The following is a 57,671-nucleotide window of genomic DNA, read 5'->3' as shown; positions in this document are numbered from 1 at the left end:
GCGCTGTTCGTGGTGGTGCTCACCTGGCTGCTGCTGAACAAGACGCGCCTGGGCCTGAACGTGCGCGCCGTCACCCAGAACCGCAACATGGCCGCCTGCTGCGGCGTGCCCACCGGGCGTGTGGACATGCTCGCCTTCGGCCTCGGTTCCGGTATCGCAGGTTTGGGCGGCGTGGCGCTGAGCCAGATCGGCAACGTCGGCCCGGACCTGGGCCAGAGTTACATCATCGACTCGTTCCTGGTGGTGGTGCTCGGCGGCGTGGGCCAGCTGGCCGGCAGTGTCATGGCCGCCTTTGGCCTGGGGATCGCCAACAAGATCCTCGAACCCCAGATCGGCGCCGTGCTCGGCAAGATCCTGATCCTCGCGCTGATCATTCTGTTTATCCAGAAACGCCCGCAAGGACTCTTCGCACTGAAAGGACGGGTGATCGACTGATGAACCAGCCATTGATGCTTACGGCCACGCAAAAGGCCGGCCCCAAAGTCACGATGGCGGTAGGTGCAGTCATCCTGCTCCTGCTGCTGGCGTTGCCCCTGTGTTCGCTATTGTCTGCGGACAACCCGCTGCATGTGTCGGCCTACACCTTGACCCTGGTGGGCAAGATTCTCTGCTACGCCATCGTCGCCCTGGCGCTGGACCTGGTGTGGGGTTACGCCGGGATGTTGTCCCTGGGCCACGGTTTGTTCTTCGCCTTGGGCGGCTACGCCATGGGCATGTACTTGATGCGCCAGGCGTCCGGGGATGAGTTGCCTGCGTTCATGACCTTCTTGTCCTGGACCGAATTGCCCTGGTACTGGGCCGGCACCGACCATTTCCTGTGGGCGTTGTGCCTGGTGGTACTGGCCCCCGGTGTGCTGGCCTTGGTGTTCGGTTTCTTCGCCTTCCGCTCGCGGATCAAGGGTGTGTATTTCTCGATCATGACCCAGGCCCTGACATTCGCCGGGATGCTGTTGTTCTTTCGCAACGAGACCGGGTTCGGCGGCAACAACGGCTTTACCAACTTCCGCAGCATCTTAGGTTTTGGCATCACTGAACCGGGCACGCGGGCGGTGTTGTTTATCGCCACGGTGCTGTTGCTGGTGGCCAGCCTCTACATCGGCTGGCGCCTGGCGAAGAGCAAGTTCGGGCGTGTGCTCACCGCCCTGCGCGATGCCGAGAACCGCCTGATGTTCTGCGGTTACGACCCGCGCGGTTTCAAGCTGTTCGTGTGGGTATTGAGCGCGGTGTTGTGCGGCCTTGCCGGCGCGCTGTATGTGCCGCAGGTGGGCATCATCAACCCCAGCGAAATGTCACCGACCAACTCCATCGAAGCCGCCGTGTGGGTAGCGCTGGGCGGGCGGGGCACCTTGATCGGGCCGCTGCTCGGCGCCGGTGTGGTCAATGGCATGAAGAGCTGGTTCACCGTGGCCTTCCCCGAGTACTGGCTGTTCTTCCTGGGGGCGCTGTTCATCATCGTCACCCTGTACCTGCCCAAGGGCGTTATCGGCCTGCTGAAGAAATGAGGAACGTCATGCTTGAACCTATTTTCGACGCAGGCAGCGGCCGCGATGCGATTGGCATCGGCCAGGTCGCGGGCAAAGGGCTCAACACCCGTCACGGCACCATTCTGACCCTGGAAGATATCAGCGTCAGCTTTGACGGTTTCAAGGCCCTCAACGACCTGAACCTGTACATCGGCGTCGGCGAGTTGCGCTGCATCATCGGCCCCAACGGTGCGGGCAAGACCACGCTGATGGACGTGATCACCGGCAAGACCCGGCCCAGCCACGGCAAGGCCTGGTTTGGCGAAACCCTGGACCTGACCCGCATGAGCGAAGTGCAGATCGCCCAGGCCGGCATCGGGCGCAAGTTCCAGAAGCCCACGGTGTTCGAAGCCTTGAGCGTGTTCGAAAACCTGGAGCTGGCGCAGAAGACCGACAAGTCGGTGTGGGCCAGCCTGCGAGCGCGCCTCAACGGTGAGCAGAAGGACCGCATCGAAGAAGTGCTCGACACCATTCGCCTCACCGCCTCGGTGCATCGCCCCGCCGGTTTGCTGTCCCACGGCCAGAAGCAGTTTCTGGAAATCGGCATGTTGCTGATGCAAGACCCGCAACTGTTGCTGCTCGATGAACCGGTAGCAGGCATGACCGACGCCGAGACCGAGTTCACCGCCGAACTGTTCAAGCGCCTGGCCGGCAAGCACTCGTTGATGGTGGTGGAACACGACATGGGGTTTGTCGGCTCAATTGCCGACCACGTGACCGTGTTGCACCAGGGCAGCGTGCTGGCCGAAGGGTCGCTGGAACAGGTGCAGGAAAACGAGCGGGTGATCGAGGTTTACCTCGGCCGCTAACGCTGACACGAACGGCTGATCGTTCCCACGCTCCGCGTGGGAATGCCACGCTGGACGCTCCGCGTCCCGCTGCGCAACGGTGACGCAGAGCGTCACGGTATGCATTCCCACGCAGAGCGTGGGAACGATCACATTGAGGAGGTTTTGAGAATGCTGCAAGTCGACAAGCTGCACCAGTATTACGGCGGTAGCCATATTCTGCGCGGGCTGTCCTTCGACGTGAAGATCGGCGAAGTCACCTGCCTGCTCGGGCGTAACGGCGTGGGCAAGACCACCCTGCTCAAGTGCCTGATGGGCCTGTTGCCGGCCAAGGAAGGTGCAGTGAACTGGGAAGGCAAGGCCATCACCGGCTTCAAGCCGCACCAGCGTGTGCATGCCGGCATCGCCTACGTGCCCCAGGGCCGGGAGATATTCGGGCGGCTGACCGTGGAAGAAAACCTGCTGATGGGCCTGTCGCGCTTCCCCGGTTCCGAAGCCAAGGAAGTGCCGGCCTTCATCTACGATCTGTTCCCGGTGTTGCTGCAAATGAAGCATCGGCGCGGCGGTGACTTGTCCGGCGGGCAGCAGCAACAGTTGGCGATTGGCCGCGCCCTGGCCAGCCGCCCGCGCTTGTTGATCCTCGATGAGCCCACCGAAGGCATCCAGCCGTCGGTGATCAAGGAAATCGGCGCGGTGATCAAGAAGCTCGCGGAGCGAGGCGATATGGCGATCCTGTTGGTGGAGCAGTTCTATGACTTTGCCGCTGAACTGGCTGACCAGTACCTGGTGATGTCCCGTGGGGAAATCGTGCAGCAGGGCCGTGGTGAAAATATGGAAAGCGAGGGTGTGCGTGGGCTGGTAACCATCTAATCTGTAGCCTCCTAACGATAAGCACACGCCATGAACCTGCCCGTTACCCCTGCCCTGTTCACGCCCAGCTGGCACGCCGCGCTGGAACTCGGCTATGCGCGTGTCAAAGACACCACGCGCCCGGTGCTGCGCCGCCACCTGGGCCCGCTACGGGTGCAAAAGCACCTGTACGCCGAAGGCCCCGAGGTGTGCCAGCACATCATCGTGCACCCACCCGGCGGGATTGCCGGTGGCGATCGCCTGGACATCAGCGCCCATGTCGGCACAGGAGCCTGGGCACAACTGACCAGCCCCGGCGCCGCCAAGTGGTACCGCGCCAGCGGCCCGGCGTTTCAACAACTGGAACTGACCGTGGAAGCCGGCGCGACCCTGGAATGGCTGCCCCAGGAAACCATCGTGTTCAGCGCCGCCCAGGCCGAACTCACCACGCGAATCGAGCTGCTGGGCGATGCGCGGTTGTTCTACTGGGATGTGGTCGCCCTGGGCCGCCCGGCCAGTGGCGAACGGTTCGACCTGGGCCACTTTCAATCGCACCTGGACATTCGCCGCGACGGCCAGTTGCTCTGGCACGAGCGCCAGCGCATTGTGGGCGCCGATGGGTTGTTGGATTCGCCTATCGGGCTGGATGGGCAGCCGGTGCTTGCCACGTTGCTGGTGACCGGCGAGATCGCTCCTGAACTGCTTGAGCAATGCCGCTCACTGCCCCACGCGGTGCGCGGGGATTTGACCCAATTGCCTGGCTTACTGGTGGCGCGTTGTTTGGCCAGTGAAGCGCTGCTGGCGCGGGGGTGGTTGATTGATTTATGGCGGCTATTGCGCCCCGCCATGCTTGGACGCGAAGCCGTATCACCACGAATCTGGAGCACATGAAGATCAAACTGTGGAACCTGCCCCCTGTGGGAGCTGGCTTGCCTGCGATGGCATCACCTCGGTACATCAGATACACCGAGTCGCCTGTATCGCAGGCAAGCCAGCTCCCACATAAATCAGCTTCACATGGGATCTTCTTTGCATTTAGGAATGAATTTTATGAAGGACCCTGAACCATGGACCTGACCCCACGGGAAAAAGACAAACTGCTGATCTTCACCGCAGGCCTGGTCGCCGAGCGGCGCCTGGCGCGCGGGGTGAAGCTCAACTACCCGGAGACCATCGCCTATATCTCCGCCGCCCTGATGGAAGGCGCCCGCGATGGCCGCACCGTGGCCGACCTGATGCACTACGGCACCACCCTGCTCAGCCGCGAACAAGTGATGGAAGGCATCCCGGAAATGATCCCGGATATCCAGGTGGAAGCTACATTCCCCGACGGCACCAAGCTGGTCACCGTCCACCAGCCCATTGCCTGAGGCGCGGCCATGATTCGTGATGCAACCGAACACGACCTGCCGGCGATTCGCGCCATCTACAACGATGCGGTGTTGAACACCACGGCGATCTGGAACGAGCAACCGGTGGACTTGGCTAACCGCCAGGCCTGGTTCAGTGCGCGCCAGGCCCAGGGCTATCCGATCCTGGTAGCCGTGGAAAATGACGAGGTCACCGGCTACGCCTCGTTCGGCGACTGGCGCCCCTTCGAAGGCTTTCGCTACAGCGTCGAGCACTCGGTATATGTGCGCAACGACCAGCGCGGCAAAGGCCTCGGTCCAGGGCTGATGGCGGCGTTAATCGAGCGCGCCCGCACCTGTGGCAAACATGTGATGGTCGCGGCCATCGAAAGCGGCAACCTGGCCTCGATCCGCCTGCACGAACGCCTGGGTTTTATCACCACCGGGCAAATGCCCCAGGTGGGTATCAAGTTTGGCCGCTGGCTCGACCTGACCTTTATGCAACTGACCTTGAACCCGGGCGCACAACCGCCCAAGGAGTGACATCGATGAGCGCTGCACAACTGCGTCGAGTCAATGCGGAAAGCTTTGCCCATTACCGCCGGGGCTTGATCGAGCTGTTGCTGGACGCGGTGCAGCATGGCGCTTCGGTGGGCTTCATGGCCGACTTCGATGAGGCCCAGGCCCGGGACTACCTGAGCAGCGTGCAAGCCGGTGTCGAGGACAGCAGCCTGCTGCTGTGGGTGGTGGTGCGCGACGAGCAGGTGATCGCCAGCGTGCAATTGGCGCTGTGCCAGAAAGCCAACGGCCTGAACCGCGCCGAGGTGCAGAAGTTGCTGGTGCACAGCAGCGCCCGTCGCCATGGCCTGGGCCAGCAATTGATGAATACCCTGGAACTCGCCGCGCGCCAGCACAAGCGTGGCCTGTTGTACCTGGACACCGAGGCCGGCTCCGGCGCCGAAGCCTTTTACCAGTCGCTGCGCTACACCAAGATCGGTGAGCTGCCCGACTATTGCCAAAGCCCGGACGGGCGCTACAGCCCGACCGCCATCTACTTCAAGACCCTGGGGCAACCTGCATGATTCCTGGTGAATATCAGATCCAGCCTGGCGAGATCGAACTGAATGTCGGCCGCCGCACCCTCACCCTCGGCGTAGCCAACAGCGGCGACCGGCCGATTCAGGTGGGCTCGCATTACCATTTTTTCGAGACCAATGACGCGCTGGAATTCGACCGAGCGGCCAGCCGTGGCATGCGCCTTAATATTCCGGCGGGCACGGCGGTGCGGTTTGAGCCGGGGCAGCGTCGGGAGGTGGAGTTGGTGGATTTGGGTGGTGGGCGGCGGGTATTTGGGTTTGCAGGGCGAGTCATGGGCGACCTTTAGGGCCTCATCGCAGGCAAGCCAGCTCCCACAGTTGAAATGCAACCCCCTGTGGGAGCTGGCTTGCCTGCGATAGCGATTTCACATTCAACACCTATTCTTCAGGGCACACACATGAAAATCACCCGCCAAGCCTACGCCGACATGTACGGCCCCACCGTCGGTGACAAGGTGCGCCTGGCCGACACCGAACTGTTCGTCGAAGTGGAACAGGACTTCACCGTCTACGGCGAAGAGGTCAAATTCGGCGGCGGCAAGGTGATCCGTGACGGCCAGGGCCAGAGCCAGTTGCTCGCCCATGAAGTGGTCGACACGCTGATCACCAACGCGCTGATCATCGACCACTGGGGCATCATCAAGGCTGACGTGGGCCTCAAGAACGGCCGCATCCACGCTATCGGCAAGGCTGGCAACCCGGACATCCAGCCCGGTGTGACCATGGCCATCGGCGCCAGCACCGAAGTGATCGCCGGGGAAGGCATGATCCTCACGGCGGGCGGCATCGACTCCCATGTGCACTTCATCTGCCCGCAGCAGATCGAAGAGGCTCTGACCAGCGGCGTCACCACCATGATCGGCGGCGGCACGGGGCCGGCTACCGGCACCAACGCCACCACCTGCACCTCCGGCCCGTGGCACCTTGCGCGGATGCTGCAGGCCAGCGATTCGTTCCCGATGAACATTGGCTTTACCGGCAAGGGCAACGCCAGTTTGCCCGAGCCGCTGATCGAGCAGGTCAAGGCCGGTGCGATCGGCTTGAAGCTGCACGAAGACTGGGGCACCACGCCGGCGAGCATCGACAACTGCCTGAGCGTCGCCGATGCCTACGACGTGCAGGTGGCGATCCACAGTGACACCCTCAATGAGTCGGGCTTTGTCGAAACCACCCTCGCCGCGCTCAAGGGCCGCACCATCCACACCTACCACACCGAAGGTGCCGGTGGCGGCCATGCACCGGACATCATCAAGGCCTGCGGTTTCCCCAATGTGCTGCCCAGCTCCACCAACCCGACGCGGCCGTTCACGCGTAACACCATCGACGAACACCTGGACATGTTGATGGTGTGTCACCATCTGGACCCGAGCATTGCCGAAGACGTGGCCTTCGCCGAAAGCCGCATCCGCCGCGAAACCATCGCCGCCGAAGACATCCTGCACGACCTCGGCGCGTTCTCGATGATCAGTTCCGACAGCCAGGCCATGGGCCGCGTCGGCGAGGTGATCACACGCACCTGGCAGACCGCCGACAAGATGAAAAAACAGCGTGGCCCGCTGCCCGGCGACGGCCCCGGCAACGACAATTTCCGCGCCAAGCGCTACATCGCCAAATACACCATCAACCCGGCGATCACCCACGGCATCAGTCATATCGTCGGCTCCATCGAAGTCGGCAAATGGGCCGACCTGGTGCTGTGGCGCCCGGCTTTTTTCGGCATCAAGCCCACGCTGATCCTCAAGGGCGGCGCCATTGCTTCGAGCCTGATGGGCGACGCCAACGCCTCGATCCCGACGCCGCAGCCGGTGCATTACCGCCCCATGTTCGCCAGCTTCGGCAGCTCCCTGCACGCCACCAGCCTGACGTTTATCAGCCAGGCCGCGCAGGCGGCCGGACTGCCCGAGGCCCTGGGCCTGAAGAAGCAGATCGCGGTGGTCAAGGGTTGCCGCGATGTGCAGAAAACCGACCTGATCCACAACGATTACCTGCCGGATATCGAGGTTGACCCGCAAACCTATCAGGTCAAGGCTGACGGTCAGTTGCTGTGGTGCGAACCGGCCGAGGTGTTGCCGATGGCCCAGCGGTACTTCCTGTTCTAGAGGATGGCGCTGATCGCTTGATCGGTCAGCGTCTGGTTCAAGGTGATCAGGTCGGCATTGATGCGGCCAAAGGTGTCATCGTAGTCTTGCTGGGACATCAACTGCCCCGGTTCACTTTCCGAAGCCGATCGGCCCAGGCGCCGGGCCGTCTGGCTGATGGTTTGACGCAGGGCCTGCCTCGCTCTCTCGGGGAGGTGGGCAGCGCCAGCCCATTGTTCCTGCGCGGCCTGATAGTCGATCAGTGCATCGAACTTTGCGGCAATCGGCGCGTAGTCAGCGGAATGAGCGCGCTGCAGAAAGTCGGTCCACATCGGTTGCTCCAGCAGGTTGCCACGCAGCAGTTCGCCTTGGTCCAGCAGTTGTACGCGGTTGAATGCCGTCTCGACCATGGGCGCCGTCACATAATCCTCGCGGAACATCATGCTCCGCGATTGCCAGGGCAGGTCCAGGCGGGTTGCCAGTGGCGTTGTGTACGCCAGGTAGATCTCGACTTCGTCGATATCGGCGATCACATTGCCGTGGGCATCGTAATGATCGACGCGTGCGCCTTGCGCGTCGTACTCCGGAAACTTGACGCCGTCGGCCTGCAGTTGGGACACGCGCTCATGGGCGATACGGCCCAACTCATCGAGCCGCCACTTGCCCCTGGCCAGGTTGAAGACAGCCTTGCGCACGGAGGCCACATCCTCGCTGAAGTACGCCGACCAATGCAGCACGGCAACGCCCATCGCATTGAACATCTGGGCTCCGGCGTCCACGCAGGCTGCGGGGTCCCTGGCCATCAGGAACAGTTGCTCGCGCAACTGGGCATCCTCGCCCATGGCCTCGAGCATGCGCCAGACCTTCGCTGTCAGCTCTGGCAACCACACACCGCTAGCGGCTGTCGCATCCCCCGAACGCCTGACGGCACGAAGAAGATTGAAAAAACCCTCGGAGCCAAACGACTCTTCCAACATGTCCCACAACACTTGCCTGGAGGGCCACTCCTGCGCCGAATAACCGGTTTTCCACTGCTGGCTGTCCAGCGCCCCTCTCTTGGGCAACTGGCGATCCGGATCGCGGCCAGCGGCCTCGATGTACCGCTTGAATTGAGCAAGCAGCTCAGGCGTCAGCTCTTCACGGGTGAGGAAGGTTTTCGCCACAATCAGTGCCTTATCCGAGCCCGGCGCGAACTCGGGAATCCGCGCTATTGGGTTCTGCCGCATATCCAGAATGAAATTTTCCGGCCTGGGCACACGGAACACACTGGCAGGCCACTCCTCCAGGCTTGTGTCATTAAGCAGCAAGGTCTGTAAGCGCGGCATGCGCCCGACATCGGGTGGCAAGCCGAGTGGGTTCATGTCCAAAAACAACTCCTTGAGATGCACCCGATCTTTCAAGCGCAGGACGTCTTCAGGCGTCAGGACAATATCGTTGCCGCCCAAATGCAAGCGCTGCAGATGCGGCATGTGTTCGATGGCGGACGGCAGGCGTGTCAGTTGAGCAGCCTCGATCCCCAATCGACGCAGCCCGCGAAAGTTCGCGAGCAATGGCTGCACGTCCGCATCCGCCAGCTCCGAGCCTGCGGTTCCGACAATGCCCAGGTAACTGACATGGTCGAAGTCTGCGGTCAGCGCGGGCAAGGTCCGTAACTGCTGCGCCAGGTCCTCTTCCAACCATTCGATTTTCTGCCCCAAGAGCCGCCCACTTCTGTCGTAGTGCCGTGGGCCAACCTTTCGCCAGGCGTCATCCAGCGCTGCATAAATCTTGCGCCTGGCCCTTAGCATCTTGCGATGCTGTTCACCAAACGCCTCCATGCCCTCGGGTTGTGTGCTCAGCCATTTATGCAAGGTGGATTGCAGGGTCTTGTGCTCTTGCTCCAGCGCGCGCAGCCAGCTCAGATCCAGCGCGCCGCGCTCGTTGATCATGGCGAGCATTTCGTCCCGGGTGATCTCCGGGTACAGGCTGCGAATCCGTTCCCGTGTGATCCTCTCCCAATCAGTGCCACCCCGCCCGCTCAATGGATAGCCGCGACGCTCACCCGGCAACACGCTCGGCGGTCGAAAAAACGCCAGTTTTTCCGGCGACATGCCCAAGGCTTTGCGCAACGGTACTCGGCCTATTGCATGCTGCTTGATCAACCCCTTCAATTGCTCACCCTGGCCGACGTGGGGCACGCCAATCGCGTTGCGATGGGCATCGGTCAACGCATGCTGCAAAGCACCATAGAAACCATTGAGCCCATGCAGGTGCTGGCCGCGCTCATCAAAGGCTTGGTAGCGCCCATCCTCCACGCGCACCAGCACCTTGCGATTGCTCGCCTCCAGAGGGCCAAAGCTGGCGCGCAGCGGGCCTTCAAGCCGGCCTTCGCGAACTTCCAGACGCAGATTGTCCGACCAGCCGGGAAGCGCCGCCAGTGTGTTGAGGGCCAGGGTTTCGGTGTCTGGGCCGGCCAACGCGTCGAGGTACAAGCCTTCATACGCGAGGGTCAGGCGCATTTGCTGCTGCGCCCGGCGCGCCTTTTCAGCGAGGCGCAGGGGAATGCGCTTGGCGCGGTTCATCGTGTCGCGCTCGCTCGGCGTCGCGTCCACCAGCACTTCGCGCGCCAAAATCGTCGGCACGCCACTGAAGTCGCGCTGGATCAGCATAATCGCGGTGTCGGAGGGTGGCTGCTGCTCGACGTAGATACTCTTCATCAACCGCTCGCGCACCTCGATGGCCCTTTGTTCGAGTTTCAATCTCAGGGCCTCGGTTCTCGCCTCGGGTGTGCGGGCGGTGTAACTGCCCACCAGAGCATCGCGCTGAGGTTCGCTGAGCGCTTCGATAATGCGTATGGGCAACTGGCCGCTCATCAAATCGGCGCGGTGGACCTGCACGGTGTCCGCCGCCGCGGCCTGCTGATTACCGTATTTGATCGACGGCCCGCTCAACTCGGTGCCGGCAAATGCCTCGATCGCCTTGCTCGCTGGCCATCCCGGCAACTCCACCGCCAGGGATGCGGCATAGCTGCACAGTGCGCTGCTGAGCGAGCCCTGGCGAATGCCCTCGGCGACGTTCACCGCATCGCGATACGCCCTGAACTGGCGCAGGGTGTCGAGCAGGATCGCCGGTACCGGCTCGCCTTCCACATGCACGCGGCGCAGCACGTCCTCACTCACAGCCGCCACGCTGCGCGCCTGCTCCAACTCGGCATCGCTGAAGCCCTCCGTCACCGGGCCCAATCGCCGCATCAACGTGGCGCCTTCCCAGGTGTGCGGGCGTTCCACTTCATGGTTCCACAGGCCAGCGCTGTTGCTCTTCAATATCGGTTGATAGGCCTCGGCGCGTGTGGGATGGAGGATACGGTATTGCTCGGTCAGCGGGTCTTGTTGCACGGCATAGCGTTTACCCTCCAATGGCAGCACGGTTTGGCCGTTGTGCCGGTGCAGGCCCTGCTCATCCGCTGCCACCGCTGGTAACGAAGAGGAGTGCTCGTAGGCCGATAGGTCGGGATTCCACAGCCGGGTCTTGCCACTGGGCAAGGTGACAGCCTTGAGCTGCTCGATGAACGGCGAGACGGTAAAATGAAACACCGCCGCCTGTGCGGCCAGCGTCGCCAGGTTTTCCACCACATCGGTAATGTGCGCCCAGCCCGCTTCACGGTCGCCTTCGCTCAGCTCGATGACACCTTCGATGACTTCGTAGAGCATTTGCCCGGCCATCGCCACGGCCATCACCACACCCAGCGGCGGCACCGCCATGGCCACCAGGTTCAGGCCGAACAGGCCGATACTCAGGTAATGCGCAGCGCGCAGTGAACGCGAGGCCTCATCGACATCGGCGGTGCTCACCGCACGATGCCGGGCGTTCTCGAACAGCCGCGTACGCAGGCTGCCCAGGCGATAGGTCCACAGGTCTGCAACTTGCCATAGGTCCGTCAGGGTGTGGGCGCGAATGTTGAATTCAGGGGCAGTGGCATGCACACGCACGTAGGGCTGGGGTTCGCCCAGTGCCGAAGGCGTGGCAAAGGACGGAGAAGTCAGCAAGCGCCCCCACTCCGATCGCAAGGCCTGTGCACCAAACGGCTGGGGAGGTGCGTCCAGCACCAGTTCGGTCAGTCGTTTGTAGTAGTAGGCGCGGTCTTTGTCGGCAACGAACCGGGCAAAAAAATGCTGGTTCGGCGTAGCCTTCCAGCCTTGGGAGCGGTCAGCTTGCTGGGTGGTTTTCGCGCTCAGGCGCTCGGTCAAATCATTGCGAAAGTCATTGAAGCTTTCATAACGCTTGATGGGATGGTCGGGGTCATCGGGAATATAGACGATGACCCAGCAGGTGTAGCCAGGCTTGGCGCAAGTGTCGATGACCAGGCAATCGTGCACATGCAGGTTCATCAGGCTCAGGCTGCGATACCCGATGGGCTTACCGTCGCTGAGAATATGTTTTTCCCCGGCCGCCACCCGCATCAGCAGCGCGTGGTCGCTGTCGCCAATGTCGCCTTTGAGCAACGCCAGGTACGCCGCCGCCTTGAAGGCGGCTTTCTGATGCCGGACGTAACGTTCGCGCAGTTCGGCTTGGGATTTGGCGTCGTCAGGTTTCAACTGTGCCTTGAGGTGAGCCTGGTACTGCTTGCCCAGGTCCAGGTCTCGGCACAGCTGGGTGAACGCATGAATCTTCAGGGTCGTGGTGTGGCGCTCGAAATGATCGCGCACGTCCGGTTGGGTAATGAAACCTGAGGCGCTGTTGAAATAGCCCTCTCGAGTCTCCCGTTGCTCAAAGTTGCCGAGGGCAGCGTGCAGCAGGGAGAACGTTTTGACCCTGAAGCCACCGGTTTTTACGCCAAAGGCATCTTCGACCGGTACATACAGGCGCAACCAGGTTTGATTGACGTCCAGCTCATGGCCGATAGCCTTTAGCTTGGCTTCCAGCAAGGGTTGGGCAAACGCTTGCTCCGAGCGTATGTGACTGAAGGTTTTCTCCAGCTCGTTGAGCGAATCGCAACGGGCATCCAGCAGCACTTTGAGCTGATCTTTACGGGCTTGGGAAGCGGCGTCATACCAGCGGGGAATGGCCGGCGGCGTATCTTTGAGGGCCTTGCGGCGGGAGGGCGAACTGTTGACCAGGCAAGTGGGAATCGCCTGTTTGATCAGCTCGTAATGTTGGCCCTGCTCACCGGGAAGCGGAGTGGCGGGGTCGGTGACCTGAAAGTCCGGCATAGGATGACAACCTTTTTCTTGGAAGAGGTTGTCATCCTAGGCACGCCGGTTTTGCGCCTGGCGCTAACTAAATCAATGACCCGTTCAGAACTGCTCGCGCGGATTGAACGCGGCCTTTTGTGCCAAGGCCTCCCACAGCGCTTTGACCTCATCATCCGCCGCCTTGGGCATCACCGCCTTGAGCTGGATGAACAGATAGCCGCGTTGCCCGGCCTTGTTCAGCAAGCCATGGCCCTTGGCGCGCATGCGCTGGCCGTTCTGGCTGCCGGCAGGCACCTTGAGGTTGATCTTGCCGGTGAGAGTCGGCACGGCCACTTCCGTGCCCAGCGCCAGTTCCCAGGGTGCCAGCGGCAGGTTGATGATCAGGTTTTCGCCGTCCACCTCGAACTTGGGGTGGGGTGCGAACTTGATGATCAGGTACAAATCACCATTGGCCCCGCCACCAATGCCCGGCGCGCCCTGGGCCTTGAGCCGAATGCGCTCGCCATCGGCCACACCGGCCGGGATCTTCACGTTCAGGCTTTTGGTGGTGTTGCTCACATGCCGACCGGAAGCATCGTACTGTGGCACCTGGAAGCTGATCTGCTTGGACTCGGTGGACAGGGTTTCCTCCAGGGAAACCATGAGCTGCATCTCCACATCCTGGCCCTTGCGCCCGGTAGGACGGCGCTGGCCGCCACCGAAGGCATCGCCGCGCGAACCGAAGATCGAACTGAAAAAGTCCGAAAAATCGCCCGCGTCCTGGCCGCCACCAAAGCCTCCACGGCTCTGCCAACCCGGTGGCCCCTGGAACGGCTGGCCATGCTGGCCGTATTTGCGCAGTTCATCGTATTCGGCGCGTTTGTCGGCACTTTTCAGCGCTTCATAGGCCTCGGACGCATCCTTGAACTTGGATTCGGCATCCTTTTCCTTGCTGACGTCCGGGTGATATTTACGCGCCAGCTTGCGATAAGCCGACTTGATCTCCTTGTCGTCAGCCGTCGGCTCGACACCGAGAATCTTGTAGTAGTCTTTGAAATCCATGGGGGCATCACCATCCGTTATCGATATCGCGCAGCCCGCCACACGGCACGCCATGGCTGGCAGCCTGGGAATTGATGTCAGGGCGCGTCATAAGTTAAGCGGCGGCACACAGACGTCATGCAATGGCTGTGTACCGCCTGGATATGCCCACAAGATTGGGGCAAAACGCCGCCTTTCAAGATGGGATAGCGCTATTTACGACGACGGACCGATTACCGATGCGGGTAGGATCAGGCGAACTGCTTTTTTATCATCCCCTCGGTGTACTGGTAGTCCATGCGCAGTTCGGTGCCCGCGGCGATAGCTTCTGTGGCGAAAAGAGCGTTGAGGATGAAGGGTTTGCGCTTTACCTGCGCCCCTGGCCCCACGCCCAGCCACATATCGGCCTCGACATCAAACCCCACCGTCTCGACGTTATAGCCACCTGGCGCCTGGCGCAGCGGCTTGCCGTTGTCGTCGTACTCAAAGTGGGTGTTTATCCGCGACAGAATATTGTCCCCCGACAAATGGATCGGCAGCTCCACCAGACTATTGCCCTGGGCAACCCTCTGGCTGCCCACCTTCATGGTGTAGGTCTGGCCGCCCTCGCCGAAGATACCCGACGGCAATACGGTACCGCCGTATACACCGACGATTTCCCCTTTGGCAATACGCCGGTTGGCCACCACCATGGACTGGCCGATCAACGCCTTTTCGCCCGGCACTTTCACATCCTGTGCCGTGAATGTGCGCAGTTGCAGTTGCGCTTCATAGCGTGCGCCGACGTGCTCATACCCTTCAAACTGAATGTAGGGTTTGACCTGCGCGGAGGTGTATTGGGTGCCGGAGTCCAAGGTCACTTGCCTTTCCAGGGAGCGGATACGGATCGGCCTGCCCTGGTAATCCCTGAGGGGGTACTTGCCATTGTTGGCGCGGATGTAACTGCCGACCGGATTAGGGTTGGCCGTGAAGTGCACTTCCCGGCGCATGTAACTGAGTTCGGCCGTGGTATAGGGCTTCACCGGCATGGATTCCGAAGCATCGACAAACTCATCGTCGGACCCCGGCTGCACCATCCCGCCCGCCAGGCCTCTACGTCGCCACACTCCATTGACATCAGGCTTGGCGACGATTGCGCTGCTGGTCAAACGCAACGGGTTATCCGCCGCTTGTACCCATAACACGTAGTGCTCGCCATCGCCCGCATCGGGCATGCTCGCCACGAAGTAGCGCTTGCCATTAAAGTCGATGGCTTGCGCCTGAGACAGTTGCAGCCCGGGGCCGGCGCTTTCTACCAAGACTTCAAGGCTTGCCGTCGGAATCAGCGCCTGCGCCACTTCATCGCGACTCAAGCGTTCGATCAATTGCGCTTCTTCGATCTCGAACTGCGCCTGCAATGCCTTGACCTTGGTGTCGTAGCTGGCGCGAGGCAGTGTCCCGGCCTCGAAATCGCGCTGCAAGGCTTCCATTTGATCGTGATGGGGGTCGTTCTGTGCTTCAAACTGCGCACGGTATTTATTCGCCACATAGTCTTTCCAGAAGTCTCTGGCGAGCATGGCTTGCAACTCCTGGGCGGAGTTATCCAGGCTGAGCACCCGTAGGTAGGCCGCATCGAGCATTTCCTGGGTCACATTGCCGAAATGGGCAAACCGGGCGTGCTGTGGTTGACCGGGCAATTCAAGGCGATCCTTGAGCCCATGGCGATACGCCATGCGCACCTCAACCTCTTCCACGGCCCTCAAGGCCCTCTCACGTTGGGTGGGGGTCAAGCCCTCGCGTGCGGTGATCGCGGCTCTGCGCTGGTCGATATCCTCCAGGGCGATCTTTTCCAGCTCATCGAGACGGAACAGCCCCTTGGACAGCTTCAGCAGGGCCGCACCCTGGGTCGAGTCCAAAGCGAGCGCCTTGGCGTTGTGGGTCATCAGCAGGATCTCCAGGTTGCTGAAGGTCAATGCCGCCCGGTCACAGCAGGCCGCCCGCCCCGCCCACTCGAACATCTCCTTGCGCAACTGCTCGGACTCATTGCTGTTTTGCGTGATGCCATCGATCACCTCCCAGATGCGGCGCTGCAAGTCCTCAAGACCGGCGGGCGCTATTTCCAGGTCCCGGAGCACTTCAAAGAAGCCGTCCGAACCGGGTAATGCACGCAGGGTGAACCACTGGAGCCGGCGCTGCGCCAATTGCTCAGTGGAAAAGCCCGTGGACCAGCGCCGAAACGGAGCATCCGCGCCATGCAGCTCCACCGGGCCATCCACCGCACTCGTCACGCTGGCGACCAATCGATTGGCTGCTCGTTCTGTGGCGGTGAGCCGGTCGCCGTAGGCGTTGATGCGTTGACGCGTATCGGCGGACAGCGGGTTCAGGCCCAGGTCGGTGACCCGGGTGACCCGCAGTGTCTGTTCCAGTTGCTCATCCGACGGTGCGACCAGCGCATCGGGCAAGGTGGAAATATTGTTGCCTCGCAGGTACACCATGTCCAACAGGGGGAGCTCGTCCAACCCGGTAGGCCACGTATCGAGGCCGGTGGCCCCCATGCCCAACGAGTGCAGATTGGTCATTTGGCTGAAGTCCGGCGCCCTGCTCAGAGGGTTTGAATTGAGCACCAGAGCCTTGAGTGTGATGCGTGAGGAAAGTATCGCCGCGGAATCGGCAGTCAGGCGGATCCGGTTGTTTTGCAGGGACAAGCGGGTCAAGCCATGCATCTGCCCAACCGCCGGCGGTAACTCACGCAACTGGTTGTTCGACAAGTCGAGCCAGCGCACGCCGCGAAAACGCGCGAGGAACCCTTCCGGCGAGGTTCGCAGGTTCATATTGCTCAGTTTGAGCGAACCCACATGGCTGAAATCCGCATCCAGGTCAGGCAGGCTCGGCAGGTTCAGATCACTGAGGTTCAACTCAAGCCCGAAAGGTTCGCCATCATTGGTGAGCTGTTGCGGTGTGTCTTGCCTCCAGCAGCGCAAGATACGCTCCCAGGCATGGTGGCGGTCACGCAAAGACCCTGCGTCATTGGCACGCTCGCCGACACGCACATAGCGCTGGCGCTCACCACCGCCTGAAAACAGCCATCCGTTCAACTGCCGGAGCAGCACAGAGTGCTCTTGCCAGAGGCGGTTCAGCTGCGCCTCAGCCCCTTCACCCCAGGACCAGATAAGCGCCCTGGCCTTCTGCACGGAGTACTCAGGGTACATGTACACCACCTTCTCGATGCGCGGATTTTTACTGTCGAAAGCGCCCTCAAGCGCCCCTTGCAACAGGTCGGGTCGAGACTGGGCCAGGTCCTGCCAGTACTTATCGAAGGTTTTCCAGTAATCGGGCGGGAAGCGATTATCCTCAAGCAAGGTGACATTGTTGATCCGTGCCACGGCTTCCAATTGATCCGCGGGCGGCACCAGGTTGTCCTGCGGTACCTGTTGCAGACGGTTCTGGCGCAGGTCGAGGCGCTCCAGCCCGGCCTGCTCTCTCAACCCCGACGGCCACCGCTCGATTCGCGTCCAGAATAGATTCAGCTCTCTTAAATGGGGCATGCCACTGAAGTCTGGCGTCACCCCCAATGGGTTACTCGACAGGTCGAGCACTTGCAGCGCATTGAGATCGCTTAACAGTCCCGCGCTGCGTTCGGTCAACTGCAGGCCGTTGGCGTGCAGCTTCAGCGACGTGAGCTGTTTCATGTCGCCAATCACCGCAGGCAGCTCGGTCATTTCGGCCCCCGTGATGCTCAGGCTGTTCAACTCGGTAAAGTTTTCGAGGAACAACGCACTGGAATGCCCACCCCATTTGACATTCGACAACACCAACTCCCGGACATGGTCGAAGCCCCCTTTTATGCCGGGCAAATCCACCCAATAGAGACTGTCCCTCGGCAGGCGAATGTGCAGTTGGTTCCCGGTCTCACGGCGCCAGCAGCGTTTGATCTCTTCGCTCACACGCCACTCCTCGCTGTAAGGGGCCAAGGCCCGCGGCCCCTTTGCTTGTGCCCAGACCTTCAAGGTTTTTTTCAGGGTGCGGTACTCCAACTCACGGCTGGCCAACTCGCCCCGCACGTCTGTGCCCAGCGACTCAATGAACGCTGTGACCTGTTCGTCGCTGAAGGTTGGAAACAACCGCCGTACCCGCTCCGCCGGGGAGCGAAGCACACTCCCTGCCGTCCTTAACAACTGTCGCACCCCAGGCGCGCCGCCCAACAGCCTGGCCATCGGGTCATAGTCAGGCTTACGCAACGGGTTCTCCTCCAGCACCGTGCGCAACGGTTCACGCGGTAACGGGCTGCGTTGAATCGTCTGCTTCAGTTCAGCGGCACTGCTCAGACCCAGGCGCTGGCGTTCATCGAGCGGCAATTGTTCCCATATAGCGCTGTAAAAATCGCCGGGCATGGAGGCTTGGAAGTCGCCGCGTTCCAGCAATACCAGCGTGCGTTTATGCGGAAAGTCAGGGGAGCCGATGGCATCCAGCACCGTGCCTTCAGCCGAATACTGACGCAGCTCGATGCGCGAGCCGCGGTGCCAGCCCGGCAGGGTTTCCAGGGTGCGCAAGGCCAGGCGCTGGCTGTCGAGGTGCGTCAGGGTGTCCAGGTGCAACCCTTCATAGGCACGGGCCACCCGGGTTTCCTGGGCACACCATCGGGCTTGCGTGGCCAGGGGCTCGGGCAAGCGGCGCGTGTTGCGAAAGGCCTGCAGTTGATCTGTCGTCGCCCCTTGCAACACACGCTCGGCGACCGCTGTGGGCAAGGCAGGATAGGTATCCAGCAAACGTTGTACATCGGCATCGGTCGTAGGGTTCAGCACTTGGTAGCGTTGTTCCAGCAACGGCCCCTTGAGGGTGTCAACGGCATCGCCGAGATAATGGCGCAGCTTGCCCGCGCGCACCTCCAGCGATTCCTCGGGGCTACCTGGAAACTCTTTGAGCAGCGGGTCGACACCCTGCAAGGTGTACAGCAACTCCCGGAGCAAACGGCCCTGGGCCATGGCGCTTTCGGTCACCACCATGACGCGCTTGCTGGCCGACGCCGGTGCATCAGCTGCCTCCCAGAGCACCTCGCCCTGAGGGCCGATAACTTTCAGCGCCACGTTGTCGGGCAGCAGGCCACGGCGCTGAAGCAGGTCAAATTGCAGCGCCGGTTCGGCTTTCGAGTACACCAATGGGTCGCTGCTTTTTATCTGCTCGACAAAGGTGGTGAGCTGTTGGTGCAATTGGAAGCGCTTGAGCGTGTCTTCCAGCAGCAACGGCAGTGGCTCGTGATGGACCGCGGCCTGGCGCAACACGTCGGTGTCGACGCCGCTGATACGCAGCGGGTCGGCCTGCTCGGCAAGCCCCAAGCGTTTGAGCAGGGTTGATTCGTCCCAAGTCAGCGGTTCTTCCAGCTCGTGGGTCCAAACGCCGTTGTGGTTGTGCTCCAGCTCCGGTGCATAAGCGTCGAGCCGCGTCGGGTGCTGAATGCGGTAATCGCCGGTGTGAGGGTCTTGCCTGACCTGATAATGCGCATCCTCGAATGCCAGCAACTGTTGACCGTCGTGGTTATACAGGCCCAGCGCGTTGGCCTTGGCCTCGGGCGCCGGTTTGACCGGCGACGCGTAGGGCGCGAGGTCAGGGTTCCACAGCACCTGCTTGCCGGACGGCATCGTCACAGGCTTGAGGTGGTCCACCGCGCTTTGCCATTTGATGGCGGGCAACACCTTGGCGCCGGTGGCAATAAACGCCACGTTCAACGCCACCGACGCAAAATGCGCCCACATTTGCCGTGGCTCGCCTTGCCCATAGGCTTCTATCCCTTCAAACACCTCGTAGCACATCTGCGACGCGCCCACGGCCAGCATGATAGGCCCCAGCCCTGGCACCACGAAGGCCGCCAGGTTGAACACGCTGACAGCGGCATCGAAAAAACTTTCCAGGCGCTCCAGCCGCGCCTTGCGGTCCTCGTCCTCGGTGGGTACGGCCACGGCCCGCGCATCACTCAAGATCTTGCGGATATGCGCCTGGCGACTGCGCTGCCAGAGATCACCGCTGAGGAGGAACTCGTCCATGGGCAAATGCACCAACGCCTTACGCAGCGGATAATCCGTCCCGCCGTTGTCATTGTCGGCGGGCTGGTACAACCGGTTGAAACGAGCGAAAAATCCGCCTTGCTCGCGCACCGGTACAAAGCGGCTGAAAAAGCGTCGATACGACGCGCTGTGCAAGCGCATGCGCAGGTCGACCATGAACTCGCCACTGGAGGCGTACTCCTTGACCGGCTGTTGCGGGTCGCCGGGTATGTACACCACCAGGCGCTCGGTACGGTCCGAATGTGCACGGTCTGGCCCGATCAGCAGCGGCCCCACCAGCACGCTGTCCAGTACCTTGAGGGCGGCATAGGTAACCGGCTTACCCGCAAGCTTCGGCGTGCCGGAACCGGCTACCACCTGTTTGAGCATCTGATAGGCATCGGCACTCAACGCGCCGTTTAACTGCAACCGGGCAATCTCGATGCTCAGCGCCAGTTGCTGGCGTTGATGCTCCTCAAGCACTTGCTCCAGCGCCTCGCGCTCCTGGGCGGCGTCGGGTTCGACCACCTCCTTGATGTGCTTGTGATACTGGGCGCCGAGGTCCAGGGAGCGGCACAGCTTGGCAAACTCATGGGGCTTGATCGCCACGGCGTGGGCGCTGACGGCCGCGAATGTCGCGATGATATGGGGGTTGTCGGGGTTCCAGCGGGTAATGAGTTGGCAATCGTTGCACGGCGATGGCTGTTCTTCATCGGCCTCGAAATTGGCCAGGGCCGCTTCCAGCAGGGAGACACCTCGGTAGGTGTGGGTCAGGGAGGGATCGTTTTGCTGGTCAAACACGAAGGCGCCATAAAAATCATCGCGAGCACCTTTGTAGGCATATTTGCGCACGAAGAACACATTGCGTACATCCAGCTCCAGGTTGAACTGCTTTTTGAGTGCGTCCTTGAGCGGCTGCTCGGCGAACGCGAGGATGTCGTCGATCTGGCCGAGATGCGCTTCGATTGAATTGAGGGTTTCGCGAAAACGTGTGTGCTGCGCGGCCAGGGCGGTTTTGTCCTGGTGAGTCGCGGCCAGGTACCAGGAAGGAATGTCCATCTCGTGCTGGCCCAGCTCTTCCTGGCGCTGGGTCGTGCCCTCCAGGAACCAGCTTGGCACGCGTTGTTTGAGGAAGTCGTAGTGCACGCCGCGCAGGTCGGCGGTGAAGGTTGCATCAGGCATAGCGGTTCATCCGTGAGCGGTAAAACCGCAGCCTAGCCAAACCCCGGCAGGCTCAAGACGTAGCTATGTAACACGAATGCCGGTGGATTTACGGATCACCGGTCTACGCATCCGCGCGCCAGTGGCATACACTGCGCGGCCGTTTTTTGCCCGGAACCTGTGAGACATGAAAAACGCATCCCCAGCCCGTGCCTGCGGCATCGACTTCGGCACGTCCAACTCCACCGTCGGCTGGATCCGCCCCGGCGAGGAGACGCTGATCGCGCTGGAGGACGACAAGATCACATTGCCGTCAGTGGTCTTTTTCAACTTCGAGGAGCGCCGCCCGGTGTACGGTCGCCTGGCGCTGCACGAATACTTGGAGAACTACGAAGGCCGCCTGATGCGCTCGCTCAAGAGCCTGCTGGGTTCCAAGCTGATCAAGCACGACACCAGCGTGCTCGGCACCGCCATGCCCTTCACCGACCTGCTGGCCCTGTTTATCGGCCAACTCAAGAGCCGCGCCGAAGCCAACGCCGGCCGTGAGTTCGAAGAAGTGGTGCTGGGCCGCCCGGTGTTCTTCGTCGATGACGACCCGATGGCCGACCAGGAAGCGGAAAACACCCTGGTGGACGTGGCGCGCAAGATCGGCTTCAAGGACATCTCCTTCCAGTACGAACCAATTGCTGCTGCCTTCGACTACGAGTCCACCATCACCAAAGAAGAGCTGGTGCTGATCGTCGACATCGGCGGTGGTACCTCCGACTTCTCCCTGGTGCGCCTGTCGCCGGAGCGTCGTCACAACGACAACCGCCAGAGCGACATCCTCGCCACCGGCGGCGTGCACATCGGCGGTACCGACTTCGACAAACAGCTCTCGCTAGCCGGCATGATGCCGCTGTTCGGCTACGGCAGCCGCATGAAAAGCGGCGCCTACATGCCTACCAGCCACCACATGAACCTGGCCACCTGGCATACCATCAACTCGGTGTACTCACAAAAATCCCAGCTGGCCCTGGGCAGCATGCGCTACGACATCGAAGACACCGGCGGCATCGACCGCCTGTTCAAGCTGATCGAACAGCGCGCCGGGCACTGGCTGGCCATGGAAGTGGAAGAGACCAAGATCCAGCTCACCCAGGCAGACAGCCGCCACGTGCCGCTGGACCGCATCGAAGCCGGCCTGAGCGTAGACCTGAGCCGCGCGCTGTTCGAGTCGTCCATCGACAATCTGCTGGAACGCGTACGCGGCAGCGTCACGCAGTTGCTCAACGACGCCTCGGTGAGCGTGGCGCAAGTGGACACGGTGTTCTTCACCGGCGGCTCCAGCGGCATCCCGGCACTGCGCCACAGCATCTCGGCAATGCTGCCGAATGCGCGGCATGTGGAAGGCAATATCTTCGGCAGTATTGGCAGTGGTTTGGCGATTGAGGCGAGCAAGCGTTACGGTTGCTGAGTTGTAGCTGACACCGTGGCGCCCCCCCCTCCGACAGTAACCACGATGCGAAGCGAGCCGCTCTTGATCTTGATCTGCTTTTGATCTCAAGCGCCCCGTCAAACCACGCTGGCCGGAATTCGACAGGGATTTGGGGGGTAAACCGGCAGGGATGCCGGCGGATTACGGGCACACCGAGCCTAAGCGAGGTGCCGAGTGGTGGGGCAAGAGCCCTTTGGTTACTTTGGGCTGGGCCGGCATTCCGGCTTTTCCAAAGTGACCCGCCGTCAGGGCGGAACCCTAAGTGGCCGTTACCGCAGCAATGGATATATACACAATCGAACTGCGTTGACTGTCAGGCCGCCTTCGCGAGCAAGCCCGCTCCCACAGTTTGATCGCGGGGCGTCAGATAGATAGGGGCCGGCTGTGAGGCCGTCATCGCAGGCAAGCCAGCTCCCACAGTTGATCGCATTTCAATGTGGGAGCGGGCTTGCCCGCGATGGCGTCAGCCCAGGCGACACAAGGTTTAAACCATCCCACCCAGCTTCAGCTCGCTCTTCAGATAAGCATAGTAAATCGGCCCCGCCACCACCCCCGGCAAGCCGAACGCCGCCTCAAACACCAGCATCGCCAACAGCAACTCCCACGACTTGGCACTGATCTGCCCGCCAACGATACGCGCGTTGAGGAAGTACTCGACCTTGTGGATCACGATCAAATACCCCAGCGCCGCCACCGCCACCCAGATCGACAGCGACAGCGCCACGATGGTGATCAACGTGTTGGAGATCAGGTTGCCGATCACCGGCAGCAGGCCAAGCAGGAAGGTCAGCACGATCAGAGTCTTGGTCAACGGCAGGTGGATGCCACACAGCGGAAGCACCACCGCCAGGAACACCGCGGTGAAGGCCGTGTTCAGCGCGGCGATCTTGATCTGGGCAAAGACGATATTGCGAAACGCCTGGACCAGCAGGTGCAGGCGGTCGAACAGCGCGGCGGCCAGGGGCTTGCGCTTCGTCAGGTCGGGCACGCGCTGCAGGGCGATGATCGCGCCCAGCACCATGCCGATCAGCAAGGTGACGAACATGTGGGCGGCGTCTTTGCCGACCAGTTGCAGCTCGCTCAGGTGTTTGCTTAGCCAATCGCCAATAGCCACGCGAAACTCCGCGGCGCTGGCGGGCAGGTAAGCGTCGATGGACGGCGGCAATTGCCCGCGCGCGCGGTCGACCACCCCCATGAATTTATCCAGGGACGCCCCGGGGTTTTCCGCTTCGTGGAGCAGGAAGCTGATGGCGCCGGCGAAAATCAAGGCCAGCACGCTGACGATCAGGGTGCCCAGCAAGGCCACCGCCAGCCAGCGCGCGCGCCGGCCTTCGATCAGGCGTTGCAGTTGAGGGGTGAGCATGTTGACCAGCTCATAGACCAACAGGCCGGCCAGCAGGCTGGGCAGCAATTTCAGCGGCAGTACCAGCAGCAACCCGCCGAAAATGATGATGTAGCTGGACAGCAACAACACATGACGCTGAGAAAACGTTGGCATACAGCCTCAAAACAAACGGCGTTGAAGGATGTTGTAGGAGCGAGCTTGCTCGCGAAAAACGAAAGGGCGCCTCGTTTAGTCAGGGCGCCCGTGTGATCGTTCACGTTTTTCGCGAGCAAGCTCGCTCCTACAAAGGGGCTGTGTGCGAGTGTCGCAGCCTTCTATGGCCCGGGGCTATTATTTCTTCAGGCAAGTGCTCATGAAGGTTTTGCGCGCATCACCGGCCAAGGCTTGGGTTTTCGCCGACGCATTGCAGTCTTTCATCTTCTGCTGCTGCGGGGTCAGGGTCTTGGCGTCGTTGGCGGCAGGTGCCGACAGGCAGGTCTTCATGAAGGCCTTACGGTCATCGCCCTTGAGCGTCTTGGTGGTGGCCTCGGCATTGCAGGTGGTCATTTTGTTTTGCTGGGCAGTGGCGGCAAAACCCTGGGCACACATCAGCAGGCCCATCATCAACAACGGAATACGCAGCATCTTCATGGAGTTTTCTCCCTGTTACCGTGCCGACGGGCACGGCCTACAGCGCAGTGTAGTCAAAACCTGTTACAACTTCACCGGCCACGAATATTCGCCCGCCGGTATTGCTCCGGCGTGCAGCCGGCGTGGCGTTGGAACATGGCGATAAACGCTGAGGCGGTGCTGTAGCCCAGATCAAACGCCACGTGTTGCACGCTGCGGTCGCTGTCCAGCGCTTCGATGGCCGCCAGGTAGCGCAAGCGCTGGCGCCATTCGCCGAAGCTCATGCCCAGCTCGCGCACAAACTGGCGCGCCAGGGTGCGCTCGCTCACATGCACCTGCTCGGCCCATTGCGCCAGCGGGCGGTTGTCTCCCGGCTCGGCCTGCATGCCCTCCAAGACCCCAAGCAACCCAGGGTGGCGGGCGTAGGGCAGGAAGCAGTCGTGGACCGGCGCCTGCCGGAGCTGGTCCACCAGCACTTGGGCCAGGCGGATGTCAGCATCGGTGCGCGGTGCATTGACATCGCGCAGGGCGAAATCCTTGAGGATGGCCTTGAGAATATCGCTGATCGCCAACGTGCAAGGCTGCTGCGGCAACTGCTCGCACAGCTGCGGCGCCAGGCCCACAGAGTGGTAGACAATCGCCTCGGCATTGTAGGAGCTGTGCTCGGTAAGCGGCGGCACCCACACGGCGTATTGCGGTGGCGACATGAAGCGATTACCCGCCACTTCCATGCGCATCACACCGCTGGCCGAGTAATCCAGCGAGCCCCAGGTGTGCTGGTGCGGGGTGCATTCGGTGTCCGGGGCAAAATCGGAATACCGAAAGTACACAGGGCTTGGCAGGCGGGCGAAATCGGGCAGGCGTACGGTGTGTCGGGACATGTTGTCTGGATTCAACGCTCAGTTGTCTGGATCGCAGTATAGGCCTCGATCCAGACAGAGGATAATCCTGCCTCGTCAACACACTGGGTTTCTTTTCAATGCAATACGCTTATCCGCTGCTGGCTATCTTTATCTGGGCCGGCAACACCGTGGTCAACAAATTGGCCGTGGGCTCGATCTTCCCGGCTGAAATCGGCTTTTACCGCTGGTTGTTCGCTGCGTTGCTGTTCACGCCGTTCATGCTCAAACCGGTGGTCGCCCACTGGCCGCAGATCCGTCCCAACCTGGGCAAGATCTTTATCCTCGGCGTGCTGGGCATGGCGGTGTATCAAAGCCTGGCCTATTACGCCGCGACGCTGACCAGCGCCACCAATATGGGCATCATCCTGTCGCTGATGCCGTTGATGGCGCTGACCGCTGCGATCATCAGCCTTGGCCAACGCCTGACCTTCGGTGCGTTGACCGGCGCGATGTTGTCGTTCGCAGGCGTGGTAGTGGTGGTGTCGGCCGGCAGCTTGGGCGCGTTGCTGCAACATGGGGTCAACCTGGGCGACGGCATGATGCTGGTGGCAACGTTGGCTTATGCGGTCTACAGCACCCTGCTGAAAAAATGGCAACTGCGCCTGCCGCCGTTGGTGCTGCTGTATTTGCAGGTGCTGGTCGCGGTGGTGGTGCTGCTGCCGCTGTATCTGTTCTCGGCCAAGGCCGGTTTGGGCTGGGCGAATATTCCGCTGGTGCTGTACGCCTGCCTGCTGGCGTCGATGTTGGCGCCGTTGGCGTGGATGCACTCGGTCAAGACCCTGGGGCCAAGCCGTACCACGCTGTTTTTCAACCTGCTGCCCTTGATTACCGCGCTGATTGCCGCGCTGGTGCTCAAGGAAGAGCTGGCGCTGTATCACCTGGTGGGTGGCTTGCTGACCCTGGGTGGCGTAATTCTGTCGGAGCGCTGGACCACACCGGTCAGACGCCCTCAGGACACATCCTGTTAAATCCGATAAAACTTTTCGCCTGGCCCGGGACTCACAACCAATAGCGATCACGCCGGCAGAGCGTGGCGTACAACCGGATTAGCCCCAGGAGATTGAAATGACTGAAGCACGATTGACTGACGTTGCAACCCTGCGCAGCCGCGCCCGCCAGAACGTCGAAAACGGCGCCGTGACCGAAGGCTACGACGCCGACCGGGAAGAAATCATCCGCCTGCTCAACGAGTCGCTGGCCACCGAACTGGTCTGCGTGCTGCGCTACAAGCGTCACTACTTCATGGCCAACGGCCTCAAGGCCAGCGTGGCTGCCGATGAGTTCCTGGAACATGCGACCCAGGAAGCCGAGCACGCCGACAAACTGGCCGAGCGCATCGTGCAGCTGGGCGGCGAGCCGGAATTCAACCCCGACCTGCTGTCGAAGAACTCCCATGCGCAATACGTGGCGGGCAACACCTTGAAGGAAATGGTCTACGAAGACCTGGTGGCCGAGCGGATCGCGGTAGACAGCTACCGCGAGATCATCCAGTACATCGGTGACAAAGACCCGACGACCCGTCGCATCTTCGAAGACATCCTGGCCCAGGAAGAAGAACACGCCGACGATATGGCGGATATTCTGCAAGATCTGTAATAACTAACACCGCAACATACCCCCTGTGGGAGCGGGCTTGCCCGCGATAGCGTGGGATCAGTTGATAAATCATTGACTGATACTCCGCTATCGCGGGCAAGCCCGCACAGTTACTTCACGGTCTTGGGCGCCTTGCCTTCCTTCATCTGTTGCAGCAACGGTGCGCACTCATTGGGCTCGCCACCGCTTGGGGCCACCAAGGCGAGCAAGCCCGCGGCCGGCCCGGCAATCACACCCAAAGCGACCATACCGGCACCGCGCAGGGCTAGCGGGATGGCCTTCACGCCGGCATTGGGCTTGATAAACGGCCCGTTGACATACAGCGGTGAACGCAGGGAGAACAGGCGAAAGCCCTTGGATTCCGGCGTAATGGTCAGGTCCAACTGCTCAGTGGCCATATTCGCGGTGCCATCGATGTAGATGATCGCGTTCTCGGTATCGAACACAAACAACCGCGTGGTCGCCAGGCCCGTCTTGATGCCGAAGTCCGCCGCCGCGCAGTTGATCTTCACTTCCTCGTCGCCGAACAGACGGCCCACCACGTAGTTGCCCACGTTGAGCCCGGCGATTTCCATCAGGCTTCGGCTGATGGCGCCATCGTTGATGAGCATCTTCAGGTCACCGTTGGACGTGCCCAACAGTGCCGCCACCGAGTTACCGCGCCCGGCAATATCGGCATCGCCGTTGAGTTCACCAAAGCTGGTTTTCATCGGCTCGAAGGTGGGGAACAACTGCTTGAGCTTGAAGTTACGCGCCGTGAGTTTGGCGCGGCCCTCCATCGGGGTGGTGCGGCCGTTCAAGCGAATCTGCGCATCGAGCTTGCCACCGGCCACGCCGAAACGCAGGGGTTCGAGGCTCAGTTGGCCGTCGTTGAGCACCAAGTGCGTGTAGAGGTCGGTGAAAGGCAAGTCGGCACTGTGGACGATGCGTTTGCCAGTGAACTCGACGTCAGCATCCATATCGTGCCAACGCTCGGTGCGGAACTCTTCAACCGGCAGCACTTTGGTCGCCGGCTGTTTGCTTTCACCGCCACGGGCTTTTTGCTTGGCGTTGGAGTCCGCGCCGATCAAAGGCGCCAAGTCATCCATCAGCAACTGGTTGGACACCAGCGCGCCGCTGAGCTTGGGCCGTGGCTGGCTGGCGACATAGGCCAGGTCGCCGTGGATGTCGCTGTTGCCGATCTTGCCGTTGAAGTTCTCGTAGCGGAAGGAGGCGCCGCTGGCTTCATGCAGTTTGGCGATCAGATGGCCGTCGGTGGAATAGGCCGGCGAGTCCGGCAGGGTCACGCCGGTCAGCGGGTACAGGTTGCCCAGGCTACTGCCCGACAGTTTCAGGCGCAGGTCCAGGGCGCCGAGGTTCAGCGGGTCGGTCAGAGTGCCGGCCAGAGCGATGCTGGTGTCCGCGATCTTGACCTGGGCTTGCAGCGGGAACGGCTTGGCCGCGTCCTGCAAGGCCAGCAAACCACCGATCTTGCCCGTACCCGCCAGCTTCTGCCCGTGGTACTGGCCTTTGACCTTGAGGCCGAACGCGTAGTCCTGGGGCGCCGAGCCCTTTTCCAGGGCCTTCTTGGCATCGGCGTCGCCGACGATTTCGCCGAAGGGGATCGGCTTGCCCAGTGGGTCGATGATCACATCCAGCTGGGTCTTGAGGCTTTGATCGTCGAGGGTCACATGGCCTTTGTCGAAGCCGATGGCGCCAATGTCCACCACCCAGTTGGACGGTTCGGCGTCGGGGTCCTTGGGGTCGAACTTGAAGGTCCAGTTAGCACGGCCATCCGCCAGGCGCTGCAACTGGGCACTCGGTTCGGTGAGGTCGATGCGCGGGATCACCACACGCTGCACCAGCAAGGCCAGGGGCGAAATGCGCAGCTCAACCTTCTTGAGCGTGACCATCTGCGGTTGTTTCGACCAATCAGGGTTACCCAGGGTCAGGTCTTCGGCAATCACATGGGGCCACGGCACCCAGGCGCGCCAGCCACCTTCATCGGGCTCACGCTGCCACACCACCGCGAGGTTGCCGTTAATGGCGAACGGACGATGCAGCTCTTCGGAAACCTTGGCATTGAGGGGCGGCTTGATGCGGTTCCAGTCGAAGAACACCAACACCAGTACCACGATGGCCATTAACAGAACGAAGCTGGCGCAGCTCCAAGCGACGATTTTACGAGTGCGCGTCATTGCACAGGACTCCTGAATACGACTGGCTGGGCAACAGCCTTTTAAACAGCTTATAGGACTACGACTGGCAAAGTGCCGGGGGGTTTAACGCAACGGCGGATTTAGCCGAAAAAAGCGATTTTCTTGATCAACCAGACCATTTTCCCCATCGGCGACGCACCATTGTTACCCAGGCTCGTGTCGAAAATACCCACATCGGTGCAAACCCGCGGGCTTGAGAGGCTCGATCTAGAGCCTCCGGCGAGAACAATCAATTCTGTTGATTATTACCATTGTGTTTATGAACTTTTATATCGACTTATCAAGGGTAACATTAGCCCTGTACCCACTTTATCGCCCTCCCTAGGAGCAACCATCATGAAACGCCAATTACTCGCTACCGTTCTGTTATCTGTCCTGGCTTCCAGCGCTTTTGCCCTGCCAGCCGCCGAACAGGCCACCCCACAGAACAAAGCTCAAGCCGTGCAAACCAGCCAAACCGTGGCTCGCAGCGGTTCGCAAGAAGACGAAAACCGTGACTACGCCAAAGGCGCCGTAGCTGAAAATGGCTACAACCGTCTGCAAGAGAAAGGTTTGGTCGAAGGCGGTGCCGAACAAGCCAACAAACGCGCCTACACCGAAGGCGTTGCTGAAGGCGGTGCCGACCGTCTGCAAGAACTGCATCAAGCACAGAGCTAAGCCTGTGGTGGCCCAGAAAAAAGCCCGATCTGCCGATCGGGCTTTTGCTTTTATATAGACCGCGTCACGCCCCGCCCCTGCCAAGTTCGACGCCGGCAAAGCGCTTTTGCTAGAGTGCGTCGCTGTACTTGCCGACAAAGCTCATCCGCTCATGCTGCCCCGCGCCGAACAGAAGCAACAGACCCGCCTCGCCCTGATGGACGCAGCCCGCCATCTGATGGAGTGTGGCCGTGGGTTTGGCAGCCTGAGCCTGCGCGAAGTGGCCAAGACCGCGGGTATCGTACCCACCGGTTTCTATCGCCATTTCGCCGACATGGACCAACTTGGGCTGGTATTGGTCAGCGAGGTCGGCCAGACCTTTCGCGCCACGATCCGCCTGGTGCGCCACAACGAATTCGTGATGGGCGGCATCATCGATGCCTCGGTGCGCATCTTTCTCGATGTGGTCTCGGCCAACCGTTCGCAATTTTTGTTTCTGGCCCGCGAACAGTACGGCGGCTGTCTGGCCGTGCGCCAAGCCATTGCCGCCCTGCGCGAAGACATCACCCGCGATTTGGCCGCCGACCTGACGTTGATGCCCAAGTTGCAGCACCTGGATGCGGAAGGTTTGCATGTGATGGCCGACCTGATCGTCAAGAGCGTGTTCGCCACCCTGCCCGATATCATCGACCCACCGGCCCACGCCTTGCCGGCCCACCTCACGCCCCAGGCGAAGATCACCCAACAACTGCGCTTTATCTTTATCGGCCTCAAGCATTGGCAAGGGCTGGGCAGCACCGAATAAAGCAATCAACCCGCCGTGTGGAATCGTTTGGCAGTGGTGTAGTGCTTGTTCCAGTAGCTATTGCTCAATGAATCGATACGAATGGTTTTGCCGGTGCGCGGCGAATGGATGAATTTGCCTTGGCCGATATAAAGGCCGACATGGCTGACCTGGCCGCGCCCGTTGCCTTTGAAAAACACCGCATCCCCAGGCTTCAACGCATTGCGCTTGATGGTCGCCGCCGATGAGCGGTGCATGGCCGTGGTGGTGCGCGGTATCTGGATATTGGCCTGGGTCTTGAACAGGTACACCAGGAAGCTGCTGCAATCAAAGCCCTGCTCTGCAGAAGTGCCGCCCCACTTGTAGGGCGTGCCCAGCAACTCATGGGCGCGGTCGATCACGTCGTCGATGGAGGCCGGCTTGAGGCTTTGCAGCGACGAACCGAAGGTGGCGCGGGGCTGAAAGTTGGCCGATGCCGATGAAATAAAGAAGGTCAGGCTGACCAGGCATATACAGAAAATTGATCGAAGCATGATAAACGTCGCGGTGGCATTAAACAGGGCGCATAGCCTAAAGAACCCTCAAGTAATCTCATGAACTCCAAATCCTCATGATTCGTAGGACAAATCCTAAAAACCGCCTACTGAGAAAAAGATGAAAGAAATTTCATCAAGCTGAGCGCCACCATCAACGCAAAACGCCCTTCGCCGGTGCTATAAACATCGACACGCACCAAATTGATACACGCACCGAATTATCCGACGCCCTATTGAGCAGCATGCCTGCCTGACTACAGGGAATTCCTACTCAATTCCATGATTGGCAAGCCCCTTGCTCTAGGTCTTTCATCGCTCACAGCTGGAAGCTCTCTGATGCTGGTGATACACCGCCGAATCGCCCCCCAAGCCCTCTGGGCCGCCGAGTTGCTGCTCAACTTCGAAGCCCGCAGCAAAAGCCGTCTGCGCTGTTTCAGTGCCGACGGTGAAGACGTCGGCCTGTTTTTGGAGCGGGGCCAGCCGCCCTTGCACGATGGCGAATTCCTACAGGCAGAAGACGGACGCGTCGTACGGGTGTGTGCCCGACCTGAACAACTGCTGCACGTCACCTGCCGCAATGCCTTTGAGCTGACCCGCGCCGCTTATCACCTGGGCAACCGCCATGTGGCCCTGCAAGTCGGTGACGGCTGGCTGCGCCTGCTCGATGACTACGTGCTCAAGGCCATGCTTGAACAGTTAGGCGCCGATGCGCAGACCATAGAAGCGCCGTTTCAACCCGAGCACGGCGCCTATGGCGGTGGCCATCATCACTCACGCCATGGCGATGAAGACTTCAACTACGCGCCCAAGCTGCATCAGTTCGGCGTGCGTCTATGAACCCAGCCTGGGCGCTGCTACGCCTGGCCAGTCCGCAATTGCCGATTGGCGGCTACAGCTATTCCCAGGGCCTGGAAATGGCGGTGGACAACGGCCGCGTACAGGATGCCGCGAGCGCCCGACGCTGGATCAGTGACCAGTTGCTGCTCAACCTGGCGCGTTTCGAAGCGCCGCTGTTGCTCGCCCATTGCCGCGCCGCCGCTGAGCAGGACTGGGCCCAACTGGCGCAGTTGTGCGACGAGCACCGCGCCAGCCGTGAGACCCGCGAGCTGTATCAGGAGAGCCGCCAGATGGGCTACTCCTTGCAACAACTGCTCAACGGCTTGCCGGAACTGGACGACAGCGCCCGTGACTTTCTCGCTCAACGCGACGAACCGCACCTGGCCCTTGGCTGGGCCTTGGCCGCGCGCGCCTGGCACATCAGCCCTGGCGATGCCCTTGCCGCCTGGCTATGGAGCTGGCTGGAAAACCAATTGGCGGTGCTGATGAAAACCCTGCCACTGGGCCAGCAAGCCGCCCAGCGCCTGACCAGCGAACTGCTGCCGCTGCTGCAACAAGCCCAGCAGGATGCCGAACGCATTAACCCTAACCATTTGGGCAGCGCCGCTTTTGGCCTGTCCCTGGCGTGCATGGCCCATGAGCGCCAGTACAGCCGCCTGTTCCGTTCCTGATTGTGGAGAAGCCCATGAACACACAACCCCTGCGCGTCGGTATCGGCGGCCCGGTAGGCTCGGGCAAGACCGCCCTGACCCTGGCCCTGTGCCTGGCGCTGCGCGATCGCTATAACCTGGCGGTGGTCACCAACGACATCTACACCCGCGAAGACGCCGACTTCCTGGTGCGCAACCAGGCCCTGGCGCCGGAGCGCATCATCGGCGTGGAAACCGGTGGCTGCCCGCACACGGCGATTCGCGAAGATGCCTCGATCAACTTGGAGGCCGTGGACCAACTCAACCGCCGTTTTCCCGGCCTGGACCTGATTCTGGTGGAGTCCGGCGGCGACAACCTGTCCGCCACCTTCAGCCCGGAACTGTCGGACCTGACCATCTATGTGATCGATGTGTCTGCGGGCGACAAGCTGCCGCGCAAGGGCGGGCCCGGTATTTGCAAATCCGACCTGCTGGTGATCAACAAGATCGACCTGGCCCCGCTGGTCGGCGCCTCGCTGGAACTGATGAACAGCGACACCCAGCGCATGCGCAACGGCAAACCCTTTGTGTTCAGCAACCAGAAAACCGGGGTCGGCCTGGACGACATCGTCGCCTTCATCGAACGCCAGGGCCTGCTGACCGCCGCCTGATCAACCCATAAGGAACCTGTCCATGAGCTTCAACAAACTCTTCGCCGCTGCCGCGCTGCTACTCGCCCCTGCCCTGGCCTTCGCGCATCCAGGCCACGGCGACAATGGCCTGGTGGCCGGTATCAGCCATCCCTTGGGCGGTCTCGATCACTTGCTGGCCATGCTTGCGGTGGGCCTTTGGGCTGCCCAGCAAAAAGGCGCCGCGCGCTGGGCGCTGCCGTGCACCTTTGTCGGCACCATGCTGATCGGCGGCGTGCTGGGTTTTGAAGGGCTGCAACTGCCCGCGCTGGAAAGCGGGATTGCTGCATCGGTGCTGGCCCTGGGCCTGGCGGTAGCATTGGCGGTGCGGCCACCGCTGTTCGTGGCGGTAGGCGCCACGGCCTTGTTTGCACTGTTTCACGGCGTGGCCCATGGCCTGGAACTGCCGGATATGACCAGCCCTTGGGCGTATGCGGCTGGGTTTGTAGGGGCGACCGCCGTGTTGCACGCTGCGGGTTATGCGGTGGTGCGCTTTTTGCCGGCGGCTGCAGCGCCACTGGTGCGAGTGGCCGGGGCGGCTTCGGCGGCGACTGGGGTTTGGTTGCTGGCGGGCTGAGGAAAAGATCGTTCCCACGCTCCGCGTGGGAATGCAGCCTAGGACGCTCTGCGTCCCAAAGCATGACGCAGAGCGTCATAAAATGCATTCCCACGCAGAGCGTGGGAACGATCAGCCTGCTACCATGCGCGCCTACACCCCTGCCGTGACGACGCCAGCCAATGCCCATCGCTTCCCCCTCTTCCCTGACGCCTGTGCTCACGCACTTCCATGACCTGATCGTGCCGCTCTGGCAAGGCCCGGGCTGGAATGCCGACCTGGCATTGCCCTTTGAGGCCCTGGACGCCGATCACCAGCCACTGCCCCCCCAGCGCTATCGCGCCATGGCCTGCGCCCGGCAGTTGTACCTGTTCGCGAGCCTGATCGGCGAGCCCGGCGCGGCGTTCGCCGAAGAACGTGCAGCGGCGCTGTTTCGCTCCCTGCAACGGCACTTCCATGATGCCGAACACGGTGGCTGGTTCTACAGCATCGACCCTGCCGGCCAACCGCTGGACGAGCGCAAAGACCTCTACACCCACGCCTTCATTATTTTTGCCTGCGCCCATTACTGGGCCAAGGTGCGTGAGCCGCTGGTAGAGTCGGTGCTCAACGCCGCCCTGGAAGTCGTCGCTCAACGCTTTGCCACCGGCGACGGGTTGTACGAGGCAGTACTGGAGCGCAACTGGGCCTCACTCAACGCAGGCCCCTTGCAAAACCCGTTGATGCACCTGGCCGAAGGTTTCCTGGCCACCCTCGCGGTACGTGAGGACGCCCAGGTACAAGCGGCCCTGCTGGCACTGGCGACGGCCATGCAGCAACGCTTCATCGACCGCGAGCACGGCGTGATGATGGAAAAACCTTTGGGCGCTGTGGATAACTGGTTTGAGCCGGGGCACCAGTTCGAATGGTTCTTTTTGCTCGAATCTTCAGCTGTGCTGCGCGGCACCGCGCTGCATGGCTCGCTGACACGGGCATTTGCCTATGCCGAGCACAAGGGTGTGGATAAGTTAAGCGGTGCGGTCAGCGGCATGCTCGCGCTGGATGGCACGGTGCGCGACGGTACCCAACGGATCTGGGCGCAGGCCGAGTACCTGCGGGCACTGACCTTGCGGCCAGGCAGCGAAGCGGTGCTGTTGCGTCAGTTGCAGGCGTTGCAACAGCGCTTTTTGCATGCAAAGGGTTGGCATGAATGCCTGGATGCCGAGGGTAAGGTGAGCCGGCGGGATATGCCTTCGACTACGCCTTATCATTTGGCGACTTGCTATCAGGGCTTGGTCCAGCATCTGGGCTGACCTGCAAGGCCCCATCGCAGGCAAGCCAGCTCCCACATTTTAATGTGCGAACACTATCAACTGTGGGAGCTGGCTTGCCTGCGATAGCCTCACCTCGGTCTAACAGACTTTAGGCAATCCACTTGCGGTCGCCTGTAAAACTGATCGTCAACCACCGCGCCGCATCCGCCGCCCCCAGCCCTGTGGATATCTCTTCACGCAGCCCATCAAGGGTGGCGACGTTATCCACCGGGTAATCCGCCGGCAGCACCACATGAATCTCGATAAACCGCGCGCGCCCGTGCTTCTGCACATAGGACACGTAGTCGTCGAAACCATGCTTGGCCTGCGCCGCGTCCATCACTTCGCGGACCTTGTCGTCCAAATGATCCGGCGCGATGCCCAATACTTCGCGCAACGCTGGGCGCAAAATCTTGAATGCCGGCGCCAGCATGCTCAGGGCCAGCAGGATCAGGATCAACGGGTCGACGTAGACCGCCCACTCGCCATAGCCCTGGGACTTTAGCAACAGCGCGGCCAGGAAGCTGATCAGCAAACCCACCGACAGCATCGCGTCCACCAGCCAGCTGATGTTGTCGAACTGGATCAATGACGACTTGAGTGTGCGATTGCGGTAGCGCACATAGAAGAAGTACGCGAACTCCACGACGGTAAACACCGCCGCATAAATGATCACCAGCCCCAACTCGATTTCGCGCCCGCCATTGATAATGCCGAACACGCCATTGAGGAACGCGTAGATGGCGATCAACAGCAGGAAACTGCCTTCTATCAGCAGCACCATCGGCTCCAGGTGCCAATAGCCGAACTGGAAGCGATCGTTGCTTTTTTTGGCGATCAGCTTGGCCGTGATCAGCATCAACACCTTGATGGCGGTGGCGATCAGCGAGAAAAAGCCGTCGAACAGAATGGATTGGGCGCCGGATATTACACCCGTGACAATCCCGGCGATCGCGACTGCGAACATCAGGATGGTCGATTGTTTGAGCAGTGCCTGCTCACCTCGGTTACTCACATTGCCTCCTGTCAAAACCTTTAAACCGCTGGGTGCGGTGGGGTTTTCAGGCGGGCAGTGTACCTTATGCCGCATTTTGGCCGATTTGACGCCACTGATCGTTCCCACGCTCCGCGTGGGAATGCATCGCGTGACGCTCTGCGTCACCAGCAGAAAGCGGGGCGCAGAGCGCCCCCAGCGGCATTCCCACGCGGAGCGTGGGAACGATCAAGCGATCGGCTTAGCCCTTGGCCCCACGCTCAATCGCAAAACCAGCCCAGGTCTGGCTCACTGGCATCAGCTCCAGGCGGTTGATGTTCACGTGCGCCGGGGTGTTCATCACCCAGAAAATCGTATCGGCAATATCCTGCGGCTGGATCGGCTCGGCCCCGGCATAGGTGGCGTCATAACGCGCCTGGTCACCGCCAAAGCGCACCAGGGAGAACTCGCTCTCACACAGGCCCGGCTCGATGTTGGTCACCCGTACGCCCGTGCCTTGCAGGTCGCAGCGCAGGTTCAGCGAGAACTGCTTCACGAACGCCTTGGAACCGCCATACACATGGCTGCCCGGGTACGGGTAGTTACCAGCGATGGAGCCCAGGTTGATAATCCCGGCGCCTCGGCCATGGGCAATCAGCCGCGGCAACAGCAGGTTGGTGGTGGTCAGCAGGCCCTTGATGTTGGTATCGACCATGGTTTCCCAGTCGTCGAGGTCGCACTTGGGTGCAGGGTCAGTGCCCACGGCGAGACCTGCGTTGTTGATCAGGCCACGCAGCGTGGCGAACGACGGCGGCAAGTTGGCGATGGCCTCCTCCATGCCTTTGCGGTCGCGCACATCCACCACCAGGCCATGCACTTCGGTCTGCTTGGAAAGCTCTTCGACCAAGGCATTCAAGCGCTCGGCACGACGACCGGTGAGCACCAGTTTCCAGCCGGCCTCGGCAAAACGACGGGCACAGGCTTCGCCGAAACCTGAAGTGGCGCCAGTGATAAACAGCGTGTCGGACATGGTGTTCTCCTTACGGGCATCGGGAAAAAAACAGCCAGCAGAATGCCCGTACGCCGCCTTTGCGGCAACCGCTGTGCATACACACGCATGCTTGGCTGATCATTTTTTGATCAATCCGATCAAAGCCTTATAAACCGTGGCTTGTAGCCATATGCGCGCAGGTTATCCACAACTGCGCCCACAGTCTTTGGGGGCAAGTGCAAAAGGCTCAAAGCCGCTGTGCACAAGGGTTGCAGGCGGTTTTAGAAAGTTTTTTGCTTGACCTGAGCGAGCACCTATGTAGCCGCCGACAAATGCAGAAAAACACAACGATGGCTCCAGGCCAGTCATTCCGGCCCCTGCGCGCGTCTTTCCAGAGTTTAGTCACAGACTTATCCACAGGCTGCAATGACTTATTTAGTTCATATACCTGTGTCTTTAAACAGGTTGACAAACCCCTGGTGCGCTGGTGAAAAACACGCTGATCAAAAAACAACCAGCACGCTGCAAGCCACGTCGTTAAAGGCTTCCAGCCAGCTACTCCCACGTTACCCACAGCCGGTTCCACAGTGGATGGGGACAAGTCAAAACTGTGACAAAACAGGGATTTGCGGCGGCTATATGTCGCGCTTTTGAGGTGGGCTGGATTTGTTTTCCACAATTTGGTTGGGCGCTTGTGGACATCGCAAAAACAAATGTGGGAACCGGCTTTGGGTGGGAGCTGGCTTGCCTGCGATGCGGCCACCTCGGTATGTCAGCTAAACCGAGGTGATGCTATCGCGGGCAAGCCCGGCTCCCACATAAGGCCCGGTTCCCACAGGGTTGATGCGCCTGGATCTTAGGTTAGTGACCGCCCAGGTAGGCGTTACGCACGTCCTCGTTCACCAGCAACTCCTTGCCTGTGCCGGTCAGGCGAATCTCACCATTGACCATCACATACGCGCGGTCCGACAGGCGCAGCGCATGGTTGGCGTTCTGCTCCACCAGGAAGATGGTCATACCGGTGGACGCCAGCTCGCGCAGGGTGGAGAAGATCTGCTTCACCACAATCGGTGCCAACCCCAGGCTTGGCTCATCGAGCAACAACAGCTTGGGCCGGCTCATCAGCGCACGGGCGATGGCGAGCATTTGCTGCTCACCACCGGACATGGTCATCGCCCGCTGGTTGCGCCGCTCCTTGAGCCTGGGGAACAGCTCGAACATGCGCTGCATGTCTTCACTGGCGAACTTGTCGCCAATAGGGATGGTGCCCATCAGCAGGTTTTCCTCGACGGTCATGTCGGGGAAAACCCGCCGCCCTTCCGGCGACTGCGCAATGCCGTTGGAGGCGATGTAGTGGGACGACTTGTGAGTAATGTCGACGCCGTTGTAGAGGATCTGCCCAGACTCGGCCCGAGGCTGACCGAAGATCGACATCAGCAACGTTGATTTACCCGCGCCATTGGAGCCGATCAGGCTGACGGTTTCGCCTTCGTTGATGTGCAGCGAGACTTTTTTCAGAGCCTGGATCGGGCCGTAGAACACGTCCAGGTCCTTCATTTCGAGGATAGGTGCACTCATACCAGTTCCTCTTCATCCGCGCCCAGGTAGGCGGCGATCACTTTGGGGTCGTTGCGGATCGCATCCGGGCCGCCTTCGGCGATCACGTTGCCGTGGTCCAGCACCACAATGTGGTCGGAAATACTCATCACCATGCCCATGTCGTGTTCGATCAGCACCACCGTCAGGTCGTGTTCGTCGCGCAGCAGGCGAATCATCGCGCTGAGGGCTTCGGTTTCCTGAGGGTTGAGGCCCGCTGCCGGTTCGTCCAGGCAGATGATCTGCGGCCGCGTGCACATGGCGCGGGCGATCTCCAGGCGGCGCTGCTGGCCGTAGGAGAGCTCGCCGGCCAGGCGGTTGGCGCAGTCCACCAGGTCGACCACTTCCAGCCAGTAGAACGCGCAATCCAGCGCATCGCTTTCGGCCTTGCGGTAGCCCTTGGTATTGAGGATGCCGGCGAGCATGTTGCGGTTGACCCACATGTGTTGGGCCACCAGCAGGTTTTCCAGCACCGACATTTCCTTGAACAGGCGAATGTTCTGGAAGGTGCGCGCAAGGCCGGCGCGGTTCACCAGGTGGGTGCCGCCGAACATCTTGTAGTACACGCGACTGAGGAAGCTTTTCGGCGAGACAAAGTCAGTGGCCTCAAAGCGCTCCCCCAGCAACTGAATGACGTTGGTTTGCTTGCCCCGCACGTTGAGCTCGATCTTGCCGCCGCTGGCTTTGTAGAAGCCAGTGAGGCAGTTGAACACCGTGGTCTTGCCGGCGCCGTTGGGGCCGATCAGGGCGAAGATCGAGTTGCGTTTGACCTGCAGGCTCACATCACTGAGGGCCTTGATGCCCCCAAAGTGCATCATCAGGTGCTCCACGGAGAGGACGACTTCTTTGCTCATGGCGCTACCCCCTTGCGTGGCGTCACACCGGTACGGCTGATGCGAATCAAGCCACGCGGCCTCCAGATCATCATCACCACCATCAACACGCCAAACAGCAGCACACGGTATTCAGAGAAGCTGCGCAGTAATTCAGGCGCCACGGTCAGCACAAACGCGGCGATCACCACGCCGACCGTCGAGCCCATGCCGCCCAACACCACGATGGCGAGGATCAACGCCGACTCGAAGAAGGTAAACGACGACGGGTTGACGAAGCCCTGGTAGCTGGCAAAAAACACCCCGGCCAAACCGGCGGTGGACGCGCCGATGGTGAAGGCTGAGAGTTTGACCAGCACATGGTTCAGGCCCATGGAACGACAGGCGATTTCATCTTCACGCAAGGCTTCCCAAGCGCGACCGACCGGCATACGCGTGAGGCGATGCTTGATGTACAGCACGGCCAGCACCACCAGAAACAGCACGATGTAGATGAACATGAACTTGATGTTGGGGTTGTAATCGATGCCGAAAAACTCGTGAAACGGAATGCCGCCATCCTTCGCACGCTTGCCGAACTCCAGGCCCAGGAAGGTCGGTGACGGCACGGGCATACCGTTCGGGCCACCGGTGAACGACAGCCAGTTGTTGAGCACCAGGCGAATAATTTCACCAAAACCCAGGGTCACGATGGCCAAGTAGTCACCGTGCATTCGCAGCACCGGGAAGCCGAGTATGCACCCCGCCAGCGCCGCCGCGATGGCCGCCAGTGGCAGCACGGTCCAGAAGCCCAGGCCCAGGTATTGATAACCCAGCGCCAGGCCGTAGGCACCGATGGCATAGAACGCCACGTAACCCAGGTCGAGTAGGCCCGCCAGGCCCACCACGATGTTCAGCCCCAGGCCGAGCAACACGTAGATCAGCCCCAGGATTACCACGGTGAGCAGGTACTTGTTGGCAAAGATCGGGAACACGATGGCGATCACGATCAGCGCCGGGATGATCCAGCGCAGCCGCGACTTGTAGTCCGGCGGCAGCACGTGCACGCCGGAGCCACTGCTCTCGAACCCTTGCAGGATCTTCACGCCCTTGGGGGTTTGCAGGAACAGGCTCAAGGCAAAGCGCCCGGCCATGACGATGGCGACCAGCACGGCAACCCGCGCAGGTTCCAGGTTGAAGCTGTAGCCGTCGAGCACCACGCCGACAATCGGGCCGAACACGATCAGCGAAATCAGCCCCGCGAGCACCGTATCGACGACACTTTTCTTGATATCAATGGATTTGGCAGCAGACATGTTTACACCTTCGCCACAAGTGGGCGACCAAGCAGGCCCTGGGGACGGAAAATCAGAATCACCACCAGCAGGGAGAAACTGAACACGTCTTTGTAGTCAGAGTTGATCAACCCCGAGAACAGCGACTCGGAGATACCGAGGATGATCCCGCCCAGCATCGCCCCAGGCAGGGAGCCGATGCCGCCGAGGACCGCCGCGGTAAACGCCTTGATGCCGATGATGAAGCCGGCATAGAAGTCGAAGGTGCCGTAGTTGAGGGTGATCAGCACGCCGGCCAGGGCAGCCATGGCTGCGCCGATGACGAACACGTAGGAGATCACTCGGTCGGTGTTGATGCCCAGGATCGAGGCCATCTTGCGGTCTTGCTGGGTGGCGCGGCACATGCGGCCGAGCTTGGTGTATTTGATGATGTAGGTGAGCAAGGCCATGCCGGCGAACGCCGCCACGAGGATGAACACTTTGGTGTAGGTCAGTTGCACGAACCCGGTGCCGATATCGACGCGCCAGGCGCCGGCCAGCAGGGTGGGAATGCCTTGTTGCTTGGCGCCCTGGGCGATCTGCGCGTAGTTCTGCAGGATCAGCGAGATACCGATGGCGCTGATCAGCGGTGCCAGGCGGGTGGAGTTACGCAGGGGTTTGTAGGCGACACGCTCAATCACCCAACCGTACACGCCAGTGACGACCACGGTGAAGATCAAGGTACCGAGAATGAGCAGCGGGAAGGATTCGATGCCGAAGTAAGCCAGCAGTGCCAGACTGATCGCCGCGAGGTAAGCGGAAATCATATAAACCTCGCCGTGGGCGAAGTTGATCATGCCAATGATGCCATAGACCATTGTGTAGCCGATGGCGATCAGGCCATAGACCGACCCGAGGGTCAGGCCGTTGACCAGTTGCTGCAGGAAAATACCATCCATAACGCAATCTCACGCGGTGAGCACCTGCACACCTGGGGGTGTGCGGCGCTTCTGGAGGAAAAGACAGGTTTGTTGCAATAGAGCAGGCAACCTGGCCCTCTGTGGGAGCTGGCTTGCCTGCGATAGCGGTTTCACATTCAACACAGGTGTTGGTATTGAGGCCGTCATCGCGGGCAAGCCCGGCTCCCACAGAGATCGAGGTGTTCAAGCCGTCGCGTTATTACTTCTGCTTTTCCAACTGATGGTATTTGCCGTCTTTGTCCCACTGGTAAACCACGTAGTCAGAGACTTTCAGATCGCCCTTGGCATCCCAGGCTTTTTCGCCCATGACGGTTTTAACCGGGTTAGCCTTCAACCACTTGGCAGCATCCTCGCCCTTGTTGGACTTGGCACCGTTGAAACCGGCGGCCAGGGCCTGGATCGAGGCGTAGGCGTACAGAGTGTAGCCTTCAGGCTCGGTGCCGTTTTTGCGGAACTCTTCCACCACGGTCTTGCTGTCTGGCAGTAGGCGCGGGTCGGCGCCGAAGGTCATGTACACGCCATCGACGTACTGCGCACCACCTGCGGTGGCTACCAGTTCGTCGGTGACCACGCCGTCATCGGACATGAACTTGACGTCTTTCAAGCCCGCTTCGCGGATCTGGCGCACCAATGGGCCGGCTTCCGGGTGCAGGCCGCCGAAGTACACGACGTCGGCGCCCAGGGAACGGATTTTGGTGACCAGGGCGCTGAAGTCTTTCTCGCCACGGGTCAGGCCCTCTTCCAGCACCGGCTTGACGCCGCGCTTGGTCAGTTGGGCTGCGGTGGCGTCGGCCAGGCCTTTGCCGTAGGTGTCCTTGTCGTTGATCACCGCGACTTTCTTGCCTTTGAGCACGTCGACGATGTAGTCGCCGGCGACGATGCCTTGTTGGTCGTCACGCCCGCACATACGGAACATGGCGCCCAGGCCGCGTTCGGTCACTTGTGGGTTGGTGGAGCCTGGGGTGATGGCGATGATGCCTGCTTCGTCGTAAACCTCCGACGCCGGGATGGTGTTGGATGAGCAGAAGTGCCCGACCACACCGATCACTTTGTCCTGGTCGGCCAGGCGGTTGGCCACGGCCACGGCCTGCTTGGGTTCACAGGCGTCATCGCCCGCCACCAGCTTGATCTGCTCGCCGTTGATGCCGCCGGCCTTGTTGATAACGTCGGCTGCCGCCTGGGCACCCTTCATGTACTGCTCACCGAAAGCGGCGTTGGCACCCGTCATCGGGCCCGCCACACCAATTTTCACATCAGCTTGAACAAACGTAGAAACACCCAGCGCCGCAGCAACGGCGAGGGCCAGAAAACCTTTCTTGTAAAACGTCTGGGACATGAGTGGTGCTCCGATATTTTTGATTTTTGGCACGACAACTTGCATTCAAACCTTTCACCGAAAGCTCAGAGCAAGCCGCGTGCCATTACGTTTTTATTCTTCAAAAAGACACGGTGTCATTGTTATTACAGGCGTTTCGACGCCTTTTGCCAGGACGTGCAACCGTCTAGCGTCTACAGGTGCAACCAACACTGCAAAAAAGTACAACCCTGGCAGGTCGCACCTGCAACCACAGGCATAAACGACAGTTCCTACAGCTGTAACAACGTGCGTAACGGAACTGCACATTTACAGTGCGTGATTGCTACGACTTGCACCAATACAGATGGGTAGCCTGCTAAGAAAATGCAGGCTTCTGAGGGGTATTTCGCTGATCAGATCACGATCCTCAGGCATTGCCCGGCGTGATAGAGCGAGAAGCCGGCTTCATACAGGCAACTGCGCAGGCCTACCCCGGCCAGGGGCTGCATAGGGGCAAAGGGGATCGGCAAGGCTTGGGGATCCTGGTGACACAGGTAGTCGGCAAACGCCTTGCCCACCACGCTGCCGGTGGTCACCCCGCGCCCGTTATAACCGGTAACCGCCACCAGGCCGGGGGCCGGTTCGAACAGGCGCATCAAGTGGTCAGGGGTGAACGCGATGCAGCCGGTCCAGGTGTATTCCCATTGCACCGGTTTGAGGTACGGGAAGTAGTGTTGCTGCACCCGATCGGCCCACGCTTTGAGAAACCATGCCGGTTTCTGGTTGCCATTGCCCAGGCTGCCGAGCAACAGGCGGCCATCGGCATCGCGGCGAATACTGCTCAGGACCTGGCGGGTGTCCCATGAGCCTTGGCCGCCGGGGAGGATTTGCTTGGCCGCGTCATCGGTCAGCGGCGCCGAGGCCACCTGGTAGTAATAGCCGGGGAAGAAGTTACGCCGCAGCTCGGTCCATTCGCCCTCGGTGTAAGCATTGGAGGCGATCACCACCTGCGCGGCCTGCACCGCGCCCTCGGCAGTCTGTACCGACCAATCGGCGCCTTGGCGCTCAAGCTGGGTGACCGGCGAATGATCGAACAATTGCCCGCCCAGCCCCACGGCGGCATTCGCCAACCCCGTGGTATAGGCCATGGGGTTCAAGGTGCCGGCGCGCCGATCCAGCAATGCGGCGGCGATTTTGCGGGTACCGGTGGCGTGCTCGCAGGCCTGGCCGGTGAGTAACTCAACCGGCGCGCCACGGCGTTTCCACTGCTGCTCACGGCTGCGCAAGTCCGCCTCGCCACGGGCGTTGTGCGCCATGTGCAAGGTGCCTTCACGGCGCAATTGGCAGTCGATGTTGTACTTGTCGATCAGGCTGAACACCAGGGACGGCGCCGCACCCAACATGCGGTTGAGCTGGCTGCCCACCGCCGTACCGAAACCGGCCTCGATCTCGTCCGGTGGAATCCACAGGCCGGCATTGACCAGCCCGACGTTGCGCCCCGAACCGCCGTGGCCGGTGCGATGGGCCTCCAGTACGGCGACGCTTTTACCCTGTTCCAGCAAATGAATGGCCGCCGACAAACCGGTGATGCCGGCGCCGATCACGCACACATCCACCTTGACCGCGCCCTTGAGCGCGGCTCGGTTCGGGCGGCCTGGGGTGAGGTGTTCCCATAAACATGTTTCGCGCAGTGCCATTGCCAGACTCCGGGATGAATTCACCACCGCTCGTTCCCACGCTCTGCGTGGGAATGTAGCCTTGGACGCTCCGCGTCCGCATTGTCGTGACGCGGAGCGTCACAGAATGCGTTCCCACGCAGAGCGTGGGAACGATCAGTCTGGTCAGTCGAACGTGATGCCTTGTGCCAACGGCAGTTCCAGCGAGTAGTTCACGGTATTGGTCTGCCTGCGCATATACCCGCGCCACGCATCCGAGCCCGATTCACGCCCGCCGCCGGTTTCTTTTTCACCCCCGAACGCGCCACCGATCTCCGCGCCGCTCGGGCCGATGTTGACGTTGGCGATGCCACAGTCGCTGCCCACCGCCGACATGAACTGCTCGGCCTCACGCACGTCGGTGGTGAAGATGCAGGACGACAAGCCTTGCGGCACGGCGTTGTTCAGGCGCAGGGCTTCGGCGAAGTCGGTGTAGCCGACCACGTAAAGAATCGGCGCGAAGGTTTCGCTGCACACCACGTCGCTTTGCTCGGGCATTTCCACGATGGCCGGCGATACGTAATAGGCGTTGGGGAATGTGTCTTGCAGTTGGCGCTTGCCGCCGAACACCTTGCCGCCTTCGCTCAAGGCTTGCTCAAGGGCGTCCTGCATGTTGTCGAAGCTGTGCTTGTCGATCAGCGGGCCGATCAGGTTGCCTTCCAGCGGGTGGCCGATGCGCACCTTGGAATAGGCGGCCTTGAGGCGGGTGACGATTTCTTCCTTGACCGACTCATGGGCGATCAGCCGGCGCAGGGTGGTGCAGCGTTGGCCGGCGGTGCCCACTGCGCTGAACAGGATGGCGCGTACGGCCATGTCCAGGTCGGCGCTTGGGCCGAGGATCATCGCGTTGTTGCCGCCCAGCTCAAGAATGCTGCGGGCGAAACGCGCGGCGACTTTGGGTGCCACTTCACGGCCCATGCGCGTGCTGCCGGTGGCGCTGATCAGGGCGACGCGCGGGTCATCCACCAGCGCAGCGCCGGCGTCGCGGCCGCCAATGATCACTTGGCTGAGATACTCAGGGGCACCGTCGAATTTCTTCAGTACGCGCTCGAACAAGGCCTGGCAGGCCAGCGCGGTGAGCGGGGTTTTTTCCGACGGTTTCCAGATCACCGCGTTGCCGCACACCAAGGCCAGCGCAGTGTTCCACGCCCACACGGCCACCGGGAAGTTGAAGGCGCTGATCACGCCGACCACGCCCAGCGGGTGCCAGGTTTCGCGCATATGGTGGCCTGGGCGCTCGGAGGCGATGGTCAAGCCGTACAGCTGACGCGACAGGCCCACGGCGAAGTCGCAGATGTCGATCATTTCCTGCACTTCACCCAAGCCTTCCTGGGTGATTTTGCCGGCCTCCCAGGAAACGAGTTCACCCAGGTCGGCCTTGTATTCGCGCAATACGTCGCCGAACTGGCGCACCAGCTCGCCACGTCGCGGTGCCGGCACCTTGCGCCAGGCCTCGAATGCATGCTCGGCGCGACTGACCTGTTGCTCCACCTCGGCGGCGCCTTCCCAATGGACACTGCCGATACGGCTGCCATCAATCGGTGAATGCACGGGTTGTTTCCCGGCCTGGTACAGCGCCGGGTTTACCCCGAGACGATCAAGCAATGCGGCAACCATGGGTCACTCCTTCAAATCTGCATACAAAAATTCGCGCCGCAATACGCACGGCGATCCTGGCCCTATTTGTAGCTGGCCCAAGACTTGCCAACAAACGACGATTAGGCGAGATATCATTCCCTTTATTCATGCAAAGAATAAAAAGAGGCATGCCGTGCTGAACAAAAGACATTTGCCCTCGATCACCGCCCTGCAGTGTTTCGAAGCGGCCACCCGCCACCTGAGCTTCACCCGCGCCGCCGAGGAACTGAACCTCACCCAAAGCGCGGTGAGCAAACAGGTGGCGCAGTTGGAAGAACTGTTGCAACACCTGCTGTTTCGCCGCGTGCGCCGGCGCTTGCAGATGACCCCGGCGGGCGACCTGTACCTGGTGGAAGTGCGCAAGATCCTCACCCAGGTGGAAATGTCCACCCACTACCTGCGCTCCTACGGGGGCGAAACCGAAGTGCTGCGCGTGTCCACGCCCTACACCTTCGGAGCACGCTGGCTGGTGCCGCGCCTCAAAGGCTGGCGTTTGCGCCACCCGCAGATCCACCTGGACCTGTGCAACGAACAGGACCCGGACGAGTTACTGCAAGGCAAGGCCGACATGGCGTTCTATTTCGGCCAGGGCGCACGCCCTGGCACCGAGAGCCTGAAACTGTTCAGTGAAGAGCTGGTACCGGTGTGTTCGCCCGACAGCCTGCCCGCCCAGCCTTTCACCGACCCCACGCAACTGAGCGACCTGGTGCTGCTGCAAAACGCCTCGCGGCCTCAGGGCTGGCATGACTGGTTCGCCAGCCAGGGCTTTCATACCGAGCACAGTTACCACGGGCCGCGGTTCGACACGTTCTACATGTGCATCCGTGCGGCGCAGGTGGGGTGCGGCGTGGCGCTGTTGCCGCGCTTTCTGGTGGAGGAGGAATTGGCCGAGGGCAAGCTGGTGATTCCCTGGCAGCATGGGATGCCCAGCCAGGATGCTTATTACCTGGCGTATCCTGAGCATTCGGCGGAGGTGCCCAAGGTGCGCGAATTTGTGAAGTGGATGATGGAGCAGGTGCTTTAGCGCCTGGAGAATCGCCATCGCAGGCAAGCCAGCTCCCACCGTTTGGAACGCATTTCAAAGGTGGGAGCTGGCTTGCCTGCGATGGCGCCAGTGGCCTTACTGAAAAAATCACTGGCAATCCCCCACAGGTCTATGCGCCACTAACCCCCTTCCTCAATTGCGCGTAAAGGCCGGCCTCCATCGCCGACCCGTCTGGAGATTCCCGTTATGAGCGAGAGTGTGTTTGCCGATCGCATCGTGCAGAACCTGCTCGACACCGACTTCTACAAGCTGACCATGATGCAGGCGGTGCTGCACAACTACCCGAACGTGGAAGTTGAATGGGAGTTTCGTTGCCGTAACAGTGAAGACCTGCGTCCTTACCTGGCGGAGATCCGTTACCAGATCGAGCGCCTCGCCGAGCTGAGCCTGAGCCCCGATCAACTGGGGTTCCTGGAACGCATCAGCTTTATGAAGCCGGATTTTCTGCGCTTCCTCGGGCTGTTTCGCTTCAACCTGCGGTATGTGCAAACCGGCATCGAGAACGGCGAGTTGTTTATCCGCCTGCGCGGACCGTGGCTGCATGTGATCCTGTTTGAAGTGCCGATGCTGGCCATCGTCAGCGAGGTGCGTAACCGCTACCGCTACCAGACCGTGATCCTTGAACAGGCCCGCGAGCAGCTGTATCGCAAGTTCGACTGGCTGACCGCCAATGCCAGCAGCGACGAGCTGTCGGAGCTGCAAGTGGCGGATTTCGGCACGCGCCGGCGCTTTTCCTACCGGGTGCAAGAGGAAGTGGTCAGCGTGCTCAAGCACGATTTCCCTGGGCGCTTTGTCGGCACCAGCAACGTGCACCTGGCGCGCGAATTCGATATGAAGCCGCTGGGCACCATGGCCCATGAGTGGATCATGGCCCACCAGCAACTCGGCCCGCGCCTGATCGACAGCCAGATCGCCGCGCTTGATTGTTGGGTGCGCGAGTACCGTGGCCTGCTGGGTATCGCCCTCACCGATTGCATCACCACCGACGCGTTCCTGGGCGACTTCGACTTGTACTTCGCCAAGCTGTTCGACGGCCTGCGCCATGACTCCGGCGATCCAATCCAGTGGGCGGAAAAAGCCATCGCTCACTACCACAAGCTGGGCATCGAACCGATGAGCAAGACCCTGGTGTTCTCCGACAGTCTGACATTGCCCAAGGCGTTGGAAATATTCCGCGCATTGCGTGGTCGCATTAATGTGAGCTTTGGCATCGGCACCAACCTGACCTGTGATATTCCAGGGGTGGAACCGATGAGCATCGTGCTTAAAATGACCGCCTGCAATGGCCAGCCCGTCGCGAAGATCTCCGATGAAGCGGGCAAGACCCATTGCACCGACCCGAATTTTGTCGCCTATTTGCGTCACGTTTTCAAAGTACCTGCCCTATCCAGCAAGGAGTGAATCATGCAAGCCGTACAGCGTGAGATTGCGCAACAGCTCAAGGTGCAAGCCCCGTTCAAAGACCAGGCCGCACTCGAAGCCGAAGTTGCCCGGCGCGTGGCCTTTATCCAGGACTGCCTGCGCAATTCCGGGCTCAAGACCCTGGTGCTCGGCATCAGTGGCGGTGTCGATTCCCTGACCGCAGGCCTCTTGGCCCAACGTGCGATGCAGGAACTGCGCGCCAGCACCGGTGATGAGGCGTACCGTTTTATCGCCGTGCGCCTGCCCTACGAAACCCAGTTCGACGAACACGACGCCCAGGCTTGCGTGGACTTTATCGAGCCGGACGAACGCCACACCGTGAACATCGGCCCGGCAGTAAAAGCCCTGGCCAATGAAGTGGCCGCCTTTGAAGGCAAGGCCGCGGCGTCCCGTGACTTCGTGCTGGGCAATACCAAGGCGCGCATGCGCATGGTGGCCCAGTACACCATCGCCGGCGCGGCGGGCGGCCTGGTGATCGGCACCGACCATGCGGCAGAAGCGGTGATGGGCTTTTTCACCAAGTTCGGTGACGGGGCCTGTGACCTGGCGCCGTTGAGCGGGCTGGTGAAGCACCAGGTGCGTGCCATTGCCCGCCACTTTGGCGCGCCGGAATCGCTGGTGGAGAAGGTGCCGACCGCTGACCTGGAAGACCTGTCGCCGGGCAAGCCGGACGAGGCGTCACATGGGGTGACCTATGCCGAGATCGATGCGTTCCTGCAGGGTGAGCCGGTGCGTGAAGAGGCGTTCAAGATTATCTGCGATACCTATCGCAAGACTGAGCACAAGCGGGTGATGCCGTTTGCGCCTTGAGGTGAACCTGATCGTTTTACATTGATTGTCAGATCACCATCGCAGGCAAGCCAGCTCCCACACTTGACCGGATTCCAACATGGGAATGCGGTCGAATGTGGGAGCTGGCTTGCCTGCGATGAACGATAACGCGGTCTTACTTCAGAACCACAGCACCTTTCATCATCGAGATGTGGCCTGGGAACGAGCAGAAGAAGCTGTATTTCTCATCGGCCTTCAGCTTGGAGACGTCGAAGGTCACCGAGTCTTTCTCGCCAGCACCGATGATCTTGGTGTGGGCGATGATGCGCTCATCACCGGCTTTCAGGTAATCCTTGTCGATCCCCGCAGCCATACCGTCGGTTGCCACCGGTTGCATATTGGCGTCGGTGGTCAGCACCCAGTTATGCCCCATCACGTTTTTCGGCAGGTTGCCCGAGTGAGTCAGCTCAACGGTGAACTGCTTGCAGCTCTTGTCGATGGTGATTTCTTTGGTGTTGAAAGACATCTGGTCAGTGGAGTCGACAGTGACCTTGCACTCTGCAGCAAGCAACTGGCCGCTCGCCAGAGTCAGCAGGGAAACAGCAACGAGTTTGGCAAACATGTGAATCTCCAAGGCAGGGTTTTAAAAACGCGGATTGCGGTAGGGTGCCTCAATCAGGCTTGAGTTCTTATGATCTGAATCAACAGATTGTATACAACTTTAGGCTATCAGCTTCATCAACACAATCAACCAGCCAAACTGCCGCACCCTGATTATGATCGGCCCATCACTCACGGAGTTCATGCCATGCACCTTCATCACCTGTTCAACGGGCTTCTGGCTGCCTACGCCTGCGGTAAGTGAAAGCAAAGGGCACCCTGAAGCTGCTACCATGACGACCCGAGGCAGCTGCGCGCCGCCCACCCTCACCTTCGACCCTAGAGGATCGCCCATGGCCAAACCTAATTACTCCTTCGCCAAACGTCAGAGAGACTTGGCCAAGGAACAGAAGAAAGAGGAAAAGCTGCAACGCAAGAAAGCCGCTGCAGACGAAGAAGCCGGTGCGCTGAACCCGGATGCCGAAGGTGAAGCGGCAACTGACGAGACCGAAACCCCGAAAGACCCAGCTGAATGATCGTTCCCACGCTCCGCGTGGGAATGCAGCCCCGGACGCTCCGCGTCCCGCACCAGGCTTGAAGCCAGCGCAAGGGTGACGCAGAGCGTCACAGCAGGCATTCCCACGCAGAGCGTGGGAATGATCGTTTTTCATTCCAGCGGCATCACCGTCACCCGCACCTCCGGGTCGTGGCTGCCTCCCCCCAGAATCACCCCCCGCAACGGCGACACATCGGAAAAGTCCCGGCCCCAGGCCAGGGTGATGTGCTCCAGCGCCGGCTGCACATTGTTGGTCGGGTCAAAATCCACCCAGCCTGATACCGGGCAAAACACCGAGACCCACGCATGGGACGCATCCGCGCCAATCAGCCGTGGTTGGCCGGGCGGTGGCTGGGTGAGCAGGTAGCCGCTGATATAGCGCGCCGCCAGGCCACGGGAACGCAGGCAGGCAAGCATCAGGTGAGCGAAGTCCTGGCACACGCCGCGACGGCGCTCCAGCACTTCCACCAGCGGTGTGGCGACCTGGGTGGCTTCGGCATCGAAGGTAAATTCGCTGAAGATCTTCTCCATCAATGCCTGCGTGCCCAGCAGTAAAGGCTCGCCGGGCGGGAAGCAGCTTTCGGAGAACTCGACGAAGGTTTTCTTCAGATGCACATAGGGCGACTCGAAGCGATAGCGGCAGGCTTCGATCAGCTCGGCGCTCAGGGGCTGGCTGCTGTAGGTCAGGCTGTCACGGGTGTGGTCCCAGGGCGGCGATCGCTGAAAGTCCAAAACAGGCCGCGCCAGCACTTCCACGGTGAGCCCGGCGTTCACCAGCAATTCATCATGGGGCCGTTCGAACGCCAAGCGAGTGATCGGGTTGCCGAACACGTCCAGCTCATCGCGGCGCGAGGTGGGTTCCGGGCTGATATCCAACTGCTGCCAGGTGCACTTCTGCCAGGCGCACGGCCTTGGCCAGAGGTGCGCCAGTTGCTGGGCCAGGGACACCGGGCTGTCGTAGTGGTAATGGGTATCGTGGAAAATCTGATAGCGCGCGCTCATTACACCGACACCGTTTGCTGACTGACATCATCGACGTGGGCAAAATGGCGCAACGCCAGGCGATCCGACACTTGCCCGCTTTCATCGGCCACCGCTTGCAGCAAGTCGGCCAGACCATCCAGGGCGGCACGCACGCTGGTTTCGCCAAACAGGCCGTTCTCCAGGCAGCCCAGGTCAAAGCGCGCCAGGCGCTCGACCAAAGGCGCCAGCCCGGTTTCACGGGGCACGCCAAAATCATCATTGAGACGGCGCAGGGTGCGGCTCACCAACTTGAGCTGGAACAGCACCGCATGGGGGTTCTGTTCGTCGAGCAGCAGCAGGTCGAGCACCGGGATCAACTGCGGCACTGCCAGGTAGCGCGAGCGGTAGGTGATGCTGCTGTTGCCCAGCTCCAGCAACCATTCCAGCCCGGCCTGATCGAATACCGCCACGCCGCGCAGGAACGCCGCAAGGCTGCTGCTCAGAAATTGCAGACGCTCGATACGCCGGCCCATCATCAAGAAGCGCCAGCCTTCATCGCGGGTCATGTCGTCCAGGGCAAACCCCGACAGCGCCGCCAGGGACATCACTAAGCGGTTGAGAAAGTCGAGCAGCTCGCCAAAGTCCGCAGCGTCGCTTTCCAGCTCAATGGCTTCGCGTTGCAACTCCACCAGGGCCTGCCAGTTTTCCCGGGACAACTTACCGCGCACCTGGGACGCCGCCCACTGCAAGCGCTGCAAATTGGCGCGCAGGCTTGAAGGCCAGTCATCACCCAGCAAGGCCGCGAGCAGACGCTCCGGCAACTCGCCCTCCTCCGGCAACAGGCGCAGGCTTTCGCCGAGTTCGACGGCGGCCTGCAGCGCCAGCGGATCATCGCCATCGACATACCGCGCCAGTACGATACGCAGCCAGCGCGCACTGTCGTCGCAGCGCTCGCAGTAACGACCGAACCAGAACAGGTTTTCCACCACGCGCGAGGGCAGATAGGGATCGCGGCGCACCAGGTCATAGGCGCCAATGGTGCGTTGGGCGCGCCACTGCTCGCCACCCGGCGCGCGTTCGCCGAGCACCCAGGTGTCCTTGCTCGCCCCGCCGCGCTGCATCGACACCACTTCGGCATCAGCGTCGGCCGCCACGCGGGTCAGGCCGCCGGGCAGCACCCGATAACCGTCTTCACTGGCCACGGCGTAGACACGCATGCCAATGGCACGGTGTTGCAGGTGGTCATCCACGGTGTGCCAGACCGGCGCCTGAGACAGTTGCGCCAACTCTTGGGCGACATAGGCATAGGGCCGCGCACGCATGCGTTCGGCCAGGGCCTGGCGCTGTTCGTCATCAAGGTCGCGACCAAACACCGGGGCGAAACTTTGTGAGGGGAATGCCGGCTTGATCAACAGCTCCGGCAGCTTCTCCAGGGCTTCGGCAAGCACCGGCGCTTCGCCGCACCACCAGGTGGCAATCGACGGCAGGATCAAGGCTTCACCGAATAAAAATTCGTTGATCTTGGGCAAAAAGCCCAGCAACCCCGGGGATTCCAGCACACCACTGCCCAAGGCATTGGCCACCAGCACATTGCCTTGGCGCACGGCGTCGAGCAGGCCCGGCACGCCGAGCGCCGAGTCGGTGCGCAGCTCCAGCGGGTCGCAGAAATCATCATCAAGGCGACGCATGATCGCGTGTACCCGGCGCAGGCCGCTGAGGGTTTTCAGGAACACGGTGCTGTCGCGCACGGTGAGGTCGCCGCCCTCGACCAAGGGGTAGCCGAGCTGGCGCGCCAGGTACAGGTGTTCGAAATAGCTTTCGTTGAAACGCCCCGGCGTGAGCAACACGATCAGTGGCGGCTGGTCATCGCCAGGGGCCTGGCGCGCCAGGGTTTCCTGCAACGTGCGAAAGAACCCGGTGAGGTGCTGCACCTGCATATCCCGGTAAAGGTCCGGGAAGGCGCGGGACACGATGGTGCGGTTTTCCAGGGCGTAGCCGGCGCCCGACGGGGCTTGGGTGCGGTCGGCGGTGACCCACCAGCGGCCATCCGGGGTACGCGCCAGGTCGACCGCGTACAGATGCAGGAACGCACCGTCGGGCGGCTGGATACCCTGGCACGGCCACAGAAAATTGTTATGCCCGAACACCAGTTCGGCCGGCAGCAAGCCTTCTTTGATCAGGCGCTGCGGGCCATACAGGTCGGCCAGCACCGCATTGAGCAGGCGCGCACGCTGGGCGATGCCGGCCGACAGTTGCTGCCATTCCTCGGCGGCCAGCACATGGGGCAACAGGTCCAGCTCCCAGGGGCGATCGGCACCCTTGGGGTCGGCGTAGACGTTGTAAGTCACGCCGTTTTCCTGGATCTGGCGCGTCAGCAACGCCTGGCGCTGGGCCAGTTGTGCGGGCGTGCTGCGTTGCAGGTGATCGAACAAGCGTCGCCAATGGGCACGCACCGCGCCGCTGGCATCCAGCAGTTCGTGATAGGTGCCCGCGGTCAGCGGGTAACGGTCGAGCAAGTCGGACATGGAACGCTCGGCAGAGGCAAGGGAAGTCAGGTTAACTCAAATTCACTGCGATCCAATGTGGGAGCTGGCTTGCCTGCGATAGCGGTGTATCAGTCACCAGAATTATCGACTGAACCACCGCTATCGCAGGCAAGCCAGCTCCCACACTTAAATCATGTTCATTCCTTATTTTTTTTGAAACGCCGCAAATCCAGCGTCATTGGCAATTCATCGTTTACCGTTACAGTCGGCACTGGCAGCTTGCCCGGGCTATGCCCCAAGCGGAAAAACCGCGCCATGCGCCGGCTCTCCGCCTCATTGGCATTCACCGGCAGGCTGTCGTAATTGCGCCCGCCCGGGTGCGCCACATGGTATTGGCAGCCGCCCAACGAACGCTGCATCCAGGTGTCGAGCAGGTCAAATACCAGCGGCGCATGCACGGGGATGGTCGGTTGCAGGCAGTTGGCCGGCTGCCAGGCGCGGTAACGCACGCCCGCCACGAACTCGCCGACGCGGCCGGTCGCTTGCAGCGGCACCGGCACGCCATTGCAGGTCAGCAGGTAGCGTTGCGGTGGCAACCCGCTCAACTTCACTTGCAGGCGCTCCAGGGACGAATCCACATAACGCACCGCGCCCCCCACAGCGCCCTCCTCGCCCAGCACGTGCCAAGGCTCCAAGGCCTGGCGCAGTTCCAGTTCGATACCGCTGACGGCGTAGTCGCCCACCTTGGGGAAACGGAACTCCAGGTGCGCCGCGAACCATTCGGCACGCAGCGGATAGCCGGCCGCGTTCAGCTCGACGATCACGTCGGCAAAGTCCTGCTCGATAAAGTGCGGCAACAGGAAACGGTCATGCAGCTCAGTGCCCCAGCGCGCCAGCTTCGGCGGCGCATAGGGCTCGCGCCAGAACCGCGCGACCAGCGCCCGCAGCAACAACTGCTGGGTCAGGCTCATGCGCGCATGGGGCGGCATTTCAAAGGCGCGCAGTTCCAGCAGCCCCAGGCGGCCAGTGGCGCCGTCCGGTGAGTAAAGTTTGTCGATACAGAATTCGGCGCGATGGGTATTACCCGTCACGTCGATCAGCAGGTTGCGCAACAGGCGGTCCACCAGCCACGGCGGGCACTCCTCGCCTGGCTCCGGCATCTGCGCGAAGGCGATTTCCAGTTCATACAGCGCATCGTTGCGCGCCTCATCTACCCGGGGCGCCTGGGAGGTGGGGCCGATAAACAGGCCGGAGAACAAATAGGACAACGACGGGTGGTTGTGCCAGTAGCTGATCAGGCTGCGTAGCAGGTCCGGCCGGCGCAGGAAGGGCGAATCCTTGGGCGTCGCGCCGCCGAGCACGAAGTGGTTACCGCCACCGGTGCCGGTATGGCGCCCGTCGATCATGAACTTCTCGGTGGTCAGGCGGGTTTGCCGTGCCTCTTCGTAGAGGAATTCGGTGCGTTCCACCAACTCGTCCCAGGTGGCGGATGGCTGTACGTTGACCTCAATGACACCGGGATCTGGCGTGACGCGGAAATTGCTCAGGCGCGTATCCGCTGGCGGCTCGTAGCCTTCTAGCAGTACCGGGCAATGCAGCTCTTCGGCGGTGGCCTCAATGGCAGTCACCAGCTCCAGGTAATCCTCGACGCGCTCCAGCGGCGGCATAAACAGATACAGGCGCCCTTCCCGTGCTTCGGCGCACAGCGCGGTACGGGTCAGCCAGTCGGCGGACTCGTCAATCTTGGGCACACGATCATCAACCGGCGCGGGCTCGCCATGGTTTTGCAACTGGGCGCTGGTCGGCAGATCCGGCTGATCCTGGTTAGGGTCGGTCGGATGCACAAACGGATACTCCGCCGCAGTCACCCAGGGCTGCGAGGCGAGCGGCAGGCGATAGCCCAGCGGCGAATCCCCCGGCACCAGGCGGCAATGGTTATCGCGCAGGTACCAACGCCCACTCTGCCAGCGGTCATTGGCCGCAGTACGTGCCAGCGGCAGCACCTGGCCGATGACTTTATCCAGGCCCTGGCTGAACACTTTACGCAGGCGTTCACGCTCCAGGTCGTCGCTCAGGCGCGGGTCCTGGGCAGTGACGTTCTGGGGCAGCGCCCCTTCGCGCCATAGGTAGTAGAAATTGTCTTCGAACGCCGGGAACACAAAGCGCGCCGGTAGTTTGAGGCGCTCGGCGACGCTGGCCAGGAAACGCCCGGCCATCACCCCATCGGCGCCATAGTCCTCTTGCTCATCGGCAATCAGCGCACTGTTGTGCCAGATCGGCACGCCGTCGCGGCGCCAGTAGCAATTGAGCGACCAGCGCGGCAGTTGCTCGCCGGGGTACCACTTGCCTTGGCCGAAATGCACCAGGCCCTTGGGCGCATAGTGCTGGCGCAGGCGCTGGAACAGCTCGGCCGACAGGCGACGCTTGTCCGGGCCCAGGGCTGCGGTGTTCCACTCGGCACCGTCGGGGTCGTCGATAGAGACGAAGGTTGGCTCGCCGCCCATGGTCAGGCGTACGTCGTCCTTGAGCAAGTCGCCATCAATCTGCCGGCCCAGGGCCTGGATCGCCAGCCATTGTTCTTCGGTATAGGGCTTGGTCACCCGTGGCGCTTCCCAAATGCGCTCCACCGACATCTCGTGGGTGAATTCGCACTCGCACGGCTCCACCAACCCACTGATCGGCGCGGCGGACGATGGATCGGGACTGCAGGCCAAAGGGATGTGCCCTTCACCGGCAAACAACCCGGACGTGGCATCCAGGCCAATCCAGCCAGCGCCGGGCAAATACACTTCACACCAGGCGTGCAGGTCGGTGAAATCCACCTCGGTACCGGACGGGCCGTCGAGGGCTTTGACGTCGGCGGTGAGCTGGATCAGGTAACCGGAGACAAATCGCGCCGCCAACCCGAGGTTGCGCAGCAATTGCACCAGTAACCAGGCCGAGTCGCGGCAAGAGCCGGATGCGTTTTCCAGGGTAAATTCCGGAGTTTGCACGCCCGGTTCCATGCGAATCAGGTAACCGATATCGGCGGCCAGGCGCTGGTTGAGGCCGACCAGGAAATCCACAGCAGGCAGCGGCGTGCGGTCGATACCGGCCAGGTACGCAGCCAACCTTGGCGTCAGCGGCAAGGTTTCCAGATACGGCGCCAGCTCGCGCTGCTCATCGGCGGCGTAGCTGAACGGGATATTTTCGGCGTAGGGCTCGAGGAAAAAATCGAACGGATTGAACACCGCCATCTCGGCGACCAGGTCGACTTCAATGCGCAACTCGTCAGTCTTTTCCGGGAACACCAGGCGCGCCAGGTAATTGCCCTGGGGGTCTTGCTGCCAGTTGATGAAATGCTGCTCGGGCAACACCTTCAACGCGTAGGACAGTATCCGCGTACGGCTATGGGCCGCCGGGCGTAGCCGCAC

General features: G+C 61.3%; 45 protein-coding genes and 1 pseudogene (2 of these 46 only partly in view). 24 read left to right on the top strand and 22 right to left on the bottom strand.

The features are described from left to right. The 10 genes from urtB to ureC all read left to right on the top strand — a co-directional run. A protein-coding gene (gene urtB / locus E1K68_RS03730) for an urea ABC transporter permease subunit UrtB (RefSeq protein WP_212613792.1) crosses the window boundary here: on the top strand, positions 1-435 show its 3' portion. Its footprint begins 1,068 nt before the window's first position; only the last 435 of its 1,503 coding nucleotides appear in the window; its start codon lies off the left edge, out of view; it ends in the stop codon at positions 433-435. Continuing rightward, positions 435-1,502: an urea ABC transporter permease subunit UrtC gene (gene urtC, locus E1K68_RS03725; RefSeq protein ID WP_034134780.1), complete on the top strand. Its 1,068-nt coding sequence runs from the start codon at positions 435-437 to the stop codon at positions 1,500-1,502. Before urtB ends, urtC begins: the two co-directional genes overlap by 1 nt. Further along, on the top strand, positions 1,499-2,332 hold the full coding sequence (urtD, locus tag E1K68_RS03720) for an urea ABC transporter ATP-binding protein UrtD (RefSeq protein ID WP_014716710.1): 834 nt from the start codon (positions 1,499-1,501) through the stop codon (positions 2,330-2,332). Before urtC ends, urtD begins: the two co-directional genes overlap by 4 nt. Before the next feature lie 150 nt (positions 2,333-2,482). Continuing rightward, entirely contained in the window at positions 2,483-3,181 is a 699-nt protein-coding gene (urtE, locus tag E1K68_RS03715) for an urea ABC transporter ATP-binding subunit UrtE (protein WP_003188142.1), read from the top strand. A gap of 30 nt (positions 3,182-3,211) precedes the next feature. After that, on the top strand, positions 3,212-4,051 hold the full coding sequence (locus tag E1K68_RS03710) for an urease accessory protein UreD (RefSeq protein WP_212613791.1): 840 nt from the start codon (positions 3,212-3,214) through the stop codon (positions 4,049-4,051). Positions 4,052-4,227: 176 nt separating this feature from the next. Beyond that, a complete protein-coding gene (gene ureA / locus E1K68_RS03705) occupies positions 4,228-4,530 on the top strand; it encodes an urease subunit gamma (RefSeq protein WP_003171437.1) in 303 nt (100 codons plus the stop codon). A 9-nt stretch (positions 4,531-4,539) separates the two neighbouring features. Continuing rightward, entirely contained in the window at positions 4,540-5,052 is a 513-nt protein-coding gene (locus E1K68_RS03700; RefSeq protein ID WP_003188138.1) for a GNAT family N-acetyltransferase, read from the top strand. A 5-nt stretch (positions 5,053-5,057) separates the two neighbouring features. Next, complete coding sequence (locus tag E1K68_RS03695; RefSeq protein ID WP_003188137.1) at positions 5,058-5,591, top strand: GNAT family N-acetyltransferase; 534 nt, start codon at positions 5,058-5,060, stop codon at positions 5,589-5,591. Continuing rightward, positions 5,588-5,893 carry an urease subunit beta gene (locus tag E1K68_RS03690; RefSeq protein ID WP_003188134.1) on the top strand — a complete coding sequence of 102 codons (306 nt, stop codon included), beginning with the start codon at positions 5,588-5,590 and terminating at the stop codon, positions 5,891-5,893. Before E1K68_RS03695 ends, E1K68_RS03690 begins: the two co-directional genes overlap by 4 nt. 111 nt (positions 5,894-6,004) lie before the next feature. Continuing rightward, positions 6,005-7,705 (top strand): urease subunit alpha, encoded by a 1,701-nt coding sequence (gene ureC / locus E1K68_RS03685; protein WP_212613790.1) that lies wholly within the window; start codon positions 6,005-6,007, stop codon positions 7,703-7,705. Here the strand turns inward: ureC and E1K68_RS03680 are convergent. From E1K68_RS03680 to E1K68_RS03670, 3 genes are all read right to left on the bottom strand, one after another. Next, positions 7,702-12,873, bottom strand: coding sequence for a DUF6543 domain-containing protein (locus E1K68_RS03680; RefSeq protein WP_212613789.1), 5,172 nt, complete (start codon positions 12,871-12,873; stop codon positions 7,702-7,704). The two genes, ureC and E1K68_RS03680, sit on opposite strands and share 4 nt — an antisense overlap. A gap of 84 nt (positions 12,874-12,957) precedes the next feature. Continuing rightward, positions 12,958-13,896, bottom strand: a complete 939-nt coding sequence (locus E1K68_RS03675) for a DnaJ C-terminal domain-containing protein (RefSeq protein WP_003188131.1) — start codon at positions 13,894-13,896, stop codon at positions 12,958-12,960. Positions 13,897-14,126: 230 nt separating this feature from the next. Continuing rightward, on the bottom strand, positions 14,127-21,074 hold the full coding sequence (locus E1K68_RS03670; RefSeq protein ID WP_212613788.1) for a DUF6543 domain-containing protein: 6,948 nt from the start codon (positions 21,072-21,074) through the stop codon (positions 14,127-14,129). A 166-nt stretch (positions 21,075-21,240) separates the two neighbouring features. Here E1K68_RS03670 and E1K68_RS03665 point away from each other — a divergent pair, with 166 nt between their 5' ends. Continuing rightward, positions 21,241-22,509, top strand: coding sequence for an Hsp70 family protein (locus E1K68_RS03665; protein WP_120247950.1), 1,269 nt, complete (start codon positions 21,241-21,243; stop codon positions 22,507-22,509). A 505-nt stretch (positions 22,510-23,014) separates the two neighbouring features. On the opposite strand, the gene E1K68_RS03660 is transcribed toward E1K68_RS03665, so the two are convergent. The 4 genes and pseudogenes from E1K68_RS03660 to E1K68_RS03650 all read right to left on the bottom strand — a co-directional run bounded on the left by E1K68_RS03660 (position 23,015) and on the right by E1K68_RS03650 (position 25,365). Further along, entirely contained in the window at positions 23,015-24,028 is a 1,014-nt protein-coding gene (locus E1K68_RS03660; RefSeq protein ID WP_003188124.1) for an AI-2E family transporter, read from the bottom strand. Between the two features lie 32 nt (positions 24,029-24,060). Continuing rightward, positions 24,061-24,147: pseudogene (locus tag E1K68_RS27675) on the bottom strand (outer membrane lipoprotein carrier protein LolA); the annotation flags it as partial. A 58-nt stretch (positions 24,148-24,205) separates the two neighbouring features. Next, positions 24,206-24,505 carry a PsiF family protein gene (locus E1K68_RS03655; protein WP_003188123.1) on the bottom strand — a complete coding sequence of 100 codons (300 nt, stop codon included), beginning with the start codon at positions 24,503-24,505 and terminating at the stop codon, positions 24,206-24,208. A gap of 71 nt (positions 24,506-24,576) precedes the next feature. Further along, entirely contained in the window at positions 24,577-25,365 is a 789-nt protein-coding gene (locus E1K68_RS03650) for a helix-turn-helix transcriptional regulator (RefSeq protein WP_003188122.1), read from the bottom strand. 98 nt (positions 25,366-25,463) lie between these two features. On the opposite strand from E1K68_RS03650, the gene E1K68_RS03645 reads away from it, so the two are divergent. Continuing rightward, positions 25,464-26,354, top strand: coding sequence for a DMT family transporter (locus E1K68_RS03645; protein WP_057709618.1), 891 nt, complete (start codon positions 25,464-25,466; stop codon positions 26,352-26,354). Positions 26,355-26,451: 97 nt separating this feature from the next. Beyond that, positions 26,452-26,982 carry a ferritin-like domain-containing protein gene (locus E1K68_RS03640; RefSeq protein WP_034125674.1) on the top strand — a complete coding sequence of 177 codons (531 nt, stop codon included), beginning with the start codon at positions 26,452-26,454 and terminating at the stop codon, positions 26,980-26,982. A 110-nt stretch (positions 26,983-27,092) separates the two neighbouring features. On the opposite strand, the gene E1K68_RS03635 is transcribed toward E1K68_RS03640, so the two are convergent. Further along, a complete protein-coding gene (locus E1K68_RS03635) occupies positions 27,093-29,159 on the bottom strand; it encodes an AsmA family protein (protein WP_094774657.1) in 2,067 nt (688 codons plus the stop codon). A gap of 357 nt (positions 29,160-29,516) precedes the next feature. Here E1K68_RS03635 and E1K68_RS03630 point away from each other — a divergent pair, with 357 nt between their 5' ends. Together E1K68_RS03630 and E1K68_RS03625 are read left to right on the top strand one after the other, a co-directional pair. After that, entirely contained in the window at positions 29,517-29,837 is a 321-nt protein-coding gene (locus tag E1K68_RS03630) for a hypothetical protein (protein WP_003188116.1), read from the top strand. A 151-nt stretch (positions 29,838-29,988) separates the two neighbouring features. Further along, positions 29,989-30,621, top strand: coding sequence for a TetR family transcriptional regulator (locus E1K68_RS03625; protein WP_003188114.1), 633 nt, complete (start codon positions 29,989-29,991; stop codon positions 30,619-30,621). 5 nt (positions 30,622-30,626) lie between these two features. Here the strand turns inward: E1K68_RS03625 and E1K68_RS03620 are convergent, their stop codons facing one another. Next, positions 30,627-31,133: a C40 family peptidase gene (locus E1K68_RS03620; protein WP_003188113.1), complete on the bottom strand. Its 507-nt coding sequence runs from the start codon at positions 31,131-31,133 to the stop codon at positions 30,627-30,629. 339 nt (positions 31,134-31,472) lie between these two features. On the opposite strand from E1K68_RS03620, the gene ureE reads away from it, so the two are divergent. The 5 genes from ureE (at position 31,473) to E1K68_RS03595 (ending at position 35,139) form a co-directional block, all read left to right on the top strand. Further along, complete coding sequence (gene ureE, locus E1K68_RS03615; RefSeq protein WP_003188112.1) at positions 31,473-31,973, top strand: urease accessory protein UreE; 501 nt, start codon at positions 31,473-31,475, stop codon at positions 31,971-31,973. Further along, positions 31,970-32,644 (top strand): urease accessory protein UreF, encoded by a 675-nt coding sequence (locus E1K68_RS03610; protein WP_003188110.1) that lies wholly within the window; start codon positions 31,970-31,972, stop codon positions 32,642-32,644. Before ureE ends, E1K68_RS03610 begins: the two co-directional genes overlap by 4 nt. 14 nt (positions 32,645-32,658) lie before the next feature. Beyond that, positions 32,659-33,273 (top strand): urease accessory protein UreG, encoded by a 615-nt coding sequence (gene ureG, locus E1K68_RS03605; protein WP_003188109.1) that lies wholly within the window; start codon positions 32,659-32,661, stop codon positions 33,271-33,273. Between the two features lie 22 nt (positions 33,274-33,295). Next, complete coding sequence (locus E1K68_RS03600) at positions 33,296-33,868, top strand: HupE/UreJ family protein (RefSeq protein ID WP_212613787.1); 573 nt, start codon at positions 33,296-33,298, stop codon at positions 33,866-33,868. 161 nt (positions 33,869-34,029) lie between these two features. Beyond that, positions 34,030-35,139, top strand: a complete 1,110-nt coding sequence (locus E1K68_RS03595) for an AGE family epimerase/isomerase (RefSeq protein WP_003188106.1) — start codon at positions 34,030-34,032, stop codon at positions 35,137-35,139. 109 nt (positions 35,140-35,248) lie between these two features. On the opposite strand, the gene E1K68_RS03590 is transcribed toward E1K68_RS03595, so the two are convergent. The 9 genes from E1K68_RS03590 to E1K68_RS03550 all read right to left on the bottom strand — a co-directional run bounded on the left by E1K68_RS03590 (position 35,249) and on the right by E1K68_RS03550 (position 46,394). Continuing rightward, on the bottom strand, positions 35,249-36,154 hold the full coding sequence (locus E1K68_RS03590) for a cation diffusion facilitator family transporter (RefSeq protein WP_120247947.1): 906 nt from the start codon (positions 36,152-36,154) through the stop codon (positions 35,249-35,251). Positions 36,155-36,374: 220 nt separating this feature from the next. Then, positions 36,375-37,142 (bottom strand): SDR family oxidoreductase, encoded by a 768-nt coding sequence (locus tag E1K68_RS03585; RefSeq protein ID WP_003188104.1) that lies wholly within the window; start codon positions 37,140-37,142, stop codon positions 36,375-36,377. A gap of 822 nt (positions 37,143-37,964) precedes the next feature. Then, positions 37,965-38,681, bottom strand: a complete 717-nt coding sequence (locus tag E1K68_RS03580) for an ABC transporter ATP-binding protein (RefSeq protein ID WP_003188103.1) — start codon at positions 38,679-38,681, stop codon at positions 37,965-37,967. Further along, positions 38,678-39,553: an ATP-binding cassette domain-containing protein gene (locus E1K68_RS03575; RefSeq protein ID WP_003188102.1), complete on the bottom strand. Its 876-nt coding sequence runs from the start codon at positions 39,551-39,553 to the stop codon at positions 38,678-38,680. Before E1K68_RS03575 ends, E1K68_RS03580 begins: the two co-directional genes overlap by 4 nt. Next, entirely contained in the window at positions 39,550-40,827 is a 1,278-nt protein-coding gene (gene livM, locus E1K68_RS03570) for a high-affinity branched-chain amino acid ABC transporter permease LivM (protein WP_003188100.1), read from the bottom strand. Before livM ends, E1K68_RS03575 begins: the two co-directional genes overlap by 4 nt. Positions 40,828-40,829: 2 nt before the next feature. Further along, on the bottom strand, positions 40,830-41,744 hold the full coding sequence (locus E1K68_RS03565; RefSeq protein ID WP_003188099.1) for a branched-chain amino acid ABC transporter permease: 915 nt from the start codon (positions 41,742-41,744) through the stop codon (positions 40,830-40,832). A gap of 220 nt (positions 41,745-41,964) precedes the next feature. After that, a complete protein-coding gene (locus tag E1K68_RS03560) occupies positions 41,965-43,101 on the bottom strand; it encodes a branched-chain amino acid ABC transporter substrate-binding protein (RefSeq protein ID WP_005784282.1) in 1,137 nt (378 codons plus the stop codon). Positions 43,102-43,475: 374 nt separating this feature from the next. Further along, positions 43,476-44,759 carry an FAD-binding oxidoreductase gene (locus E1K68_RS03555; protein ID WP_212613786.1) on the bottom strand — a complete coding sequence of 428 codons (1,284 nt, stop codon included), beginning with the start codon at positions 44,757-44,759 and terminating at the stop codon, positions 43,476-43,478. A gap of 144 nt (positions 44,760-44,903) precedes the next feature. Then, on the bottom strand, positions 44,904-46,394 hold the full coding sequence (locus E1K68_RS03550; protein WP_003188096.1) for an aldehyde dehydrogenase family protein: 1,491 nt from the start codon (positions 46,392-46,394) through the stop codon (positions 44,904-44,906). Positions 46,395-46,548: 154 nt separating this feature from the next. Here E1K68_RS03550 and E1K68_RS03545 point away from each other — a divergent pair, with 154 nt between their 5' ends. The 3 genes from E1K68_RS03545 to nadE all read left to right on the top strand — a co-directional run bounded on the left by E1K68_RS03545 (position 46,549) and on the right by nadE (position 49,692). Next, entirely contained in the window at positions 46,549-47,439 is an 891-nt protein-coding gene (locus E1K68_RS03545; RefSeq protein WP_120247945.1) for a LysR family transcriptional regulator, read from the top strand. Positions 47,440-47,646: 207 nt separating this feature from the next. After that, the gene (pncB, locus tag E1K68_RS03540) at positions 47,647-48,861 is read left to right on the top strand and encodes a nicotinate phosphoribosyltransferase (protein ID WP_003188094.1); all 1,215 of its coding nucleotides are present in this window, start codon (positions 47,647-47,649) and stop codon (positions 48,859-48,861) included. A 3-nt stretch (positions 48,862-48,864) separates the two neighbouring features. Then, complete coding sequence (nadE, locus tag E1K68_RS03535) at positions 48,865-49,692, top strand: ammonia-dependent NAD(+) synthetase (protein ID WP_034134766.1); 828 nt, start codon at positions 48,865-48,867, stop codon at positions 49,690-49,692. Positions 49,693-49,828: 136 nt separating this feature from the next. Here nadE and azu read toward each other — a convergent pair whose 3' ends face one another. Next, a complete protein-coding gene (gene azu / locus E1K68_RS03530) occupies positions 49,829-50,275 on the bottom strand; it encodes an azurin (RefSeq protein WP_034134765.1) in 447 nt (148 codons plus the stop codon). A gap of 331 nt (positions 50,276-50,606) precedes the next feature. Here azu and E1K68_RS03525 point away from each other — a divergent pair, with 331 nt between their 5' ends. Next, positions 50,607-50,789, top strand: a complete 183-nt coding sequence (locus tag E1K68_RS03525) for a hypothetical protein (RefSeq protein WP_005784271.1) — start codon at positions 50,607-50,609, stop codon at positions 50,787-50,789. 131 nt (positions 50,790-50,920) lie between these two features. Here the strand turns inward: E1K68_RS03525 and E1K68_RS03520 are convergent, their stop codons facing one another. The 3 genes from E1K68_RS03520 to E1K68_RS03510 all read right to left on the bottom strand — a co-directional run. After that, entirely contained in the window at positions 50,921-51,811 is an 891-nt protein-coding gene (locus E1K68_RS03520; RefSeq protein ID WP_034134764.1) for a transglutaminase family protein, read from the bottom strand. Further along, positions 51,811-54,297 carry a circularly permuted type 2 ATP-grasp protein gene (locus E1K68_RS03515; protein WP_212613785.1) on the bottom strand — a complete coding sequence of 829 codons (2,487 nt, stop codon included), beginning with the start codon at positions 54,295-54,297 and terminating at the stop codon, positions 51,811-51,813. Before E1K68_RS03515 ends, E1K68_RS03520 begins: the two co-directional genes overlap by 1 nt. A gap of 158 nt (positions 54,298-54,455) precedes the next feature. Next, positions 54,456-57,671 carry the 3' portion of a transglutaminase family protein gene (locus E1K68_RS03510; RefSeq protein WP_212613784.1) on the bottom strand. Its footprint extends 75 nt past the window's final position, so 3,216 of the gene's 3,291 nt are visible here — the last part of the coding sequence; its start codon lies beyond the right edge, outside the window — the gene reads right to left on this strand; the stop codon is at positions 54,456-54,458.

It is taken from the genome of Pseudomonas sp. B2021, from assembly GCF_018135665.1.
GTDB classification, from domain to species: domain Bacteria; phylum Pseudomonadota; class Gammaproteobacteria; order Pseudomonadales; family Pseudomonadaceae; genus Aquipseudomonas; species Aquipseudomonas lactis.
The sequence above is the reverse complement of the archived record's forward strand: the minus strand, read 5'-3'. Positions and strand labels throughout refer to the sequence as shown.

Bases quoted from the DNA above. Each gene is read 5' to 3' on its own strand.
- E1K68_RS03700 (WP_003188138.1), top strand. From the start codon at position 4,540: ATGATTCGTGATGCAACCGAACACGACCTGCCGGCGATTCGCGCCATC.
- E1K68_RS03690 (WP_003188134.1), top strand. From the start codon at position 5,588: ATGATTCCTGGTGAATATCAGATCCAGCCTGGCGAGATCGAACTGAAT.
- ureE (WP_003188112.1), top strand. From the start codon at position 31,473: ATGCTGGTGATACACCGCCGAATCGCCCCCCAAGCCCTCTGGGCCGCC.
- urtE (WP_003188142.1), top strand. From the start codon at position 2,483: ATGCTGCAAGTCGACAAGCTGCACCAGTATTACGGCGGTAGCCATATT.
- E1K68_RS03655 (WP_003188123.1), bottom strand. From the start codon at position 24,505: ATGAAGATGCTGCGTATTCCGTTGTTGATGATGGGCCTGCTGATGTGT.
- E1K68_RS03515 (WP_212613785.1), bottom strand. From the start codon at position 54,297: ATGTCCGACTTGCTCGACCGTTACCCGCTGACCGCGGGCACCTATCAC.
- azu (WP_034134765.1), bottom strand. From the start codon at position 50,275: ATGTTTGCCAAACTCGTTGCTGTTTCCCTGCTGACTCTGGCGAGCGGC.
- ureA (WP_003171437.1), top strand. From the start codon at position 4,228: ATGGACCTGACCCCACGGGAAAAAGACAAACTGCTGATCTTCACCGCA.
- E1K68_RS03660 (WP_003188124.1), bottom strand. From the start codon at position 24,028: ATGCCAACGTTTTCTCAGCGTCATGTGTTGTTGCTGTCCAGCTACATC.
- E1K68_RS03645 (WP_057709618.1), top strand. From the start codon at position 25,464: ATGCAATACGCTTATCCGCTGCTGGCTATCTTTATCTGGGCCGGCAAC.
- E1K68_RS03600 (WP_212613787.1), top strand. From the start codon at position 33,296: ATGAGCTTCAACAAACTCTTCGCCGCTGCCGCGCTGCTACTCGCCCCT.
- E1K68_RS03710 (WP_212613791.1), top strand. From the start codon at position 3,212: ATGAACCTGCCCGTTACCCCTGCCCTGTTCACGCCCAGCTGGCACGCC.
- livM (WP_003188100.1), bottom strand. From the start codon at position 40,827: ATGTCTGCTGCCAAATCCATTGATATCAAGAAAAGTGTCGTCGATACG.
- E1K68_RS03585 (WP_003188104.1), bottom strand. From the start codon at position 37,142: ATGTCCGACACGCTGTTTATCACTGGCGCCACTTCAGGTTTCGGCGAA.
- E1K68_RS03575 (WP_003188102.1), bottom strand. From the start codon at position 39,553: ATGAGCAAAGAAGTCGTCCTCTCCGTGGAGCACCTGATGATGCACTTT.
- E1K68_RS03525 (WP_005784271.1), top strand. From the start codon at position 50,607: ATGGCCAAACCTAATTACTCCTTCGCCAAACGTCAGAGAGACTTGGCC.
- E1K68_RS03665 (WP_120247950.1), top strand. From the start codon at position 21,241: ATGAAAAACGCATCCCCAGCCCGTGCCTGCGGCATCGACTTCGGCACG.
- nadE (WP_034134766.1), top strand. From the start codon at position 48,865: ATGCAAGCCGTACAGCGTGAGATTGCGCAACAGCTCAAGGTGCAAGCC.
- E1K68_RS03520 (WP_034134764.1), bottom strand. From the start codon at position 51,811: ATGAGCGCGCGCTATCAGATTTTCCACGATACCCATTACCACTACGAC.
- E1K68_RS03580 (WP_003188103.1), bottom strand. From the start codon at position 38,681: ATGAGTGCACCTATCCTCGAAATGAAGGACCTGGACGTGTTCTACGGC.
- E1K68_RS03640 (WP_034125674.1), top strand. From the start codon at position 26,452: ATGACTGAAGCACGATTGACTGACGTTGCAACCCTGCGCAGCCGCGCC.
- E1K68_RS03650 (WP_003188122.1), bottom strand. From the start codon at position 25,365: ATGTCCCGACACACCGTACGCCTGCCCGATTTCGCCCGCCTGCCAAGC.
- E1K68_RS03680 (WP_212613789.1), bottom strand. From the start codon at position 12,873: ATGCCGGACTTTCAGGTCACCGACCCCGCCACTCCGCTTCCCGGTGAG.
- E1K68_RS03555 (WP_212613786.1), bottom strand. From the start codon at position 44,759: ATGGCACTGCGCGAAACATGTTTATGGGAACACCTCACCCCAGGCCGC.
- E1K68_RS03630 (WP_003188116.1), top strand. From the start codon at position 29,517: ATGAAACGCCAATTACTCGCTACCGTTCTGTTATCTGTCCTGGCTTCC.
- E1K68_RS03595 (WP_003188106.1), top strand. From the start codon at position 34,030: ATGCCCATCGCTTCCCCCTCTTCCCTGACGCCTGTGCTCACGCACTTC.
- E1K68_RS03670 (WP_212613788.1), bottom strand. From the start codon at position 21,074: ATGCCTGATGCAACCTTCACCGCCGACCTGCGCGGCGTGCACTACGAC.
- E1K68_RS03620 (WP_003188113.1), bottom strand. From the start codon at position 31,133: ATGCTTCGATCAATTTTCTGTATATGCCTGGTCAGCCTGACCTTCTTT.
- E1K68_RS03695 (WP_003188137.1), top strand. From the start codon at position 5,058: ATGAGCGCTGCACAACTGCGTCGAGTCAATGCGGAAAGCTTTGCCCAT.
- E1K68_RS03610 (WP_003188110.1), top strand. From the start codon at position 31,970: ATGAACCCAGCCTGGGCGCTGCTACGCCTGGCCAGTCCGCAATTGCCG.
- E1K68_RS03560 (WP_005784282.1), bottom strand. From the start codon at position 43,101: ATGTCCCAGACGTTTTACAAGAAAGGTTTTCTGGCCCTCGCCGTTGCT.
- E1K68_RS03625 (WP_003188114.1), top strand. From the start codon at position 29,989: ATGCTGCCCCGCGCCGAACAGAAGCAACAGACCCGCCTCGCCCTGATG.
- ureG (WP_003188109.1), top strand. From the start codon at position 32,659: ATGAACACACAACCCCTGCGCGTCGGTATCGGCGGCCCGGTAGGCTCG.
- E1K68_RS03565 (WP_003188099.1), bottom strand. From the start codon at position 41,744: ATGGATGGTATTTTCCTGCAGCAACTGGTCAACGGCCTGACCCTCGGG.
- ureC (WP_212613790.1), top strand. From the start codon at position 6,005: ATGAAAATCACCCGCCAAGCCTACGCCGACATGTACGGCCCCACCGTC.
- pncB (WP_003188094.1), top strand. From the start codon at position 47,647: ATGAGCGAGAGTGTGTTTGCCGATCGCATCGTGCAGAACCTGCTCGAC.
- E1K68_RS03675 (WP_003188131.1), bottom strand. From the start codon at position 13,896: ATGGATTTCAAAGACTACTACAAGATTCTCGGTGTCGAGCCGACGGCT.
- E1K68_RS03550 (WP_003188096.1), bottom strand. From the start codon at position 46,394: ATGGTTGCCGCATTGCTTGATCGTCTCGGGGTAAACCCGGCGCTGTAC.
- urtC (WP_034134780.1), top strand. From the start codon at position 435: ATGAACCAGCCATTGATGCTTACGGCCACGCAAAAGGCCGGCCCCAAA.
- urtD (WP_014716710.1), top strand. From the start codon at position 1,499: ATGAGGAACGTCATGCTTGAACCTATTTTCGACGCAGGCAGCGGCCGC.
- E1K68_RS03635 (WP_094774657.1), bottom strand. From the start codon at position 29,159: ATGACGCGCACTCGTAAAATCGTCGCTTGGAGCTGCGCCAGCTTCGTT.